Here is a 55,152-nt window from a genome sequence, read left to right as displayed (position 1 = left end):
CACACATGTTCGAGCCTTTCTACACCACCAAGCGCCCGGGCCACGGCACCGGGCTCGGCATGGCGGTGGTCTACGGCTTCATCAAGCAGTCCGGCGGCGCCATCGACGTCCGCAGCGCGCCCGGCTGCGGCACCACGGTCTCGGTCTGGCTGCCGGCCGCCGATCCCGCGCCGGGCGATGGCGCGGACGACGCCGGCAGCGAGGCCGCCGGGATGCCGGCCGTGTCCATGGGGCTGGCGCTGCTGGTGGACGACGACGCGCAGGTGCGGCGCGTGATCCGGCGCAGCCTGCTCGAGCTGGGCTACTCGGTGCTCGAGGCCGACGACGGTGCCGCCGCCCTGAACCTGCTCGAGCACACGCCCGACATCGCGCTGCTGCTGTCCGACGTCGTGATGGCGGGCGGCATCGATGGCCTGAGCGTGGCGCGGGCGGCCCGCGAGGGCGGCCGGGCCCGCGCCGTGGTGCTGATGAGCGGCTATGCGCCGGGAGACTTGTCGATGCAGGCCGACTTTCCTATGCTGACCAAGCCCTTCAGCACGGCACAGCTGGCGCGGGCGATCGAGGAGGGCACAGGATGAGCGAGTACCGTGGCACCGGCCTGACGACCTACCGCGCGGCGGCCGACGAGGCCCACCTGCCGTCGCTGGTCTTCGTGATCGAGGACGACCCGGCCGTGGCCCGGCTGGTGCTCTCGACCCTCGGCGAGTTCGGCTTCAATTGCGAGGGCTTCTCGACCGGTGCCGCCGTGCTGCGGCGGCTGCAGGTCGAGAAACCCGACCTCTGCATCGTCGACCTCGGCCTGCCCGACATGGACGGCATCGACCTCATGCGGCGCATCAACGCGGCATCGAATGCGGGCGTGCTGATCCTGACCGGCCGCGGCCATCCGGCCGACCGGGTGATGGGGCTGGAACTCGGGGGCGACGACTACGTCACCAAGCCCTTCGAGGCGCGCGAGCTGGTGGCGCGGGTGCGCAGCATCCTGCGGCGCCGCAGCCTGGCGCCGGGCCAGGCCACCGGCCAGCGGCGCTACGCCTCGTTCCTGGGCTGGCGCATCGACTGCGCGGCCAACGTGCTGCGCGCGCCCGATGGCAGCGAACACCTGCTGGGAACGGCCGAGACCCAGGTGCTGCGCTGCTTCGTCGAGCGTCCGCACCAGATCCTCACGCGCGAACAGCTGATGGGGGCGCGCGACCTGCTGCCCACCGACCGCAGCATCGATGTCCGCATCTCGCGCCTGCGTCGAAAGATCGAGCCCGACCCGCACGAGCCGGCCATCATCAAGACCGTCTACGGCGCGGGCTACCTGTTCGCGGCGAACGTCAGCTGGGAGTGAGCGAACGTCAGCTGGGAGTGAGCGGGCGGCATTCGGCGCGCATTGCATCGCAATGTGACGAATGATTGCACCGCGCCCCGCGCACGGAGGCCTCATCCCAGAATCGGCCGAACCGATGTCCAGGAGACGAATCATGAGCGACCCCGTGGTGGATAAGATCCAGTCGAACCCCAAGTACCTCGAGCTGCGACGCAAGCGCAACCGCTTCGGCTGGTGGCTCACGGCGCTGATGATGCTCGTGTACTACGGCTACATCGCGCTGATCGCGTTCAACAAGCCCTTCCTCGCGCAGCCGATCGGCGGCGGCGTGACCACCATCGGGATCCCGATCGGGCTCGGCGTGATCGTCTTCACGATCCTGATCACGGCCTTCTACATCCGACGCGCCAACGGCGAATTCGACCGCCTGACGGCCGAGATCATCCGCGAGGCCACGCGATGAAAGCCCGCCACCTCACCCTCGCGGCGTTGCTGGGCGGCGCCTGTTCGCTGGCCTCGGCGGCCGGCGCCGATCTCGGCCAGGCGGCCAAGCAGCCGACCAACTGGATCGCGATCGCGATGTTCTCGGGCTTCGTGCTGCTGACGCTGTGGATCACCAAGTGGGCGGCTTCCAAGACCAAGTCGGCGGCCGACTTCTACACCGCCGGCGGCGGCATCACGGGCTTCCAGAACGGCCTGGCGATCGCCGGCGACTACATGTCGGCGGCCTCCTTCCTCGGCATCTCGGCCGCCGTGATGGCGACCGGCTACGACGGGCTGATCTATTCGATCGGCTTCCTGGTCGGCTGGCCGGTCATCACCTTCCTGATGGCCGAGCGGCTGCGCAACCTCGGCAAGTTCACCTTCGCCGACGTCGCCGGCTACCGCTTCCGGCCCGGCCCGATCCGCGCCTTCGCGGCCTCGGGCACGCTGGTGGTGGTGGCCTTCTACCTGATCGCGCAGATGGTGGGCGCCGGCCAGCTGATCAAGCTGCTGTTCGGGCTCGACTACTGGGTGGCGGTGGTGATCGTGGGCGCGCTGATGATGGTCTACGTGCTGTTCGGCGGCATGACCGCCACCACCTGGGTGCAGATCATCAAGGCGGTGCTGCTGCTGGCCGGCGTGAGCTTCATGGCCGTGATGGTGCTGGCCGCCTTCGACTTCAGCCCCGAGGCGCTGTTCACCAAGTCGGTCGAGGTGCGGACCGGGATCGCGGCCAACGGCGGCAAGAGCCCGGTCGAGGCTGCCGCCATCGGGCTGCGCATCATGGGCCCGGGCGGCTTCGTGAAGGACCCGGTCTCGGCGATCTCCTTCGGCATCGCGCTGATGTTCGGCACCGCCGGCCTGCCGCACATCCTGATGCGTTTCTTCACGGTGCCCGATGCCAAGCAGGCGCGCAAGTCGGTGTTCTGGGCCACCACCTGGATCGGCTACTTCTACCTGCTGATCTTCATCATCGGCTTCGGCGCCATCACGCTGGTGCTGACCAACCCCGAGTTTGCCGACGTCGCGACCGGCACCATCAAGGGCGGCGGCGGCGCGGCCAACATGGCGGCGGTGCTGGTGGCCAAGTCGGTCGGCGGCAACGTCTTCTTCGGCTTCATTTCGGCGGTGGCTTTCGCCACCATCCTGGCGGTGGTGGCGGGCCTGACGCTGTCGGGCGCCTCGGCGGTGTCGCACGACCTCTATGCGACGCTGATCAAGAAGGGCAAGGCCGACAGCCGGGCCGAACTCAAGGTGTCGCGCATCACCACGGTGGCGCTGGGCATCATCGCGGTGCTGCTGGGCATCGCCTTCGAGAAGCAGAACATCGCCTTCATGGTGTCGCTGGCCTTCGCGGTGGCGGCCTCGGCCAACTTCCCGGTGCTGTTCATGTCGGTGCTGTGGAAGGATTGCACCACGCGCGGCGCGGTCATCGGCGGCACGCTGGGCCTGGTCTCGTCGGTGGTCCTGACCATCGTCTCGCCGTCGGTCTGGGAGGCCACGCTGGGCCATCCGGCGGGCTCGGCCTGGTTCCCGTACGCCTCGCCGGCGCTGTTCTCGATGACGCTGGCCTTCGTCGGCATCTGGTTCTTCTCGATCACCGACCGCAGCCGCCAGGCGCAGCAGGAGCGCGCGGCCTTCCCGGCGCAGCAGGTGCGCTCGGAGACCGGGCTCGGGGCCTCGGGAGCCTCAGGGCATTGAGGGATTGCGGCCCCCACGGGGGGCAGCGACCACACGCAGTGAGGGGGCGCGGGGGCCAGTCAGGCCGGCGCCGGGCCGCCCCAAGGCGGCCTGCAGCCCCCTCGGGGGGCAGCGACCCCACGAATTGAGGGAGCGTGGGGGCCAGTCAGGCCGGCGCCGGGCCGCCTCAAGGCGGCCTGCGGCCCCCTCGGGGGGCAGCGACCCCACGAAGTGAGTGAGCGTGGGGGCCAGTCAGGCCGGCGCCGGGCCGCCTCAAGGCGGCCTGCAGCCCCCTCGGGGGGCAGCGACCCCACGAAGTGAGGGAGCGTGGGGGCCAGTCAGGCCGGTGCCGGGCCGCCCCAAGGCGGCCTGCGGCCCCCTCGGGGGGCAGCGACCACACGAAGTGAGGGAGCGTGGGGGCCAGTTCACTCCAGTGCACGCAGTTTGATGAAAGCGAGCGCCGCCATCACCGCATCGTTGAGCGCATCGTGCGCCGGGCGCCGCGGCAGGTCCAGCGCGGTCATGATGGCGGCGAAGCGCAGGTCGATGTCGCCCTCGCGCAGGTGCGGCGAACGGCGCCGGTTCACGTGGTCGTAGTAGAGCGCCGAGACCTCGATCTTCGGCTGCGGCAGCCCCATGCCCAGCATCGGGAACAGCACGCGGTCGATCATCGCGACGTCGAACTCGAGGAAGTAGCCCACCAGCGGCCGGCTGCCGATGAAATGCATCAGCAACTGCACCGCGGCCTCGGCCGCCAGGCCCTGTGTGAGGTCGCGCTCGCGCAGCTGGTGAACGCGCACGCTGCCGGTTGCGACGCTGCGGCGCTCGGGCCGCACCAGCAGCTCCAGCCGCTCGCTGCACATCACGCGGTTGCCGCGGATGCGCACCGCCGCGATCGCGACGATCTCGTCGCGCCGCCTGTCCAGCCCGGTGGTCTCGCAGTCGATCGCCACCCACTCGTCGGCGGGCGGCGGGTCCCACATGAAGCGAAAGCGCGGATCGCCCAGGTGCTGGAGCAGCCACCAGCGCTTGAAGGCGGAGAACCAGGCGGTCACAACGCATCCAGCCGGAAGCTCAGGCGCAGCATGCGGCGGAAGCGCTTGACCACTTCCAGCGTGTCCTTCAGCAGGTCGCGCTCGAGGCTGCTCATGCGGGCCGGATCGACCTGGCCCGTCACCTCGTGTCCCGCCTCCTGCTCCGCCAGTCCGGCCTTGAGCCGCAGGCCCATGAAGAAATAGAGGCTCTCGAGCACGTCGGTGGCGAGTGCGCGCTCGATGTGGCCGCCGGCGGCCAGGGCCTCCAGGCGCGCCGCGGTGGCGCTCGCGTCCAGTCCGGCGCGCAGGGCCAGGCTGCGCACGCCGTGCACGATCGGGAACAGGCCCTGCTTCTTGATGTCGAAGCGCTGGCCGTTCTGCTCGCCGAGGGTCAGCAGGCGCTGCCACCAGCGCGGATCGTCGGCGAAGGCGTCGATCGCCGCGGCGAAGCGCGCCAGCATGGCGTCGTTGTCGGTGGCCAGCGAGAACAAGCGGGCCCGCACGCCGGCCAGCAGCGCGGGGTCGCCGCACACCGCATGGGCATCGAGGAAGATCGCCAGCGCCATCAGCCGCTCACCGTCGGCCTGCAGCAGCCACTGGCAGGCGCGTTCGCCGAACTCGCCTTGGCTGCCGCGCCACTGCGGGTTCGAGACCATGATGCCGCCGGGGCATTCGGGGTAGCCGAATTCGATCAGCGTGCGGGTCAGGCGGGCGCAGATGTCATCCAGGTCGGCCGGCGGCGCATAGCCGTCGCGCAGCAGCAGGCCGTTGTCCTGGTCGGTCTTGAGCAGCTGCTCGCCGCGCCCCTCGCTGCCCATCACGAACAGGCAGCTGTTGGCGACCAGCGCCGGCGGCGCGATCAACTCCCAGGCGCGCTGGAACAGCTGGGCGTTGAGCGCCTGCACCAGCGTGGCGATCTGCCCGACCCGGGTGCCGCCGCCGTGCAGCAGGCTGACCAGTTGCGTGACGTGCCGGCTGGCCCGGGCCAGGGCCTCGAGGTCCTGCGCCTCGACGATCTCGCGGTTGATCAGGTAGGAATGGTTGGAGAGGAAGCTGAACAGGTCGAGCGCCTCCAGCACGCCCAGGACCTCGCCGCCGCCATTGCCGGCCATCACGACCACGCGGTGCACCTTGTGCCGCACCATGACGGTCAGCGCGTCGCCCACCGGGTCGGTGGCATCGACCGAGATCAGGCCGAAGCTGCTGACCTCGCGCACCGGCAGTTGGTCCAGCGGCGTGCCGTGCAGCACCGCGCGCTGCAGCGCGGTCACGGTGAAGATGCCCAGGCGCGGCGCGGCGCCGGCCAGGTCGCGCACCAGCACGTTGGTGCTGCGCTCGGCCTGCAGCAGGCGAACCACCGAGAGCACGTCGCAGTCGGCGTCGACGAAGTGCGGCGCCCGCATGGGGATCGCGTCGACCCGGGCCAGTGTGAGCGACTGCAGTTCGTGCTCGCCGTGGCGGCCCGCGATGGCAGCCAGCTTGTTCGACAGGTCGGAGAACAGCAGCGCGCCGAAGGTCGCATTGCGCGCGATCAGCTCGTTCACCGCCTCGCGCGCCAGCTGGTAGGCCAGCACCTCCTCGGCGGCGACGAAGCGGCCGCTGACCTGCCCGGCCACGAGGCTGCGGCCGTCGAAGGTGTCGTGCGGGCCGAAGCGGGCCACCGGCGCGGTTTCGCCCGGCGCGAACTGCTGCACGAAACCCTTGATCACGACGAACAGGTGGGTCGGCGCCATGCCCGTCTCGAGGATCGCCTCGCCCTCGCGGAAATAGGCGATGTCGACCTGGGCGCGCACCCGCTCGCGCTCCTCGGGCGTCAGGCAGTCGAAGGGCGAGTGGTCGAAATCGAAGGCACTGGGCATGGCGGGGGGCGCCGTCGGCAGGGAGCCGAGCCGGCACGGACCCGATGATCGATCACATCCCGCTGCGGTGCCACCCCGCGGCGTCAAGCTTTCGCGCGGTTTTTCCTGCAAGCGGACGCCGGCGCCCCCTTGAGGAAGGTGCGGCGCGATTCGGCCAGCGGCCGCAAGCGCGGGTCGGCCGAGGGGGCACTCGTCGCCCCTCTTGATAACGGCCCTCCTTGGGCCTATAAGTCATTCATGGTTCCTTGACTCGTCGCAAGGCGAAACGGAGTGCGCCATGAAGAGACGCATCTATTGGCTGATGCCGGACCTGGCCAGCGCCAGGCGGGCCATGCGCGATCTTGTGCAGGCGCGCGTCGATGTCGCGCACATCCATTTCGCCGGACCCGAAGGCATGGACATGGCCGGCCTCCACGCGGCCAACGTGTGGCAGACCTCGGACGTCCTGCATGCGACCAAGACCGGATGGTTGCTCGGCAGTGCCTGCGGCATCGGCGCCGGCCTCGTGGCCGCACTGCTCCTTCCGTTCGCCGGCGAAGACCCCCAATGGGAATATGCGGTGCTGGTCGCCGTCCTCGGGGGCGTGGTCGGTGCCTGGTCCGCCAGCATGGTCGGCATATCCATCCCCAGCCCGCGGCTGCAGCGCTTCGAGGGCGCCATTGCGCAAGGCCGGATCCTGCTGATGGTGGACCTGCCGGCTTCGCGTGTGCAGGAGGTCGAGGACTTGCTGCAGACCACGCATCCGGAAGCCCGCTTCGAGGGCGAGGAAGGGCACATCCCGGTGTTCCTCTGAAGCCCGAATCCGCCCACCCAGATACCGATGTCGATGCCAAGCCCAGGGACTGCACATGATCATGGCCGTCGCCCTGCTGCTCATCGTCATCGGCTCCGTGCTGTTCCATCTGTTCAGTCCGTGGTGGACGACGCCTCTGGCGTCGAACTGGCAGTCGATGGACGACACGCTGACCATCACGCTGGTGATCACGGGGTTCTTCTTCGTCGCGATCAATCTCTTCGTCGTCTACACGCTGGTGCGCTTCCGCCACCGCGAAGGCCGCCGCGCCGCCGATGAGCCCGAGAACAGGAAGCTGGAGCGCTGGCTGATCGGCGGCACCACCGTGGGCATCGCCGCCCTGCTGGCGCCCGGCCTGGTGGTCTACGCCAACTACGTGCGCTCGCCGCATGACGCGATGGTGCTCGAGGTGCTGGGCCAGCAGTGGCAGTGGCACTACCGCTTTCCGGGCGCCGACGGCAAGCTCGGCGCGACCGATGCGCGCTTCGTCAAGGGCGACAACCCTTTCGGGCTTGATCCCGCCGACCCGGCCGGGCAGGACGACATCCTGGTTGCCGCCGCCGAGGTGCACCTGCCGCTGGGCAAGCCGGTGCTGGTGCTGCTGCGCGCGCATGACGTGCTGCACGACTTCTATGTGCCGCCCTTCCGTGCGCGCATGAACATGGTGCCGGGGCAGGTCAGCCGCTTCTGGTTCACGCCGACGCTGGCGGGGCGCTACGAGGCGCTGTGCGCGCAGCTTTGCGGCGTGGGGCATCCCAACATGCGCGGCTTCGTGGTGGTGGAGGACGAGGCGAGCTTCCACGCCTGGCAGGCGGCGCTGCCGACTTTCGCGAAGACACAGGTCAAGGCCCCGGCCGCAGCGGCCGGCGGCGGTCCCGAGGCGAGTGTCGAGCAGGGCCGCGCGCTGTCCGAATCCAAAGGTTGCGTGGCCTGCCACACCGTCGACGGCAGCCCGCGCGTCGGGCCGACGTGGAAGGGGCTCTACGGCAAGACCGAAACCATGGCCGACGGCTCCACCGCGAAGGTCGACGAGGCCTATCTGCGCAGCTTCATCCTCGATCCGCAGGCCCGCCAGGTGAAGGGCTTCCCGCCGGTGATGCCCAAGATGGAGCTGACGGACGAAGAACTGGCCGCGCTGGTGGCCTACATCCAGAGTCTCGGCAGCCAGCCCGCGCCGGCCGCGACCGAACAGAAGGCGCAGCGATGAACCCCTCCCCTGCGATCCACGACGAAGACGCCGGCCACCCGGCGCCGACAACCTTCCTGACGCGCTACGTCTGGAGCCAGGACCACAAGGTGATCGCGGTGCAGTACGCGTGCACCGCCATCGCGGTCGGCGTGGTGGGGCTGGTGCTGTCGAACCTGATGCGGCTGCAGCTGGGATTTCCCGGGCAGTTCGAGTTCATCAACCCCGAGCGCTACTACCAGTTCGTGACGATGCACGGAATGATCATGGTGATCTACCTGCTCACCGCGCTCTTTCTCGGCGGCTTCGGCAACTACCTGATCCCGCTGATGGTGGGCGCGCGCGACATGGTGTTCCCCTACCTCAACATGCTGAGCTTCTGGGTCTACCTGCTGTCGGTGGTGGTGCTGGTGGCGAGCTTCTTCGTCGCCGGCGGGCCGACCGGCGCGGGCTGGACGCTGTATCCGCCGCAGTCGATCCTGCCCGGCACGCCGGGCCATGAGGCCGGCATCGTGCTGATGCTGGTGTCGCTGGTGATCTTCATCGTGGCGACGACGATGGGCGGGCTGAACTACGTGACCACGGTGCTGCAGGCACGCTGCGAAGGCATGACGCTGCTGCGCATGCCGCTCACGGTGTGGGGCATCTTCGTGGCCACCATCCTGGCGCTGCTGGGCTTTCCGGCGCTGTTCGTCAGCGGCGTGATGCTGCTGCTCGACCGCACGCTGGGTACCAGCTTCTTCATGCCGGCGCTGGTGTCGATGGGGCAGATGGCCGGCTACAAGGGCGGCAGTCCGCTGTTGTTCCAGCACCTGTTCTGGTTCTTCGGCCATCCGGAGGTGTACATCGTGGCGCTGCCGGCCTTCGGCATCGTCTCGGACCTGATCAGCGTGCATGCGCGCAAGAGCATCTTCGGCTACCGGATGATGGTGTGGGCCATCGTCGCGATCGGCGTGCTCAGCGTCGTGGTGTGGGCGCACCACATGTTCGTCGCCGGCATGAATCCGTATTTCGGGTTCTTCTTCGCGACCACCACGCTGATCATCGCGGTGCCGACCGCGATCAAGGTCTACAACTGGCTGCTGACGCTGTGGCGCGGCGACATCCACCTGTCGGTGCCGATGCTGTTCGCGCTGGCCTTCGTCTGCACCTTCGCGATCGGCGGGCTCACGGGGCTCTTTCTCGGCAACGTGAGCGTGGACATCCCGCTGTCGGGCACCTACTTCGTGGTCGCGCACTTCCACATGGTGATGGGCGTCGCGCCGCTGCTGGTGGTGTTCGGCGGCATCTACCACTGGTTCCCGAAGATCACCGGCCGCATGCTGGACGACCGGCTCGGGCAACTGCACTTCTGGATCACCTTCCTCGGCACCTACCTGATCTATTTCCCGATGCACTACCTCGGCGTGCTCGGCATGCCGCGGCGCTACTACAACTTCGACGGCTACAAGTTCATTCCGCCATCGGCCTTCAGCCTCAACACCTTCATCACCGTGGTGGCGTTGATCGTCGGCGTGGCGCAGGTGCTGTTCATCGTCAATCTGGCATGGAGCGCCTGGCGCGGCCGGCCGGCGAGCGCGAACCCGTGGCGCGCCGCATCGCTCGAATGGCAGACGCCGACGACGCCGCCGGGGCACGGCAACTGGGGGCCGCGGCTGCCGGTGGTGTATCGGTGGGCCTACGGTTACGGCACGCCGGGCGCCAAGGAGGACTTCGTGCCGCAGAACGCGCCGCCCGAGGCCGGCGGCATGGAGCCCGAGCCGCACGGCAAGCGTGAGGACGAGGGCCGGGGAGCACTGGCATGAGCCGCCGGGCCGCTCCCAAGGCGAATACCGAAGCGCTGCTGCGCGAAGGTACTCCAGTGAGCGCCGCGCCGGGCAGCCCCAAGCAAGCTCGCACCGCAGTGCGCAGCACGGAGGTTGCTCCATGACCGCGTCTTTGGTCGTCGCGCCCTTCGACCGTGGCGGCGGGCCGCGCGACGCGCACGCGAGCGCGGCCAGCATCGGGTTGTGGGTGTTCATGGGTGTGGCCACCGCGCTGTTCTCGCTCTTCGCGTTGGCCTACGTGATGCGCATGAACAGCACCGATGCGGTGACGCTGACCTTGCCGTGGCAGCTGTGGCTCAGTACCGCGCTGCTGGTCGCTGGCAGCGTGACGCTGCAACGGGCCGGCGCGGCGGCACGCGATGCGGCGACCGCGTCGGCTCGCCGCCTGCTGCTGGCCGGCGGCTTGTGCGCGATGGCGTTTCTCTGCGTCCAGCTGTGGGCCTGGCAGGCGCTGTGGAGCGCGCAGGTGATGCCGGCGGGCAATCCGGCCGGCAGCTTCTTCTATCTGCTGACCGCGATGCACGGGCTCCATCTGGCGGGCGGGCTCGTCGGCTGGGCCTGGACGGCCGGCGCCGTCTCGCGCGAACCCGCGAGCGCCGCGTGGCGCATCGCGCTGTGCGCGCGGTACTGGCACTTCATGCTCGGGGTGTGGCTCGCGCTGTTCGCCATGCTCGGCTGGGTCACGCCGGAGGTGGCGCGCTTCATCTGCGGCACAAGCTGAGGAGGCCATCATCATGCGCAACGCGACCCTTGCCTCCGCATCCGCCAGCCCCGCCGTCGCGGTGAGCGGCTGGCGCGGCCTGGTTGCCGACTGGTCTTCCGATCGCCAGGCCTTCCACGTCTCGTGGGGCAAGGCGATGATGTGGATCTTCCTGCTGAGCGATACCTTCATCTTCAGCTGCTTCCTGACCGGCTACATGACGGTGCGGGTCTCGACCACCGTGGCCTGGCCCAACCCGAGCGAGGTGTTCGCGCTGCATGTGGGGGGCGCCGACATTCCGCTGCTGCTGATCGCGATCATGACCTTCGTGCTGATCAGCAGCAGCGGCACGATGGCCATGGCTGTCAATTTCGCCTACCGCCGCGACCGCGTGAACGCCGCCACCCTGATGCTCGTGACCGCGACCTTCGGCGAACTCTTCGTCGGCATGCAGGCCTTCGAGTGGTCCAAGCTGATCATCGAGGAAGGCGTGAGGCCCTGGGGCAATCCGATGGGGGCGGCGCAGTTCGGGTCGACCTTCTTCATGATCACGGGTTTTCACGGGCTGCACGTGTCGGCCGGCGTGGTGCTCTTGTTCATCGTCGCCTTCAAGCTGATCCGCGGCGACTACGAGCGGACCGGCAACTACCAGATCGTCGAGATCACGGGCCTCTACTGGCACTTCGTCGACCTGGTGTGGGTGTTCATCTTCGCGCTGTTCTACCTGTGGTGAGGTCCGCCATGAATCCAGGCACCAGTCAACAACACCCGATCAGCCTGTACCTCAAGATCTGGGGGCTGCTGTTCGTGCTCAGCACGCTCTCATACCTGGTCGACTACTTCCACTTCCAGGGCTTGATGCGCTGGGGTCTGATCATCACCTTCATGCTGCTGAAGGCGGGCTTGATCGTCGGGGTCTTCATGCACATGGCGTGGGAGCGGCTGTCGCTGGTCTACGCGATCCTGCTGCCGCCGCTGTGCCTGCTGGTCCTGGTGGGGCTCATGTTCGCCGAGGCGGGCCACACCTTCTTCGCGCGGCTTCTTTACTTTCACTGAGCCGAAGGAATGCCGAGCTGGCCTGGGCGTTCGGCTGCCTCGGTTCCGACCCTTCAGCGATGGCCGATGTAGCGCGTCACCAACGGCAGCGTCTCGCCCTGGTGGAAGGCCAGCCGCCGCTCGCGCAGCGCCATGTCGGCCGCGGTCGCGCGGTGGAAGCGGCGCAGGTGTTCGGTCCATGACTCGTCGACGATCTGCTCCAGGTAGCGTCCCGGTTCGGCAATGTCGTGCAGCAGCTCCCAGCCGATCGCGCCCTGGCTCAGCCGCGCGCGGCGGGTCTGGTGCATCACGAGGTGGAAGGCGGCGGCGCGGGCCGGGTCGATCAGGTATTCGACCGTGATCACCACCCGGCCGGCCTCGTCCGGCGCGCTGGCCGGCGGACCGGCCGCCCAGCCGTGCTGCGCCGGTCGGGTGTCGTCGTCCTCGCCGGTGCCATCGGTCACGTAGCGCAGCGCCAGCCACATGCACGCCACGCCGGTGGCCGCGGCGGTGCCCAGGCTGACGTAGATCGAGCTGAGTTCGGCCACCTGGCCCCAGAGGGCCGCACCCAGGGCGCTGGCGCCCATGATCGCCATCTGGTACATCGACATGCCGCGCGCGCGCACCCAGTCGGGCAGCGCCAGCTGGGCCGACACCGAGAGCGAGTTGGCGACCGTGATCCAGGCCATGCCGCCGAGGAACATCGCGGGCACGGCGACCCAGGCGTTCGGCGCCACCGCCATGACGGCAGTGGCACCCGATTGCAGCAGCATGCCGCGCAGCACCAGCTGGTCGCGCACCAGGGCCTGGCGCAGCCGCGGCAGGAACAGCACCGCCACGATGGCGCCCGATCCCATCGCCGCCAGCAGCAGCGTGAAGGTGCCGGCGCCGCCGCCCTTGAGGTTGCGCGCCAGCAGCGGCAGCAGCGCCAGCAGCGCGGTCGAATGCAGGAAGAAGATCGAGATCCGGGCCAGCACCGCGCGCATGCGCTGCGACTGGCGCACGAACTGCACGCCGACCCGCATCGCGCTGATCAGCCGTTCGCGGCCCAGCGGGTTGGGCGTGTGCTCGCGGCGCCAGTGCAGCACGACGAAGCCCGAGGCCACGCACAGCACCGCATTGAGCGCGAAGACCCACACCGTGCCCGCGCTCGCGATCAGCGTGCCCGCGACCAGCGGGCCGATGATGCGCGAGGCGTTCATCGAGATGCCGTTGAGGCCGAGCGCCGCCGGCAGGTGGCTGCGCGGCACCAGCTCGGGGACGATGGCCGAGAACACCGGCCAGCGCAGCGCCAGGCCGATACCGTTGGCGAAGGTCAGCGCCAGCAGCAGCGGCGCGCTCATGAGGTCGAAGACCACGGCCGCGCACAGCACCACCGCGGAGCCGGCGAGCCAGAACTGGGTGGCGACCAGCCAGCGCCGGCGGTCGAGGATGTCGGCCAGCGCGCCGCTCGGCAGGCCGAGCAGGAACACCGGCAGGGTCGAGGCCGACTGCACCAGAGCGACCCAGATCGGCGAAGTGGTCAGCGAGGTCATCATCCAGGCCGCCGCGACGTCGTTCATCCACATGCAGACGTTGGCGATCAGCCAGGTGCTCCACAGCATGCGGAACACCGGGATCTTCAGCGGTTCGAGCGGGCCGACGCGCGGAATCGGCACGGGGGCGGAGGCGACGGGGGTTTCCTGGGGCGAGATCGGCATCGCGGTCTATTGTCTGCGGCCGTGCCGGGCGGCGGTGTCGGCCGGGCGCGCAGGCGCCAGGTGCGCCAGCGGCAGGGCATGGCTGGCCTTCACCTCGCCGAGCGAGAAGCTGGTGTGAAGGTCCTTCACGTTCGGCAGGTTCAGCAGGTGCTTGAGCGCGAAGCGCGAGAAGCTGTCGAGGTCCTGCGAGACCACCTGCAGCTCGAAGGTGCCGGTGCCGCTGATGTAGTGGCAGGCGATCACCTCGGGCAGCTTGCGGATGGCGTCCTCGAGCGCGCGCGTGGCCTCGCCGGACGAGCGCTCGGTATCGACGCGCACGAAGGCCAGCACGCCGAGCCCGATCTTGTGGCGGTCGATCTCGGCGTGGTAGCCCTTGATGAAGCCGGCTTCTTCGAGCGCGCGAACCCGCCGCCAGCAGGGCGCCGCCGACAGGCCCACGCGCTGCGAGAGCTCGGCGTTGGTCAGGCGGCCGTCGGCCTGCAGTTCTTGCAGGATCGAGAGGTCGAACTTGTCAATGCTTTCCACTTTCTGCCATTTTAAGCAAGAGTCTTTCAAATAGGAGCTTTCGAAAGGCAGAGAACGCAAACACCTGTCCAGGCTGCAGGCATACACTTTGCGTGATGATGGCCGAGGGGTGTCCGACCCGGATGCCTTGCAAGCCACGCCCACAAGGCACAGCCACTGGAGACGACACGATGAACGCCCCCCTGCCCGAGCACATCCGCAAGGCCCTCGAAACGGTCACGCTCGACGACAAGTATTCGCTGGACTATGGGCGCGCCTTCATGAGCGGCGTCCAGGCGCTGGTCAAGCTGCCGATGCTGCAGCGGCTGCGCGACCAGCAGCGCGGCAAGAACACGGCCGGCTTCATCAGCGGCTACCGCGGCTCGCCGCTCGGCGGCTACGACCAGGCGCTGTGGAAGGCCAGCAAGTACCTGAAGGCGCAGAACATCGTCTTCCAGCCCGGCGTCAACGAGGAGCTGGCGGCCACCGCGCTATGGGGCACGCAGCAACTGGGCTTCTCGCCGCCCGGCACCAACAAGTTCGACGGCGTCTTCGGCATCTGGTATGGCAAGGGTCCGGGCGTCGACCGCTGCTCCGACGTCTTCAAGCACGCCAACATGGCCGGCACGACGGCGTTCGGCGGCGTCATCGCGGTGGCCGGCGACGACCACATCTCGAAGAGCTCGACCGCGGCGCACCAGAGCGACCACATCTTCAAGGCCTGCGGCACGCCGGTGTTCTTCCCGGCCAACGTACAGGAAATCCTCGACCTCGGCATCCATGCCTTCGCGATGAGCCGTTTCGCCGGCATCTGGTCGGGCATGAAGACGATCCAGGAGATCGTCGAATCCAGCGCCACCGCGATGATCGACCCCGAGCGGGTCGAGATCGTGATCCCGACCGACTTCCAGATGCCGCCCGGCGGCCTGCACATCCGCTGGCCCGACCATGCGCTCGAGCAGGAAGCGCGGCTGATGCACTACAAGTGGTACGCCGCGCTGGCCTACATCCGCGCCAACCGGCTCAACCACAACGTGATCGAAGGGCCGAACGACCGCTTCGGCATCATGGCCAGCGGCAAGGCCTTCAACGACACGCGCCAGGCGCTGATCGACCTCGGCCTGGACGACGCCGCCTGCCGCCAGCTCGGCATCCGGCTGCACAAGGTCGCGGTGGTGTGGCCGCTCGAGGCCCAGCTCACGCGCGAGTTCGCCACCGGCCTGCAGGAGATCCTGGTGGTCGAGGAGAAGCGCCAGGTCATCGAATACCAGCTCAAGGAAGAGCTCTACAACTGGCGCGGCGATGTGCGGCCCAACGTGGTCGGCAAGTTCGACGAGGGCGAGGTGCACGAGGCCGAAGGCTATTCGGGCGGCGAATGGTCGATGCCGAACCCGACCGCGCACACGCTGCTGCGCGCCAACGCCGACCTGAACCCGGCGCTGATCGCCAAGGCGATCGCCCAGCGCCTCCGCAAGACCGGGCTGCTGGCCGCGGCCGGCGCCGACATGGCGGCGCGCATCGACGCCCAGCTGGCGATCCTTGAGGCCAAGGAGCGGGCGCTGGCGGCGCCCAAATCGCTCGGCGCCGCCGACGCGACGCGCCAGCCCTGGTTCTGCTCGGGCTGCCCGCACAACACCAGCACCGTGGTGCCCGAAGGCTCGCGCGCGATGGGCGGCATCGGCTGCCATTTCATGGCGACCTGGATGGACCGCTCGACCATCGGCTTCACGCAGATGGGCGGCGAGGGCGTGCCGTGGGTCGGCCAGCAGCCCTTCACGACCGACCCGCACATCTTCGCCAACCTCGGCGACGGCACCTACTTCCACAGCGGGCTGCTGGCGATCCGCCAGAGCATCGCGGCCGGCGTCAACATCACCTACAAGATCCTCTACAACGACGCGGTCGCGATGACCGGCGGCCAGCAGGTCGGCGAGCGGCCCGAGGGCCATTCGGTGCTGCAGATCGCCGAGAGCCTGCATGCCGAAGGCGCGGTCAAGGTGGTGGTGGTCACCGACGAGCCCGAGAAATACGAAGGCGTCAACGTGCCCGGCGAGAACGTCAAGGTGCGGCATCGCGACGAACTCGACGAGATCCAGCGCGAATTCCGTGAGATCAAGGGCACCACGGCCATCATCTACGACCAGACCTGCGCGACCGAGAAGCGGCGCCGCCGCAAGCGGGGCACGGCGGTCGACCCGGCCGTGCGCGTGGTCATCAACGAACTGGTCTGCGAAGGCTGCGGCGACTGCAGCGTCAAGAGCAACTGCCTGTCGGTGGAGCCGCTCGAAACCGAATTCGGCCGCAAGCGCACCATCAACCAGAGCACCTGCAACAAGGACATGAGCTGCCTCAAGGGCTTCTGCCCGAGCTTTGTCACGGTCGAGGGCGGCCAGCTCAAGAAGAAGTCGAAGAGCAAGGGCGTCTCCCCGGCCGAACTTGGCGCGCTGGCCGATCCCTCGCTTCCGGCGCTGGGCAACGGCCAGGTCTGGGGCGTCGTGGTGGCGGGCGTCGGCGGCACCGGCGTCATCACCATCGGCCAGCTGCTGGGCATGGCCGCGCACATCGAAGGCAAGGGCATCGTCACCCAGGACGCGGCGGGCCTGGCGCAGAAGGGCGGCGCCACCTGGAGCCATGTGCTGATCGGCGACACCCAGGACGCGATCCGCACCACCCGCGTCGGTACCGCCGCGGCCGACCTGGTGCTGGCCGCCGATCCGCTGGTGGCCGTCAACGCCGAAACCACGGCGCGCATGCGCGAGGGGCGCACCTGCGTCGCGCTCAACAGCCACAGCACGCCGACCGCGGCCTTCGTGCGCAATGCCGACTGGGTCAATCCGCAGGACGATTGCGCCAACGAGATCGCGCGCGTGGTGGGCGCCGGCGCGGTCGGTTCTTTCGACGCCGATGCCGCGGCGACCTCGCTGATGGGCGACAGCCTGTATGCCAACCCGATGCTGCTGGGCTACGCCTGGCAGAAGGGCTGGATCCCGCTCGCGCACGAGTCGCTGATGCGGGCGATCGAGCTCAATGCGGTGGCCGTCGACAACAACAAGACGGCCTTCGAATGGGGCCGCCAGGCCGCCCAGCGTCCTGCGGAGCTGCAAAAACGCGTGCAGCCGGGGCAGGTCATCGCGTTCAAGAAGCGCGAGACGGTCGAGAGCCTGGTGGCCCGCCGCGTCGAATTCCTGGCCGGCTACCAGAACGCCGCCTATGCCGGCGAGTACAAGGCTTTCGTCGCCAAGGTACAGCAGGCCGAGTCGGCGCTCGGCAAGACCGGACTGACCGAGGCGGTGGCGCGCTACCTGTTCAAGTTGATGGCCTACAAGGACGAGTACGAGGTTGCGCGGCTGCACGCCGACCGCAGCTTCCTCGACCGCGTCGAAGGCATGTTCGAGGGCGACTTCAAGCTCAACTACCACCTGGCGCCGCCAATCATCGCGAAGAAGAACGCCAAGGGCGAGCTGCAGAAGCAGAAGTTCGGGCCGGCGATGCTGACCGGCTTCAAGCTGCTGGCGAGGCTCAAGGGCCTGCGCGGCACCGCGCTCGACCCCTTCGGCCGCACCGAGGAGCGCAAGGCCGAGCGCGCGCTGATCGGCGAATACCGCGCCAGCCTCGAAGAGGTGATCGCCGGGTTGACTGCTGCCAACCACGAGACCGCGCTGGCGATTGCCGGCCTGCCCGAGCAGATCCGCGGCTACGGCCACGTCAAGGAGCGCAACCTGGCCGCCGCCCGGCTGCGCTGGGCCGAGCTGATGGCGAAATGGCGCAACCCGCAGGCCCCGCGCGCCGCGGCTTAGGACGCTCGGCCGCTCCGGCGCCGGCAAGTGCAGCGAAGGCCCGTTCGGGTTGCCCCGGCAGGGGATGGGCGACCCGACACGAAGTGCGGGCAACCTGGGGGCGAGCCTGCTGCCCTCTATACAATGCCCGGTGCTGTGCGCGGCGCCCAGGCCCCGCGCTGCGTGGCCGCTGGGTGCGGCCGCGGAGCCGCCGGGCCCTTTTTCCATCCAGGGCCGGCGCTCCTCTTCTTTCCCTTTGTTGGAGACTCCCTTGTTCATTTCCTCCGCTTTCGCCCAGACCGCGCCTGCTGCCGGTGGTGGCGACATGATGTCCTCGCTCGGCAGCATGCTGCCGCTGGTGCTGATGTTCGTGGTCCTCTACTTCGTCATGATCCGCCCGCAAATGAAGCGCCAAAAGGAAGCGCGCGCCATGATCGAAGCCCTGGCCAAGGGTGACGAAGTCGCCACCTCGGGCGGCATGCTGGGCAAGATCACCCAGCTCGGCGAGCAGTACCTGACGGTCGAGATCGCCAAGGGCGTCGAGGTCCAGATCCAGCGCAGCGCCGTGGTCCAGGTGCTCCCCAAAGGCGCGATCAAGTAAGTAGAGCTACAACGCGGGCGCCGGACACCGCGCGCCCCTGAAGGTTGAATCGATGAACCGTTACCCGGTCTGGAAGTACGCGATCATCGTGATCGTGCTGCTGGTGGGACTTGTCTATGCCCTGCCCAATTTCTTCGGCGAGGCCCCTGCGGTGCAGGTCTCGTCGGCCAAGTCGACCATCAAGGTCGACGCCGGCACCCAGGCCCGCGTGGCCGAGGCGCTCAAGGTCGCCGGGCTGATGCCCGACCTGCTGACGCTCGACGCCACCTCGGTGCGGGCCCGCTTCGCCACCACCGACGACCAGCTGAAGGCGCGCGACACGCTGCAGCGGGCCCTGGTGCCCGATCCGAGCGACCCGCCCTACACGGTGGCGCTGAACCTGGTGTCGCGCTCGCCGAGCTGGCTCGCCGCGCTGCACGCCTTCCCGATGTACCTGGGCCTCGACCTGCGCGGCGGCGTCGACTTCCTGCTGCAGGTCGACATGAAGGGCGCCATCGACAAGCGCGCCGAATCCTTTGCCAGCGACCTGCGCACCGGCCTGCGCGACAAGAGCGTGCGCGGCAGCGCGGTCAGCCGCAACGGCCAGACCGTCGAGATGCGTTTCCGCGATGCCGCGGGCCTGGACGCCGCCAAGCGGCTGCTGCAGGACCAGTTCCCCGACCTGACGGGCGTCGAGAGCCAGGAAGGCACCGACTTCAAGCTGGTCGCCTCGATCAAGCCCGAGGCCGTGCGCCGGCTGCAGGACGCGGCCCTGAAGCAGAACATCACGACCCTGCACAACCGGATCAACGAACTCGGCGTGGCCGAACCCGTGATCCAGCAGCAGGGCCTGGACCGCATCGTGGTCCAGCTGCCGGGCGTGCAGGACACGGCCAAGGCCAAGGACATCCTGGGCCGCACCGCCACGCTCGAGATGCGCCTGGTCGACGAGAGCGCCGAAGGCCGCGCGGCCGAGCTGGGCACCGGCCCGGTGCCCTTCGGCTCGGAGAAATTCCTCGACCGCCAGGGCCGTCCGGTGATCGTCAAGAAGCAGGTGCTGGTGACCGGCGAGAACCTGACCGACGCCCAGCCCGGCTTCGACTCCCAGACCCAGCAGCCCAAGGTCGACCTGACCATGGACGCCAAGGGCGGGCGCATCATGCGCGACGTCAGCCGCGAGAACTTCAAGAAGCGCATGGCGATGTTGATCTTCGAGAAGGGCAAGGGCGAGGTGCTGACCGCGCCGTCGATCAACGGCGAGCTCGGCAACCGCTTCCAGATCTCCGGCTCGATGAGCGTGGTCGAGGCCAACGACCTGGCGCTGCTGCTGCGCGCCGGCTCGCTGGCGGCGCCGATGGAGATCATCCAGGAACGCACCATCGGCCCCAGCCTGGGCGCCGACAACATCAAGAAGGGCTTCGACAGCGTGATGTACGGCTTCGCCGCGATCATGGTGTTCATGTGCCTGTACTACGCGCTGTTCGGCGTCTTCTCGTCGATCGCGCTGGCGGTCAACCTGCTGCTGCTGGTGGCGATCCTGTCGATGCTGCAGGCCACGCTGACACTGCCCGGCATCGCCGCCATGGCGCTGGCCATCGGCGTGGCGATCGACTCCAACGTGCTGATCAACGAGCGCGTCCGCGAGGAACTGCGCGGCGGCGCCTCGCCGCAGGCCGCCATCCACGCCGGCTACGAGCGCGCCTGGGGCACCATCCTCGACTCCAACGTCACCACGCTGATCGCCGGCGTGGCGCTGCTGGCCTTCGGCTCCGGGCCGATCCGCGGCTTCGCGGTGGTGCACTGCATCGGTATCGTCACCTCGATGTTCTCGGCCGTGTTCTTCTCGCGCGGGCTGGTGAACTTCTGGTACGGCAGCAAGAAGAAGCTCAAGACCGTGTCGATCGGCACCGTCTGGAAGCCGGACACCACCGCGGTGGCCAACGCGAAATAGGGGACACGACAAATGGAATTCTTCCGGATCCACAGGACGATCCCGTTCATGCGCCACGCGCTGGTGCTGAACGCGGTGTCCTTCATCACCTTCGCGCTGGCGGTCTTCTTCCTGTTCCACCGCGGGTTGCACCTGTCGGTGGAATTCACCGGCGGCACGGTGATGGAAGTCGCTTCCCAGCAGTCGGTCGACGTCGGCCGCGTGCGCGAGACCATCGCCAAGCTGGGCTACCCCGACGTGCAAGTGCAGAACTTCGGCACCTCGCGCGACGTCCAGATCCGCCTGCCGGTGCAGAAGGGCCAGACTTCGGCGCAGCAGAGCGAGCAGGTCATGGCGGCGCTGCAGGCGGTCGACCCGACCGCCAACCTGCGCGGCAACGAGTTCGTCGGCCCGCAGGTCGGCGAGGAACTCACCACCAACGGCCTCAAGGCGCTCGGCATGGTGGTGGTCGGCATCATGATCTACCTGGCCTTCCGCTTCGAATGGAAGTTCGCGCTGGCCACGGTGCTGGCCAACCTGCACGACGTGGTCATCATCCTGGGCTTCTTCGCCTTCTTCCAGTGGGAGTTCTCGCTGGCGGTGCTGGCGGCGGTGCTGGCGGTGCTGGGCTACTCGGTCAACGAGTCGGTGGTGATCTTCGACCGCGTGCGCGAGAACTTCCGCCGCTACCGCAAGCTGAGCACCCCCGAGGTGATCGACAGCGCGATCACCTCGACCATCAGCCGAACCATCATCACGCACGGTTCGACCCAGCTGGTGGTGCTCTCGATGTTCTTCTTCGGCGGCCCGACCCTGCATTACTTCGCGCTGGCCTTGACCATCGGGATCTGCTTCGGCATCTATTCGTCGGCCTTCGTGGCGGCGGCCATCGCCATGTGGCTGGGCGTCAAGCGCGAGGACCTGGTCAAGGGGCCGGTCAAGCGGGACGGCGATCCGAATGACCCGAACGCCGGCGCGACCGTCTGATCCTGGGGTAGCCGAGCATGGCGCGCTCTTGTGCGGTTACGCTTCCCGATGCAAGCTCGTGCCTGTCGTCGAAACGAAACAATTGCCGTCCTGACCATCCATGACCCCGCGGTCCCATGCAGCTTCCCTCCAACTCTCCCGCGAGACGCGCGAGCGTTTCGTCGCCGCCACCGAGCCGCTGATCGCGCCGATCGGCCATGCGATCCGCGAGCGCCTGACGGCCCTGGCCGCGCAGATCGGCAACTCGCGCGAGATGCAGGAGAACCGGGATGGTTTCCTGGCCTTCGAGGCCCAGGGCGCCAACTGGGTGTCGCTGTCGCGCGAGGCCTGGCGCAGGGCGCTGTCCGCCAGCACGGCCGAGGCGCCGAGCTTCAATCCCTTGTCGCGCCTCGAGCTGATCGGCGACGAGGTGGTCGAGACCAGCATCCTGTCGTCGCGGCTCGCGCAGGCGATCCAGGACAAGGCCAGCTTCGAGCTGAATGACCTGCGGCTGCGCATCCAGCACCTCGAAGGAACCCACGAGCTGGGCGCCAAGGACATCCTCAAGCCGGAGGCGCTGGCCAGGGTCCTGGTCGACCAGTGGCTGGCCAGCGGCCTGAGCCGCGGCCTCTGGACCAAGGTCCAGGACCAGGTCCAGCAGCACATGGTCGAGCCGGTGGTCAAGGCCTACAGCGACGCCAACGCTTTCCTGGTCGGCAAGGACGTGATGCCCGAGATCGACCTCAAGAGCTTCGTCCGGCGCACCGGTTCGGTCAGTTCCGGCAACGCGGCACTGGGCGGCAGCTTCGCGGGCGGCAGCAGCCCGATGGGCATCGCCGGCCAGCCCCAGATGGCGCCGGGCGGTTTCGGTGTACCTGCCGGCAGCTTCGCGCCGGCCGCCATCGGTGTCGGGCGTGGCCCCGGCCAGGCGGGAGGCGACACCCTGATCGCCACGGGCGGTTCGCCGCTGCTGCTGGCGCGCCAGCGGGCCCAGGGCGTGCTGCTCAACCTCAAGCGCTTCGTCACCGCGCGCATCGGCGGCGACATCACCCAGCCGCGCGTCCAGGGGGGTGGCGAGATGGCGGCCGGCGCGGGCTTCGGCGGCCCCGGTGCCCCGGCCTTCGCCGCTGCCATCGCCGATGCCGAGGCCGCCTACCAGGTCGCGGCCTCGCAGTACGTGGTCGGGGAGGAGGCCACGGCGGTCCACCATGCCTCGGCCGAACTTCGCCGGCGCACCAGCGAACTCAAGAAGAAGGCGCCCACCACCGCCGACAAGGCGACGGTCGAGATCGTGGCGCTGATGTTCCAGGCCATCCTGGCCGAGGAGCGGATTCCGTTTTCGGCCCGTGTCTGGTTCGCGCGCCTGCAGATGCCGGTGCTGCGCGTGGCCATCGCCGAGCCGGAATTCTTCGGCACCCTGCAGCACCCGGCCCGCATGCTGATCGACCGCATGGGCTCCTGCGTGATGGGCTTCGACGCGGCCGCCATCTCCGGCAGTGCGCTCGAGGGCGAGATCCGCCGCGTGGTGCAGGTGATCGAGCAATACCCCGAAACGGGCCAGCGCGTGTTCAAGCTGGTGTTCGACGAATTCGTCGCCTTCCTCAACAAGTACCTGACGCAGAGCGACACCACCCAGCGGGTGATGAGCGTGGCGCAGCAGGTCGAGCAGAAGGAGACGATGGCGATCCAGTACACCATCGAGTTGCGCAAGATGCTCAACGACATGCCGGTGCGCGAGGAGATCCGCGAGTTCCTGTTCAAGGTCTGGGCCGAGGTGCTGGCCATTGCCGCCCTTCGCTATGGCGCCCAGGACGAGCAGACCGTGACCCTGAAGCGGGTCGCCTCCGATCTGGTGTGGGCGGCCAGCGCCAAGCCCAACCGCAACGACCGCACCCGTGTCATCCAGGATTTGCCGAAGCTGCTGCAGCGGCTGCGCCAGGGCATGACCTTGCTGGGCATCGTCGGCGATCCCCAGGAGGCGCACATCAAGATCATCGGCGCGACGCTGTCCGATGCCTTCCTGTCGAAGACCGAGGCGATCCCGCCGGCCAAGATCGAGGCCATGGCGAAGCGCCTGGCCAACCTCGAGGATTTCGTCTCCGACGAGGGCATGACCGACCTGCCGCTCGATGCCGCAAGCATCGAACTTCTGCTCGGGGTCGATGCCGCCTCGATCGAGGTGGTGCCCGACACCGGCACCAAGGTCAGCGAGGACATGCTGGCCTGGGCCCATGAACTGCAGGTCGGGACCTGGTTCATGCTCGACCACAACGACCGTGTCAGCCAGGTCCAGTTCGTCTGGCGCAGCGACCGCAAGCAGCTGCACCTGTTCGCGTCGAGCGACGGCCGCAGCTTCCTGATCCAGGTCGGGCGCCTGGCTTCCTACCTGCAGGCCGGCCTGCTGGTCCCGGCCGAAGAGGAAACGCTGACCGTGCGAGCCACGCGCGAGGCGCTGGCCAAGCTGGACGCCAACCCCGAAAGATTGTTGGACTAGTCACTGGCTCGCCCCCAGGTTGCCCGGCACTTCGTGTCCGGGCGCCCACCCCCTACCGGGGGCAACACCAGCGGCCCGGCAAAGCCGGTTCCGCGGTGTTTCACCAACAGGCCTGGCTTCGCCGGCCACGGAATACTGGCGCTGTGGATTGTCTTCGGCGGCGCGCAGCGCACGCCTGTTGGTGGGCAGTCGCGGAACCGGCTTTGCCGGGCCGCTGACTGCGCCCCCGGTAGGGGGTGGGAGGGCTACACGAAGTGAGCCCGACCTGGGGGCGAGCTTAGTGCAGCGGAACCGGCTTTGCCGGGCCGCTGACTGCGCCCCCGGTAGGGGGTGGGAGGGCTACACGAAGTGAGCCCGACCTGGGGGCGAGCCTAGTGCGCCACGCGAAGCGTGGCATCGTCGCAGAGCTCGTCGAGCACCAGCGCGTCGGGCTCGACGCCGGTGCTCCAGTGCACCATCAGCACGATGATCTTGAGCTCGTCGAGCGCCAGCGGCTCGCCCGGCGTGGCCATGGCGCGCTCGACCACGATCTCGCGCATGCCGGCCGGCAGCACGCCCGCGGACTCGAGGAAGCTGATGAAGCCCAGGCATTCGGCGCCGATGTGCTCCTGCTCGGCGGTCGAGTAGACGCGCATCGCGTCGGCCGACTGGGGAATCGCGGCATCGGCCGCCGTGCCCGGCAGCACGGTGGCGCTGATGCCGTCGGCGTGGCGGTTGAGCTGGACGCCTCGTGTCGCCAGGCTCAGGCCGTCGAGCCAGTGCAGCGCCTCGCGGATCTCGTCCGCATCGAAGCCTTGCGCGCTGAGCTTGCGCCCCAGCTGCTCGGGTTCGGGGCAGGCGTCGCCGCGCCAGTAGTTTTCGTAGACATACACGAGCACTTCGAACATGGGTTCAATATAGCCCACCCGAAGCGCCGCTCGACGAAAGTTGCGCCGACACGACGCCGCAGCGGGCTCAACCGAGCGCAATACGCTGGAACAGGCCGCCCGGGAGGCGGGCGATGCGGCCCGCCAGTTCGAGTTCGAGCAATTGGGCCTGCAGCATGGCCGGGCTGAAACCGGTGCGGGCGCACAGGGCGTCGAGGCCGACCGGGTCGAATCCGAGCGCGCCCAGCAGCGCTGGTTCGGTGGCATCGTCCAAGGCGGCGGGCGCGGCTGCCGGAGGCGCATCGGCCAGGCCCAATTCCTCCAGCACGTCGGCGACCGATTCGACCAGCTTGGCGCCCTGGCGGATCAGCGCGTGGCAGCCGCGCGATTGCGGCGAGTGGATCGAGCCCGGGATCGCGAACACCTCGCGCCCCTGCTCGACCGCGAGCCGGGCCGTGATCAGCGAACCGGAGCGCAGCGCGGCCTCGACCACCAGCGTGCCGCGCGTCAGTCCGGCGATGATGCGATTGCGCTTCGGGAAGTTCTGGTTCAGGGGCGGCGTGCCCAGCGGGTACTCGCTGACGACCAGGCCCCGGGCGGCGATCCGGTGCGCCAGCGCGCGATGCCGGGCCGGATAGACGCGATCGAGCCCGGTGCCGACCACCGCCACCGTCGCCAGCCGCCCGGGCCCGGCGGCCTCGAGCGCGCCCTCGTGGGCCGCGCCGTCGATGCCGAGCGCCAGGCCCGAGACCACGGTGAGCCCGGCTTCGCCGAATGCCCGCGCGAACGCCCGTGCATTCCCGGCGCCTTGCGCCGTGGGATTGCGGCTGCCGACCATCGCGATGCTGCGGTCCAGCTGCGTGAGCTCGAAGGCGGGTGCGCCCAGGAGATAGAGCAGCAGCGGCGGATCGGCGGTCTCCAGCAGCGAGGCCGGATAGCCGGGATCGCCCAGCGTCAGGATGCGGCGTGTGGTGCCCTCGGCGTCGGTGCCCCGGAGCCAGTCGAGGGTGCGCTCGAGCAACGCGGCCAGCTCGACCGGTTCGCGCTGCAGCGCCTGGGCCTGCGCGCTGCCGGCGACCTGCCGCAGGGCCTCATGCGATTGGGCGAAGATGCCGGCCGGCAGGCCGAAGGCCGCGAGCAGCGCGCGGGCGGCGACGTTCCCGACGCCTGGCGTCAGCGAGAGGCGAAGCCAGCCCGCAAGTTCGTCGCGTTCCACGCCAAGAGGGTGCTCGCGTCAGGGATTGGCCAGCAGGTCGCCGATCCGCGGGGTATCGTTGATCTCGAGCACCAGTGCATAGGATGCTTTCTCGAAGGGGCGGAACACCATCAGCAGGCCGATGCGTTCGTTCGGCAGCTTGAGCACTTCCTTGCCGGTGTCATTGGGGGCGGCGGCGCGGTCGACGATGGTGTCGCCGTTCTTCAGGATGGCCAGCACGTGGCCGGACTCGATGCCGTCGCGCGTGCCCTTGTTGATCACCACCACCTGGTTCTGGGCCGCGAACTGCACCGCGTTGCCGTAGACCGAGACGATGCGTCCGTTGACGATCTGCTCGGGCGCCCGCGGCGCGTAGCTCAGCAGCTGGCGCTGGGGCTCGGGCAGCAGGCGGTCGCCGGCGCGCATTTCCTCGCGCGCGGCCACGATGTCGATGGTGGCCGGGACCACGTTCGAGATTTCCTTGCCGTCGACGAGTTGGCTGGCGATGTTCTGGCTGCGCTTGAGCTGGGCCTTGCCGAGGTAGGCCGCCTCGTAGCCGAGGAGTTCGCCGGTGGCGGGGTCCATCAGCGGTGTCGCGTTGCGGAAGATGCGGAAGGTCTTGATGGGGCCTGCGGTCTCGATCAGCGGGGAGTTGGCATCACCCAGCGCGTAGGCGCGGTCGCCGCGGGCCAGCAGCACGCGGCTGTCGTTGCCGGCCACGATGTGGGGTGCGGTCCTGAGCGTGTCCTCGTCGACGATGATCGGCTCGCTCAGGAAGGGCTCGATCAGGCTCGGGTTGAGGGTCGGCAGCGCCATCCCCGACATCGACTCGTAGCGGGTGCGCGGCGACAGCTTGACCGTGCCGTCGGCGGCGCCGCCGCGGCGCGTGCTGAGGCGGGCGCGGCCGCCGCTCTTTTCAAGGTAGAGCACCTGGCCCGGGTAGATCCGGTGTGGGTTCGAGATTTCGCCGAGGTTCATGCCCCAGAGCTCGGGCCAGCGCCACGGGCTGCGCAGGTAGAGGCGGGAAATCGCCCACAGCGTGTCGCCGGGCTTGACCGTGTATTCGTCGGGCGCGTTGGGGGCCAGCTCGCCGATCGGGATGCCTGCCTGGGCCGTCTGCTGGGCCAGGGCGCGCTGTTGTGGCGTGACCGGATAGTTCTGTGCGAAAGCGGTCGCGGCACCGGCAACCCCCAGGGCGACGGTCGCCAGGGCGGTCAGGAGGCGGGGGCGCGGGCTGTCGTTGATTCGGAGTTTGGTCATGGTTTATGGTGTGCACACACTACGCCACGCAGGATGTACGAATCCTCACAATTTGCTACGAATTTTGCGCTGAAGCCCTTGATAGGGCAACGTATTCGGGGAGTTCGCCGGCAGCACGTCGCGGAAATGGCGAAAATAGCGACAACTTTTCCTCGCTTTCATGGCTAAAAGAACCATTTTGAGTTACCCGGACCCGCGCCTGCATACGGTGGCCAAGCCGGTGCAGGGTGTCGATGCGCGCATCAAGACGCTGGTCGCGGACATGCTCGAGACCATGTACGACGCCAACGGCATCGGCCTGGCGGCGACCCAGGTCGACGTCCACGAGCGGCTGGTCGTGATCGACATCTCCGAAGAGCGCAACAAGCCGCTGGTCCTGATCAATCCCGAGATCGTCTGGGCCAGCGATGAGAAGGTGCTCAATGAAGAGGGTTGCCTCTCGGTGCCGGGCATCTACGACGGCGTCGAGCGCTCCACTTCCGTGCGCGTGACCGCGCTCGATGCCGAGGGCGAACCGCAGGCGATCGAGGCCGAGGGCCTGCTGGCGGTCTGCATCCAGCACGAACTCGACCACTTGCTGGGCAAGGTGTTCGTCGAGTACCTGTCGCCGCTGAAGCGCAATCGGATCAAGAGCAAGCTGCTCAAGCAGCAGCGCGAAGACCAGAAATCGGAACAGCGCGAAGGACGGCGTTGACCATGCGGCGCCTGTGGCCCGTGGCGATGGCGCTGGTCCTGGGGCTGTCCGGCTGTGCGCTCGATCCGACGCGGCTGCCGCTGGGCAGCACCCGGGCCGAAGCGCTGCAGAAAGTCGGCAATCCGACCACCACCTACGCCATGCCCGGCGGTGGCGAGCGGCTCCAATATTCGCGTGCGCCGTCAGGCGTGACGGTCAACAACGTCGACCTGGACGCCGGCGGCCGGGTGGTCTCCATCCGCCAGGAACTCGACGACGGCATGTTCGACATCACGATCCGACCCGGCGTCTGGCGGGTCGACGACGTGCTGCGCAGCTACGGCCGGCCGTTCGAGATTTCGACCGTCCGCCCGTTCGACGGCGAGGTCTGGGCCTGGCGCTACCAGTCGCACAACAATCCGCGCATCCTCTACATCTACATCGACCTGGACGGCGTGGTCGACCACTATCACACGGCCGACGAGGTGCGTCGGCTCATGACCGACCAATGAAAGTCGCGTTTGCGGGCACGCCCGAGTTCGCGCGCGTCGCCCTGGAGGCGATCGCGGCGGCCGGGTTCGAGATCGTCCTGGTGCTGACCCAGCCCGACCGCCCGGCCGGCCGGGGCATGAAGCTGCAGGCCTCGCCGGTGAAGCAGCTCGCGCTGAACCGCGGCTGGCCGGTGGCGCAGCCGCGCAGCCTGCGCCTCGACGGCAAGTACCCGGACGACGCCGCTGCCGCGCGCGAGGCCATCGCCGCCGCGCAGGCCGACGTGATGGTGGTCGCGGCCTACGGCCTGATCCTGCCGCAATGGGTGCTGGACGCGCCGCGGCTCGGATGCCTCAACATCCACGCGAGCCTGTTGCCGCGCTGGCGCGGCGCGGCGCCGATCCATCGCGCCATCGAGGCCGGCGACGCCCGGACCGGCGTCACGATCATGCAGATGGACGCCGGCCTCGACACCGGCGGCATGCTGTTGCGCGAGTCGCTCGCCATCGGCGACGACACGACTGCGCGGCTGCACGACCGGCTGGCCGAGATCGGCGGGCGGTTGATCGTCGATGCATTGCGGCAGGCCGCTGCCGGCCCCCTGACGGCCGAGGCGCAGCCCGCCGAAGGCGTGACCTACGCGCACAAGGTCGAGAAGGCCGAGGCCCAAGTCGACTGGTCGCTGGATGCCGGCGCGATCGCGCGCCGGGTGCGCGCCTTCGATCCGTTCCCGGGCGCCAGCAGCGTGCTCGACGGCGAGACGATCAAGTTCTGGGCCGCCGACGCCCAGCCGGGCGTGCCGGGCGTGCCGGGCGAGGCGCCGGGGACGGTCCTGGCCGTCACGCCCTCTGGCATTGCGGTGGCGGCGAAGGATTCCATCCTGCGGGTTACCGAATTGCAGCGCGCCGGCGGCAAGCGCCTGGCGGTCGCCGACTTCCTGCGCGGTTTCGACGTCAAGCCGGGCCAGGTGTTCGGCCGATGAAGCGCCGCCCCTGATGTTCCTGTCGTCTGCGATCCGGCGCCAGCCGGAGTTCCGCCAGGGCGTGCGCGACATGTCCTCGGTCGCGGTCGGCATCGGCGCCTGGGGCCTGATGACCGGCGTGGCGATGCTCAAGTCGGGCATGAGCGTGTTCGAGTCGGTGGCGATGACGCTGCTGGTGTATGCGGGCAGCTCGCAGCTGGCGGCCATTCCGCTGCTGATGGCGGGCGCGCCGGCGTGGGTGATCCTGGCCACGGGCTTCTGCGTCAACCTGCGCTTCGTGGTCTTCAGCCTGCACCTGCGGCCCTACCTGATGCACATGCCGCGCTGGCGCCGCATCACCCATGGCTACCTCACGGCCGACATGAGCTACGCCCTCTTCACCCGGAAATACGCGCAGCCGCCGGCCACGCTGGCCGAAAAGCAGGCGCAGGAGGCCTATCTCACGGGCAACTACTTCGTGACCTGGGCGTCCTGGATGGGCATGAGCCTGCTCGGCATCGCGCTGGCCAACATGATCCCGCAAAGCTGGGGCCTGGGCTTCGCCGGGGTGTTGAGCCTGGTGGCGATCGTGTGTTCGATGGCGACCACCCGGCTGCGGCTGCTGGCGGTCCTGATCGCTTCGGCGACCGCGGTGGCGGCCTATTTGCTGCCGCTCAAGCTCAACATCGTGGTCGCCATCGGCGTGGCGGTGCTGGCCTGCTTCTGGCTCGAGAAGCAGTTCGGGCTCGACGTCGATGCGGAGGATGACAAGTGAGCGCCGAAGTGAGCGCGCTGTTCGCGGGGACCGACTTCTGGACCCTGGCGGTGATCCTCGGCCTGGCCGGCGTCACGGTGCTGACGCGCTGCTTCTTCTTCATCCTCGACCGGCCCTGGGGCCTGCCGGAGTGGGCCCACCGCGCGCTGCACTATGCGCCGGCGGCCGCGCTGGCGGCGGTGATCGCGCCCGAGATCGTCATGGCGCAGGGCCATCTGGTCTCGACTTGGCAGGACGCGCGGCTCTATGGCGCCGCCGCTGGCGCCGTCTACTTCTTCTGGCGCCGCGGCGTGCTGGGGACGATGCTGGCGGGAATGGCGGTGTACCTGCCGCTGCACCTGGGGCTGGGCTGGTAGCAGCTCTCCTCGAGGCGGGCCGGCGCCGGCCCTAGTCCAGCTGCACGCCGGCGGTCTTGATGATCCGTCCCCAGCGCTCGCTTTCCGCCCGCGACAACTTGTAGAAATCCTGCGGGGTCCCGGGCAGCGCCTCGAAGCCGAACTCCGAGAACAGCTTGACCACCTTCGGCGACTGCATGGCCTTGTTGAGCTCGCCGTTGATGCGGCCCACCGCTTCCGGCGGCATGCCGGCCGGCCCGATGAGGCCGTGGAAGGCGTAGGCGTTGACGTCCTTGAAGCCGAGCTCGGCGAAGGTCGGCACGTCGGGCAGCGCGCCCGCGCGCTGCGGCAGCGCGATCGCCAGCACCCGCACCTTGCCCGACTTGATGATCGGCAGACCCGAGGCCAGGTCCAGCATCATGGTCGGCACCTGGCCGCCCATGACGTCGGTCATCGCGGGCGCGGCGCCCTTGTAGGGCACGTGCTGGACGCTGATGCCGGCCTTCTGCTTGAACAGCTCCATCGCCATGTGGTGCGGCGAGCCGTTGCCGGGCGAGGCGTAGCTGACCTTGTCGGGGTGGGCCTTCACGTAGCTCACGAACTCGGCCACGGTCTTTGCCGGGAAGTCCGGATGGACCACCAGCGCGACCGGGAAGCGGCCGATGGCGCCGATGTAGCTGAAGTCGCTGGCCGGCTTGTACGGCAGCTTGGCGAACATGTATTCATTGAACAGCAGCGCGGCATTCTCGGCCTGCATGATCGTGTAGCCGTCCGGCTTGGATTGCATCAGCACCGAGACGCCGATGTTGGTCGAGGCGCCGGGACGGTTGTCGATGATCAGGGGCTGCCCCAGCGAGGGCTGCATCGCCTCGGCCAGCGCGCGCGCCAGGTTGTCGGTGCCGCCGCCGGCCACGTAGGGCACGATCCAGCGCACGGGCTGGCTCGGGTAGGCGGTCTGGGCCGGTGCAGGGCCGCCGAACGCGAGCGTGAGGCCCGCGGCCAGCAGTTGCAGGAATCGTTTCATCGTCATTGTCTCCGGAGTTGGAAAAGAAAGGATCTCGACAATCAGCCGCGCAGGGTCTGCCACAGCACGCGGTCGCGCTCGGCCGTCCAGACCACCGGGTGCTCGATGCCACGCAGTTCGTCATAGGCGCGCGAGACGTCGAAAGGCAGCACGTGCTGGAACACCGGCCAGTCGCCGAAGCGCGGCTTCATCGCCTGCTCGGCGCGCGCGAAGCAGCCGCGCAGGCTCTCGCCGGCGTCGATGCCCGCGCGCACGCTGGCGAGCAGGGTCGAGAGAAAGGCCTTGGTGAGTTCGATGGCCTCGGTGCAGTCCGCGCCACCGCGGACCACCGCGCCGCGGCCCGGCACCAGCACCTGCGGCTGCAGCGCCGCGACGGCGTCGAGCGTGCCCGCCCAGTCCTGGATGTAGGCGTCGCCCGCATAGACCCCGCAGCGGTTCTCCACCACGTCGCCCGAGAACAGCACGCCGCAGTCGGGCAGCCAGGCCACGGTGTCGCCGCCCGAATGGCCGCGCCCGAGGCACATCAGCCGCACTTCGCGCGCGCCGAGCCACAGGCTCATCTCGCGCTCGAAGCTCATGCTCGGCACCGTCAGCCCGGGGACCTCCTCGACGCCGGCGAACAGGCGCGGGAAGCGTCCGACCTCGGAGTCGAAATCGGCCTGCCCGCGTTCGCGCACCCAGTCGAGCGTGCCCTTGCTGGCGATGATGGCCTGCGCTTCGTCGAAGGCGCTGGCGCCCATCACGCGCACCGCGTGGTAGTGGGTCAGAACGATGAACCTGATCGGCTTGTCGGTGACCGTGCGGATGTCGGCCAGGAAGTCGCGCGCCATGCGCGGCGTGGGCCGGGTGTCGATCAGCACCACATGCGCGTCGCCGACGATGAAGCCGCAGTTCGGATCGAAGTCGCTGATGTAGCCGTACACCTGGGGCGCGAGTTCGCGCAGCTGCGGCTTCTGCGCGCGGGTGTCGGAGGCGGAGGCGAAGGAGACGGGTGCGTTCATGCGGCGCTTTGTGTCGTGGGGTGGGAAGGCTCGCCGCTGTCGCTCGCGGCGGCGATGCAGTCCAGCAGCACGGCCTGGTCGCCGCACTGGTTGGCCAGCAGCAGCACGAGGCGGGCGTTGAAATCGGCGCTCTGGGATTCGGTCAGCCCTTTGTGCGCGCTGACCCAGGCCGCGTAGAAGCCGTCGGGATCGGGGATGTGGGGCTCGGTGATCATGGTGTGCTGTCCTTCTTCAGCGATGCGCCAGTGCGGTGTGGACCGCGGCCGAGATCGATGCAGGCGTGGGCTTGCGCAGCAGTGCGGCGCGATAGGCATCCGGGCGCACGATGAACAGGCTGCCGGCCGCCGGATTGCCGAGATGGCGCGCCAGTATCTCGTCGGGCTGCAGCGTAGGCAGTCCGCTGTCGCCGCCGACGGCCACGAGCCGCAGCGGAATCGATGCCGCGATGTCGGCCGCCGCTCGGGCTTGAGCGCGCGCCGGCGCGAACCAGAGGCCGAGGCATTGCGTGCCGTCGGCCAGCAGTTCCATGAGCGTGGTCGGTGTTCCGTCGAGGTGGTGCAGCGGCAGGTTCTGCACGGTCCGCCCGCCTTCGGGCAGGTGGGACGCCGCCGGATAGTCATTGGCCACCGACATGCGGCCCGTGTTGACCAGCGCGCGGGCGAAGGCATGGCGCGAGGCAAGCGCCACCACCGCGCGCCGCAGCGTGTGCTCGGCCGGCGTGCGCGGCGCGAGGAAGCGTGCCGAGCGGCTGGTGACGCGCAGGTTCTCCACCGCGGCGGGCCGCCGCTCGGCGTCGTAGGTGTCGAGCAGCGCATCGCCGGCCCGGCCCTGCGCGACCAATGCCAGCTTCCAGCCGAGGTTGGCCGCGTCCTGGATCCCGCTGTTCCCGCCGCGCGCGCCGAAGGGGCTCACGACATGGGCCGAGTCGCCGATGAACAGGATGCGGCCGTGCCGGAAGTCGTCGAGCAGGTGGTCGCGGTAGCCGTAGGGCCCGATCCAGACGAACTCGAACTCCACGCCCGGCCCGAGCTGCTCGCGCAGTCGCGCGCCCGCCACTTCGGGCTGGCTGATGTGGGCCGTGTCGCAGTCTTCGGGCATCTGGTAGTCGATGCGCCAGACGCCGTCGCCCATCAGGTGCTGCCACACGGCGCGGCCTTCGTTGAAGGGCGCGTCGACCCAGGTCCAGCGCTCGGTCGGCAGCGGCTTCTTGAAGCGGACGTCGCTGATGCACCAGCGGTCGGTGCTGCGCGACGGGTGCGCGTCGATGCCGAGCTGGGTGCGGATCGGGCTGTTGGCGCCGGTGGCGTCGATCAGGTGGTCGGCTTCGATGGTGTAGCTGCCGACGGGCGTCTCGACGTCGACGCGAACGCCGTCGGCGAGCGGCGTCACCTGCGTCGCGCGGTTCTTCCAGCGCAGGTCGGTGAGGCCGAGTTCGATGATGCGATCGACCAGGAACCACTCGACGTAGAACTGCTGGAGGTTGATGAAGGGCGGCTGCACCGAGACGCTGTCGGTCTTCAGGTTGAAGTTGTAGACCTCCTTTTCGTTCGAGAAGGTGCGGCCGAAGGACCAGGTGATGCCTTTCTCCGCGATCCGCTCGTAGATGCCGAGGCGCGCGAAGATCTCCAGGCTCTTCTGGGCGTAGCAGATGCCGCGCGACGAGGCGCCACGCACGCCGACCGAATCGTCCTCGTCGAGGAGCACGGCGCGCACGCCGCGGCGCGCGAGGTCGCAGGCCAGCGTCAGCCCGGCCGGGCCGGCGCCGACGATCACGATGGGATGGCGCACGACGGCGTCGTTGCCCAGTTCGGGCGGCGGCACGAAGGGCCAGCTCGGCAGTTCGTACGCGGGTGCGAAGTTGGTGCTTTCCATCGGAGTGTGCGGGGAGTTCACAGGGCGTGGGCCCATTCGGCGACCGCGTCGGCCGCGCGCAGCACCAGCTCCGGCTGGCCCGCGAGGTAGTGGTTGCCGCCGACGATGTCGACATTGCGGATGCGCGCGCCGCCCGCCGCCAGCCAGGCGTCGCGCGTGCTCGGGAAAGTCGACGGGTCGCCGGTGTAGGTCAGCAGCAGCTTGGGCACTGTCGTGCGCGCCAGGTTCGACGGACCGTCGGCTTGCGAGCGCGACGACCATTGCGACAGGAAGGCGGTCAGCGAGGTGGTGCGCCCCATCGCATTGGCCGAGTAGTTCACCTGCCGCGCATCGCCCCAGACGCTGCCCGGCGCGCGGTCGTTGGCATCGATCGAGAGGTCCACGCAGCGCGGATCGGCATGCGTGCGGTAGACGATGAAGGCCTGGTCGCGCGGGGCGCCCGGGGTGCTGCGCAGTTGGCGCAGCCGCTCCAGTGCCCAGTTCTCGATGCGGTCGAGCCGCGCCTTCTGCGCTGCGCTGAAACGGGCGAGGAATTCGGCGCCGTAGGGCATCTCGCGGCGCGCGTCGTACATGTCCAGCTCGGGATCGACCGACAGCGGGTCGTGCTCGTCGGTGACCGACGGGTCGATCCAGTCGCGCATGAGCTTCGCGCGGCCCTGGTGCGCCGCGCACAGCGCGATGCCGTCGACCGGCGGCAGGTCGTCCGGGTGCAGGTGCGTCGGGTCGCCATCCGGGAAGTGGTGCGCCGTGAGCTGCTCGGCCTGCGCCTGGTAGAAGCTGGCCAGCGCGGCGCCGCCCGAGTTGCCGACCAGCACCACCTTCTCGTAGCCGGCGGCGCGCAGGAACTGCACGCCGGCGCCGAGGTCCTGGATCGCGCGTTCCATCAGCAGCACCGTGTCGTTGCCCATGTAGCGCGAGTTCAGGCCCATGCAGCAGATGCCGCGCGCGGCCAGCGGTGCGATCAGGTAGTGGCCCATGAAGTTGCTGGTCGGATGCATCACGATGGCCGCGACCCGCTTCGGCCCGGCCGGCGCCTGGTACGCACCGTAGATGCGCGGGCGCAGCATCTGCAGGCCCGACTGGCTCTCGAGCGAGGCGCCGGGCTTGACGTCGATGACGGCGAGTTGCAGCTCAGGCATGGGAGGCCCTTCCGGCAGCGGCGGCGCGCAGCCCGGCCTTGCGCAGCGTCCAGGCATCGAGGTCGGCGCGCGCATGCAGCGCATGCGCGTCCATCTCGGCCTGCGGCACGGTCGGCGTCGTCAGCTCGACGCGGATGCCGTTCGGATCGAAGAAGTAGATCGATTCGATGATGTGGTGGTCGGTCGGGCCCAGCACCTCGACCCCGGCCGCCTCGAGCCTGGCCCGGGCCGCCAGCAGGTCGGCCACCGAATCGACGCGCAGCGCGATGTGGTTGACCCAGGCCGGCGTGTTGGGAGACGGCAGCGCCGCGATGTCGTCGCCGAGGTCGAAGAAGGCGATGTACGCGCCGTCGCGCATCTGGAAGAAGATGTGGACGTAGGGGCAGTACTCGCCGGTGCTCGGCACGTGGTCGCTCTTGATCACGTGCACCAGCGGCAGGCCCAGCAGGTCTTCATAGAAGCGGCGGGTCTCTTCGCTGTCGCGGCAGCGCCAGGCGAAGTGGTGCAGGCCGCGCACGGGTACGGGCGGTGGTGGCGGATGGTCCATGGTCTGTCTCTTTGGTCAGTTGAGGACAGAGCAAAAACTGCTGCGCAGTTTCTTGGTCTGTCCCGCAAGGTCTCAGCAGGTCGAGGACAGAGCAAAAACTGCTGCGCAGTTTCTTGGTCTGTCCCGCAAGGTCTCAAAAGGCTCGGAGCGCATTGGGCCGCCGTTCTTCTTATGATTCAATCGAAATAAATTCATCGATTGATGAAGAATGACCATGAATCTGACTCTGCGCCAACTGCGCGCCTTCGCTGCGGTGGCCGAAACCGGCAGCTTCACCGCCGCCGCCGCGACCCTGCACCTGACCCAGTCGGCGCTCAGCGTGCTGGTGCGCGAGCTCGAGCGCGAGATGGGCGTGCAGCTGTTCGACCGGCACACGCGGCGCGTGCTGCTGTCGGAGGCCGGACGCGAGTTCCAGCCTTCGGTTCAGCGCCTGCTGGCAGACCTGGCGGGTGCGGTGGCCGGCGTCACCGACCTGCGCGACAAGAAGAAGGGCGTGTTGCGGCTGGCGGCGCCGCAGCTCATGGCCTGCACGCTGATGCCGCGCGTCATCGCCGCCTATCGCGAGGCGCATCCCGACATCGACGTGCGGCTGGCCGACACGCTGCCCGAGCACCTGCTCGACAGCCTGCTGTCGGGCGAAGTCGAGCTGGCGGTGGGCCAGGACGTGGCGGTGGATGCCGCGCTGGTCGAGCGCCGCACGCTGTTCCGCGACCGCCACTGGCTGATCTGCCCGCCCGGCCATCCGCTCGCGCGCCGGCGCAAGGTGCGCTGGAGCGAGCTCGGCCCCTACACCTTCATCGCGCCGACGCGCGACTTCCGCCAGCGGGTGCTGCCCGAGCTGGCCGCCGATGCGCGCGAGCTCATGCTGCGCGCGACCACGCAGGAGGTCTCGTACATGACGACCGCGCTCGGCATGGTCGCCTCGGGGCTCGGGCTGACCGTGTGCCCGACCTATTCGGCTTCGCTGGTGCGGGCCCATGGGCTGCAGATGGTGCGGCTCGACCAGCCCGACTTCCATCGCGAGGTCTGCGTCTACGGGGCGGCCAAGCGCTCGCTGTCGCCGGCGGCGGCGAGCTTCGTCGAGCGGCTCCAGCAATTCGTGCGGGAGCCGGGCCTCGCGGGCTGAAACCTACAATGGCGCTGCCCGTCGCGGCGCCCCTTCTTCGTTTTTTGATCGCCACCCATGAACGTCCTTCGATTCACCGACCTCTGTGCGCAAGGCAAAGTCGCCGGCCAGCGCGTCTTCATCCGAGCCGACCTCAACGTGCCGCAGGACGACAGCGGCCGCATCACCGAGGACACCCGGATCCGCGCCTCGGTGCCCTGCATCCGCGCGGCGCTCGACGCCGGCGCCGCGGTGATGGTGACCTCGCACCTGGGCCGGCCGACCGAAGGCCAGTTCAAGCCCGAGGATTCGCTGGCGCCGGTCGCCGCGCGACTGGGCGAGCTGCTCGGCCGCGAGGTCCCCCTGGTGTCGAACTGGGTCGACGGCGTGCAGGTCGCGCCGGGCCAGATCGTGCTGCTCGAGAACTGCCGTCTCAACAAGGGCGAGAAGAAGAACGACGAGGCGCTGGCGCGCAAGCTCGCCGCGCTGACCGACATCTACGTCAACGACGCCTTCGGCACCGCGCACCGCGCCGAGGCCACCACCTACGGCATCGCCCAGTTCGCCAAGGTCGCTTGCGCAGGCCCGCTGCTGGCGGCCGAGATCGACGCCATCACCAAGGCGCTGGCCCAGCCGCAGCGCCCGCTGGTGGCGATCGTCGCCGGCTCCAAGGTCAGCACCAAGCTGACCATCCTCAAGAGCCTGGCCGAGAAGGTCGACCAGCTGATCGTCGGCGGCGGCATTGCCAACACCTTCATGCTGGCGGCCGGCCTTTCGATCGGCAAGTCGCTGGCCGAGCCCGACCTGCTCGATGAAGCCAAGGCGGTGATCGAGGCCATGCGCGCGCGCGGCGCGGCGGTGCCGATCCCGGTCGACGTGGTCACGGCCAAGACCTTCGCGGCCGATGCGGCGGCGACCGTCAAGGATGCCAGCGATGTCGACGACGACGACCTGATCCTGGACATCGGCCCGAAGACCGCCGAACTGCTGGCCGCGCAGCTGCGCGAAGCCGGCACGATCGTCTGGAACGGCCCGGTGGGCGTATTCGAATTCGATGCCTTCGCCAACGGCACCCGGACCATCGCCCACGCCATTGCCGACAGCAAGGCCTTCTCGATCGCCGGCGGCGGCGACACGCTGGCCGCGATCGCCAAGTACGGCATCGAGAACAAGGTCGGCTACATCTCCACCGGCGGCGGGGCCTTCCTCGAGATCCTCGAGGGCAAGACGCTGCCGGCCTTCGAAATCCTGAGCAGGCGAGCTGCGGGAGCTTGAACCCCTATCGGCGGCGCCGCAAAGTGTATACAGTATCGAATACATTCAGGAGACAACGATGAGCACGCCCCGCCTGCCCCGCCACGCCACCAAGATCGTCGCCACCCTCGGCCCGGCCTCGAACACGCTCGAGCTGCTCGAGCAGATGATCCACTACAAGGTCAGCGTGGTGCGGCTCAATTTCAGCCACGGCACTGCGCAAGACCACATCAACCGGGCCGCGATGGTGCGCGAGGCGGCGCGCCGCAGCGGCCGCGAGGTGGCGATCATGGCCGACCTGCAGGGTCCGAAGATCCGGGTCGGCAAGTTCGCCGAGGGCAAGATCTGGCTCGAGCCCGGCGCCAGGTTCGTGCTCGATGCCTCGCGCACCGAGCCCGGCGATATCGACACCGTGGGCCTCGACTACAAGGACCTGCCGCGCGACGTCAAGCCCGGCGACAGCCTGCTGCTGAACGACGGCCTGATCGTGCTGACGGTCGACGCCGTCAAGGGCGATGCGGTCCACACCACGGTGCGCCTGGGCGGCGAACTCTCCAACAACAAGGGCATCAACAAGCAGGGCGGCGGCCTGACCGCGCCGGCGCTGACCGCCAAGGACATGGAGGACATCAAGACCGCGATGAGCTTCCAGGCCGACTACGTGGCGGTGAGCTTCCCGAAGAATGCCACCGACATGGAAATGGCGCGCCAGCTGTGCAACGTGGCGGCAGCCGAATTCGGCCACAAGCCCGGGATGATCGCCAAGATCGAGCGCGCCGAGGCGATTCCCAAGCTCGAGGAGATCCTGCGGGCCAGCGACGGCATCATGGTGGCGCGTGGCGACTTGGCGGTCGAGGTCGGCAACGCCGCGGTGCCGGCCTTGCAGAAGAAGATGATCCGGATGGCGCGCGAGATGGACAAGGTGGTCATCACCGCGACCCAGATGATGGAGTCGATGATCACCAACCCGGTGCCGACGCGCGCCGAGGTCAGCGACGTCGCCAACGCGGTGCTCGACGGCACCGACGCCGTCATGCTCTCGGCCGAAACGGCCTCGGGCCGCTACCCGCTCGAGACCGTGCAGGAGATGAGCAAGATCTGCGAGGCCGCCGAGGCCGCGGAGGACCTGCAGCTCGACGCCGATTTCAGCGGCAAGAACTACGCCCGGATCGACCAGTCGATCGCGATGGGGGCGCTGTTCACCGCGCACCACCTGGGCGCCAAGGCGATCGTCGCGTTGACCGAGTCGGGCTCCACTCCGCTGTGGATGAGCCGCCACCGGGCCCACATTCCGATGTACGCGCTGACCTCCCGCCTGTCGACTCAGCGGAAGATGGCGCTGTACCGCAACGTGCGGCCGCTGCTGATGGATTCCGAAAGCGACCGCGACACCGCGCTCGAGCAGGCCGAGGCCCACCTCAAGAAGCGTGGCATCGTCCAGACCGGAGACGTCTACGCGATCACCTGCGGCGAGCCGATGGGCGCGCCCGGCGGCACCAACATGTTGAAGATCTGCCGGGTGAGTTAGCTCGCCGCCCCGCGGTTGCAGGGGCCATCGGAGCCGTCCTACAGGGGGCCTCGGTAGAATCGCGGGAGTTATTTCGTTTCCATCCCTAGATTCCCGCGAGGTATTCCCATGGCACTCGTCTCGATGCGCGAACTGCTCGACCATGCCGCCGCCAATGGCTACGGCATCCCGGCATTCAACGTCAACAATCTCGAACAGGTCCAGGCCGTGATGGAGGCCGCCAAGGAAGTCGGCGCGCCTGTGATCCTGCAGGCCAGCGCCGGCGCCCGCAAGTACGCGGGCGAGGCCTTCATCAAGCACCTGATCCAGGCCGCCATCGAAGCCTATCCCACGGTGCCGCTGGTGATGCACCAGGACCACGGCCAGAGCCCCGATGTGTGCCGTGGCGCCATCGACCTGGGCTTCAGCTCGGTCATGATGGACGGCTCGCTCGAAGCCGACGGCAAGACCATCGCCAGCTACGACTACAACGTCGACGTCACCCGCAAGGTGGCCGACATGGCGCACAAGGTCGGCGTCACGGTCGAGGGCGAACTCGGCTGCCTGGGCTCGCTGGAGACCATGAAGGGCGACAAGGAAGACGGCCACGGCACCGAAGCCACCATGACCCGCGAGCAGCTGCTGACCGACCCCGAGCAGGCCGCCGACTTCGTCAAGCGCACCCAGATCGACGCCCTGGCGATCGCCATCGGCACCAGCCACGGCGCCTACAAGTTCACCCGCAAGCCCACCGGCGACATCCTGGCGATCGACCGCATCAAGGAAATCCACCACCGCATTCCCAACACCCACCTGGTGATGCACGGCTCCTCGAGCGTGCCGCAGGAACTGCTGGCCATCATTCGCCAATACGGCGGCAACATGAAGGAAACCTACGGCGTGCCGGTCGAGGAGATCCAGGAAGCCATCAAGCACGGCGTGCGCAAGATCAACATCGACACCGACATCCGGCTCGCGATGACCGGCGCGGTGCGCAAGTTCCTGGCCGAGAACCCCGAGAAGTTCGATGCCCGCGAATGGCTCAAGCCGGCGCGCGAGGCGGCCCGGCTGATCTGCAAGCAGCGCTACCTCGAGTTCGGCTGCGAAGGCCAGGGCCCGAAGATCAAGGGCGACAGCCTGCAGGTGGTCGCTGCCAAGTACGCCAAGGGCGCGCTCGCGCAAGAAGTCATTTAGGCTCACCCCCAGGTCGCGCGCACTTCGTGTCGCGCTCCCACCCCCTCTCCGGGGGCAACCCCAGCGGCCCGGCCAAGCCGGTTCCGCGGGGTTTCCCGAACGGGCCTCGCTGCGCTGGCCGGTTTGTTTCGCGCGGCACGCGCCGCGCGCACAATCTCCGAAGTTCCACGCACCGCCCACCTTCCATTCGCCATGACCACCGTCCATACCTCTTCCATCAAGAGCCTTCCGCTGCTGGCGCGCGGCAAGGTGCGCGACAACTATGCGGTCGGCAACGACCGGATCCTGATGGTCGCGAGCGATCGCCTCTCGGCCTTCGACGTGATCATGGGCGAGCCGATTCCCGGCAAGGGCGTGATCTTGACGCAGATGGCGCTCTGGTGGTTCGACCGGCTCGGCCGCCTGTGTCCCAACCACCTCACCGGCGACGCCCCCGAGAGCGTGGTGACGCCGGACGAGGTGCCGCAGGTCGAGGGCCGTTCGATGCTGGTCAAGCGCCTGACGCCGATCCCGGTCGAAGCCGTGGTGCGCGGCTACCTGGCCGGCAGCGGCTGGAAGGAATACCAGGAGAACCAAGCGGTCTGCGGCGTGCCGCTGCCCGAGGGCCTGACCAACGCCAGCAAGCTGCCGCGACCGATCTTCACGCCCGCGGCCAAGGCCGCGGCGGGCGCGCACGACGAGAACATCAGCTACGACAAGGTGGTCGAGGTGGTCGGCCCGAAACTCGCGCAGCAGATCCGCGAGACCAGCATCGCCATCTACGAGACCGCGGCCGAGATCGCGCTGGGCAAGGGAATGATCATCGCCGACACCAAGTTCGAGTTCGGCCTCGACGAAGCCGGCACGCTGGTGCTGATGGACGAGGTGCTGACGCCCGACAGCTCTCGCTACTGGCCGGTCGAAGGCTACGAGGCCGCGCTGGCCGCCGGCGCCAACCCGCCGAGCTACGACAAGCAGTTCGTGCGCGACTGGCTCGAGGCCACGAAGATCAACGGCAAGCCCTGGGACAAGACACCGCCGGCGCCGCGGCTGCCGGCCGGGGTGATCGAGAAGACCGCGGCCAAGTACCGCGAGGCGCTGCAGCGCCTGACCGGCTGAGCGGGGTCGGCGCGGCCGCGGAATGTAAATAGATCACAAAATCCGCGGCAATAGTCACCGCACGACAGGGTCGCAGTCTTCCACACTCTTTTCATCCCCCCAGATGAGGAGAGCACCATGGAATCCGCAGTCGACTTTCAGATTTCCTATGTCGAGCGCTTCGGCCGCGACGTCACTGCAGCCCCGCCCGACGCTCTGCAGCCCGGGATGCTGGCCCGGGTGCTCGATGAGATCGATCATGGCCTGCTGCTGCTGGACCTGACCGGCCGCATCCTGCACGCCAACTTCCCGGCCCGGCGCGAGCTGAGCTCGGCGCGCGCGCTGCGCAACGGCGACGGCATGCTGTGCGCCGGCAGTCCGGCCTCCCAGGCGAAGATTCGCCAGGCCTTGAAGGACGCCGAGCGCGACTGCCGCAGCATCGTGGAACTCGAAGACGGCAGCGATGCGCTGTCGGTGGCCTTCATCCCGCTGGCCGCGGTGCACGGCAGCGAAACGGTCGACACGGTGCTGGTGATCTGCAGCCGCCGGCCCGGCTGCGAGATGCTGACCATGCAGATGTTCGCTCGCGCCCGGCACCTGACGCGGGCCGAGCAGAACGTGCTGGCCCGGCTCTGCGCCGGCCATGGCGCCGAGGAGATCGCCTGTCTCGAGGGCATCCGGATGTCGACCGTGCGCACCCACATCAAGAACGTGCGGCAGAAGACCGGCAGCAACAGCATCCGCGAGGTGGTGCACCGCGTCTCGCGCATGCCGCAGATCGTGTCGGCCCTGAGGCTGGTCGACTGACCGGGGGCCAACGGACAGACCGCCGCCGGGCCGCCCCAAGGCGGTCTGCCCGTATATTCCACGGATGCCTGCCGCATCCGGTGTCCATTCCCCCGCACTCCAGCCCGCACTTCTGCAACTTGCGCAGCGCGGCGTGCAGCGCCGCTACCGCACGCGGGCGCTGCTGATCGAGGAGGGCGAACAGGGCGGCTCGGTCTACATCGTGCTGTCCGGGCGGCTGCGGGCCTTCCTGTCCGACGCCCGCGGGCGTGAAATCACCTTGGGCCTGCACGGGCCCGGCGAGTACGTCGGCGAGATGTCGCTCGACGGCGGCCCGCGCTCGGCCAGCGTGGAGGCGGTCGAGCCCACCGTCTGCGCCGTGGTGACCCGCGAGACCCTGCTGCAGCACATCGCCGAGCATCCGGACTTCGCCCTGGCGCTGATCGTGCGGCTGATTCGCCGCGCCAGGCTGGCGACCGAAAGCGCCCGCAGCATGGCCCTGCTCGACGTCTACTCGCGCCTGAAGCGCCTGCTCGAGGAGCGCTCGGCGCCGAATACCGATGGCACGCGGCGAATCGCCGAGCGGCTGACGCACCAGGCCATCGCGAGCGAGATCGGCTGCTCGCGGGAAATGGTCAGCCGGCTGCTGAAGGACCTGGAGCACGGCGGCTACGTGTCGGTCGCGCAGCGCCAGCTGGCGCTGCTGCGGGAACTGCCTGCGCGCTGGTAGGCGGTAGGCGGAGCCGGTCAGCGCGAGGTGCTCAGCGTCGCCACGGTGCGGCCCCCCGCATCCAGCAAGGCCAGCCGCGTCGGGCTCTGCAGCCGGTAGCTGGTGGTGGCCTGCAGGGCGGCGAAGAACTGCTGCTCCTTGGTGCCGAGCGCCGGATCGGTGCAGGCCATCCGCGTCGACGCCAGCTGGCTCAGCTTGAGCGTGCTGCCGCTGCGCTCGAAGGTGCCCGACAGCCGGTTGCAGCCGCCCGAGCCGCTGACGCGCCCGTTGCTGCGGTCGAACTGGACCTGCGGATCGCGTTGCGGGTCGCCGCCGCTGGCCACCGGCTCGCCGCCGAGCTGGTCGAGGCGCCAGACCGGACCCTCGATCGGCTCGTCGAGGCTGATGGCGCTGACGCAGCCGGCGGTCAGCGCGGCGGCCAGCAGGGCGGCCGTGACAAGGGGAATGGCGGCAGGGCGGGAGCGCATGGCCTGTCTGTCCTTCTGCAACAAATTGATATTCGCTGCATCGTATTCGACCGGGCCCGCGCACTCAATCGCGGGGCGCCTCCCAGTCAGTCGAGGACAGAGCAAAAACTGCTGCGCAGTTTCTTGATCTGTCCCGCGAGGTCTCAGCTGAGCACCACGCTGCTGAGGCGCCGGCGGTAGCTGGCCACGGTCGGGTCATCGGGCGGAATCTGGCCGTCGGCGACCTTGACCTTCGGCGGCTCGATGATGTCGAGAATGGCGATGTAGGTCTTGCGCGCCAGGTCCTCGTTCCAGCTCTTGTCGCGCATCAGGATGTCGAGCAGCTCGTCCATCGCGTCGGTCCAGCGCTTGGCGCTCATGAGCAGGCGGGCGCGGCCGAAGCGGGCTTCGAAGTCGCGCTTGTTGGCGGCGATGCGGCTGTCCAGGTCGGCCAGCGCGGGCGCCGCCCCCGTGGCCGGGGCCGCGAAGTCGATCGCGTCCATCCAGCGCTGCAGCGAATCGAAGCGGCGCACCAGCGAGGTCTTGGCGATCACCGGGGCGAACGCGACCTTGGCGTCGTCGGTGCGGCCCTCCTGCAGCAGCAGCTTGACATAGTCGAAGCGGGCGTCGTCGTTGGCCGGGTCGGTGGCGACCGCATGCTGCAGCTTCTCGAGCGCGCCCTCGGTGTCGCCCTCGGCCAGCGCCTGCTGGGCCGAGACTTCTTCGTCGAGCGGGGGTGCATCCTCGTCGCCTGGCGGCACGTGCTTGTCGAGGAAGGTGCGGATCTGGTCGGCCGGGATCGCGCCGACGAAGCCGTCGACCGGCTGCCCGCCCTTGAACATCACGCAGAAGGGGATGCTGCGCACGCCGAACATCTGGCTCAGCTGCTCGGAGATCTGCGGCACCTTGTCGGCGTCGAGCTTGGCCAGCGTGAAGCGGCCGGCGTACTCGACTTCGAGTTTTTCGAGCACCGGCCCGAGCTGCTTGCAGGGCCCGCACCATTCGGCCCAGATGTCGAGCAGGACCGGCGTGGTCATCGAGCCGTCGATCAGCTCGGACTGGAAATTTTCGAGGGTGATGTCGATCATCGCGGGAAGGTGGGGGTGAAACGTAAAATTGGAACCATGAAGCAAGCAATTCAGGTCGGTGTGGTGATGGGCTCGAACTCCGACTGGGAGACGATGCGCAACGCGGTCGAGATTCTCCAGCAATTCGGCATCGCCCACGAAGCCCGCGTGGTCTCGGCCCACCGGATGCCCGACGAATTGTTCGCCTACGCCGAAAGCGCCGCGCCGCGCGGGCTGGCCGCGATCATCGCCGGCGCCGGCGGGGCCGCGCACCTGCCGGGCATGCTGGCGGCCAAGACGACCGTGCCGGTGCTCGGCGTGCCGGTCGCGAGCCGGCACCTGCAGGGCGTCGACTCGCTCTACAGCATCGTGCAGATGCCCAAGGGCGTGCCGGTGGCGACTTTCGCGATCGGCAACGCCGGCGCGGCCAATGCGGCGCTGTTCGCGGTGGCGATGCTGGCGGTCGGCGACCCGGCGCTGCGGGCGCAACTCGACGCCTTCCGGCTCCGGCAGACCCAGGCCGCGGAGGCCATGACGCTGCCGCCGGGCGATGCCGAGCCGGTGTCGCCGTTCTCGCCGCAGGGCGGGGGTGCGCTGTGAGCCGCCGGGCCGTTCCCAAGGCGAACGCCGTAGCGCACAAGCGCGGAGGTGTCCGAATGAGCCGCCGGGCCGTTCCCAAGGCGAACACCGTAGCGCACAAGCGCGGAGGTGTCCGAATGAGCCGCCGGGCCGTTCCCAAGGCGAACGCCGCAGCGCACAGCGCGGAGGTGTCCGAATGAGCGTCGTGCTGCCGGGCGCCACGCTGGGGGTGCTCGGGGGCGGCCAACTGGGCCGCATGTTCGTGCACGCGGCCCAGACCATGGGCTATTTCACCGCGGTGCTCGACCCCGACGCCGACAGTCCGGCCGGGCGCGTGAGCCATCACCACATCCACACCGACTACACCGACGTCGACGGCCTGGCGCGACTGGCCGGACTGGCCGATGCCGTGACCACCGAATTCGAGAACGTGCCGGCGCCCTCGCTCGAGCACCTGGCCGTGGCGCGGCCGGTGGCGCCGGGCCCGGACGCGGTGGCGATCGCCCAGGACCGGAGCCGCGAGAAGGCCCACTTCGTGCGGTGCGGCGTCGAATGCGCCCCCTACGCCGTGATCGAGACCGCCGACCACCTGGCGGCCGTGCCGGCCGACCTGCTGCCCGGCATCCTCAAGACCGCGCGGCTGGGCTACGACGGCAAGGGCCAGCGCCGGGTGGCGACCCGGGCCGAACTTGAAAGCGCGTGGAACGATGCCGGCGGCGTGCCCTGCGTGCTCGAGAAGCTGCTGCCGCTGGATTTCGAATGCTCGGTGATCGTCGCCCGCGGCGAGGACGGGCAGATGGTCAACTTCCCAGTGCAGCGCAACCTGCACCGGGACGGCATTCTCGCCGTCACCGAGGTCCATCCGAACAACATGCCCGAGTCGACCGCGCGCCGCGCCGTCGCCGCGGCCCGCTCGATCGCCGAGGGCCTGGCCTACGTCGGCGTGCTGTGCGTCGAGTTCTTCGTCCTCGGCGACGGGCGACTGGTGGTCAACGAGATGGCGCCGCGCCCCCACAACAGCGGCCACTGGACGCTGAACGCCAGCGACGTGTCGCAGTTCGAGCTCCAGGTGCGCACGCTGGCGGGCCTGCCGCTCAATCCGCCGCGCCAGCACAGCGTGGCGATCATGCTGAACCTGCTGGGCGACCTGTGGTTCGTCGACGGCGATGCGCCGCAGGAGCCGCGCTGGGCCGATGTGCTGGCCCTGCCCGGCACCCACCTGCACCTCTACGGCAAGACCGAGGCGCGCCGCGGCCGCAAGATGGGGCACCTCAACATCACCGGCGACGCGATCGACACGGTTCGCAGCACGGCCGACTTCGCGGCCGCGCTGCTGGGCCTGCCGATCCCGCTGTCGGAATGAACCGGGCCCGCGGGATGATTCGCGACGGCAATGCGCCCGATGCCATCGCCGAGGCGGCGCAGGTGCTGCGCGCCGGAGGGCTGGTCGCGTTCCCGACCGAGACCGTCTATGGGCTGGGGGCCGACGCCGGCAGCGACGCCGCCGTCGCCGGCATCTTCGCCGCCAAGGGCCGGCCCAGCGACCATCCGCTGATCGTCCACGTGCCGGCGGGCGCGAAGGGCGCCGAGGCGCTGGCGCATTTCGCGCGGCCGTTGCCGCCCTTCGCCGAGAAGCTGGTGCGCGCCTTCTGGCCCGGCCCGCTGACCTTGATCGTCGAGCGCCAGCCCGGCGTCGGTGCCGCGGCGGCGGGCGGCCAGGACACCATCGGCCTGCGCTGCCCGGCCCATCCGGTGGCGCAGGCGCTGCTGGCCGCCTGTGCCGACCTGGGCGTGCTGGGCGTTGCCGGGCCGAGCGCCAACCGTTTCGGCCGCGTGAGCCCGACCACCGCGCTGCACGTGCAGCAGGAGTTCGGCGACGCGCTGCTGGTGATCGACGGCGGGCCGTGCGCGGTCGGCATCGAATCGACCATCGTCGACTGCAGCCGCGGGGCGCCGGTGCTGCTGCGGCCCGGCGCGATCACGCGGGCGCAGGTCGAGGCAGCCGGCGGCGAGCCGCTGCGCGACAAGGTCACGCTCGGCGCGCCCGACCCGCGGGCCTCCGGCACGCTCGAGGCGCACTACGCGCCGAGCGCCAAGCTGCGCCTGATGGACGCCAAGGCCCTGCAGACCGGCCTCGATGTGCTCGGCGCCAATGCCGCCAGCATCGCGGTCTGGTCGCGCACCGTGCTGCGCAGCCGCTCGCAGCGAATCCTGCAGCGGCGCATGCCGGACGATGCGGCGGCGGCGGCGCAGCAGCTCTTCGCGGTGCTGCGGGCCTTCGACGCCGAGGGCGTCAAGCTGATCTGGGTCGAGACGCCGCCGCCCGGCCCCGAATGGGAAGGCGTGCGCGACCGCCTCACCCGCGCCGCCGCTTCCTGAGACTTTGCGGGACAGACCAAGAAACTGCGCAGCAGTTCTTGCTCTGTCCTCAACTGATCAGAGAACTCAGCCTCCCGCAGCCAGCACGCCGGCGAAGAAGCCGCGCGCTGCCGCCAGGCAGAAGGGCGGCACCAGCGTGCCATGGTAGGCCCGGACCACGGCCTGCTGCTGCTCGGCCGGGGTGCTGCCGCCGCTGGCCGCGGTGCTGGCCTTGGCCTGGGCAAAGCCGGCGCGCGCCGCCGAGTAGGCGTCCAGGGTGTTGGCTTCCTCGAGGTCGACCACCGTCAGCGCCGACGCCGGCATGCCGCGGGCGCGGAAGTAGCCGGCGGTGGCGCGGGTGCTCAGGAAGTTGATGGTCGGATCGTTGGCGCCGCCGCACATCAGCACCGGCCGCAACGGCAGCCAGTTGCGCAGGTCGTTCGCCACCGCGGCCTTGCGGAAGCCGAGCAGCGGCTGGCAGCCCAGCGGGGAACTGGTGTTCAGCGAGGCCGAGGTCGCCGGCAGCGCGTTGCCGGGGCAGGGATTGGCCTGGATGTCATTGGCGGCTTGCGTCAGGTAGCTTTGCCGGACCAGGTTGTTGGGGGCGTAGAAGACCGCCAGCGACGGATCGACCGGGCCCGGCACCGCATTCGGCGGATAGAGCGCCAGCGGCGGCAGCTTGCCCGTCGCGTAGAGCGTGTTGATCGGCGTCAGGCTCGGCAGCAGGGTGTCGATGCCGGTGGCGTACTGCGCTTCGTAGATGTCGCCGGTGGCGCTGTAGACGTTGCCGAACTGCCTCTGCCAGCTGGTCGATTGCAGCGGCGTGAACAGGGTGGAGCCGAGCGCCGGCCAGCCGCTGAAGCTGTAGTCGGTCAGCAGGCTGATGGCGGCGGGCGCCGACAGCGGCGCCGATGCCGTGACCGACTTGCCGGTGGCCTGCAGCTCGCGGTGCGCTGCCATCGCCACGTAGCCGCCTTGCGAATAGCCCGTGACGAACAGCGAGCCGGCGTCGTCGGCATTGATCAGGGAGAAGGTCCTGCGGGCGGCGATCAGGGCGTCGACCATGTCCTTTCCTTGCTGGTCGCCGTTGAGGTAGGGATGGTAGGTCAGCGTCGACTTGTCGTAGCCGACGTAGTTCGGCGCCACCACGATGAAGCCCTGGGCCGCGAACAGCGCGGCCACCGTCAGGCCCTCGCTCGCCGCAGGCTGGGCGGCATCGGTCCAGCGGGCGATGTTGTAGTCGCGCGCCGGCGTGGTGCCGTGGGCGTACAGCACCACCGGGCGGGGGCCGTTGCAGGCGGCATCGGTGCCCGAGGGCACCATGATCGCGGCGGTCGCGTTGGTGGCCTCGCCCTGGCCGCCGATCGTGCGGTACTCGAGGTAGCGCAGATCGACGCCGCATCGGGGACTGCCGGCGACGACCAGCAGCGCCTTGCCTTGCGAGTTCGACTGCAGCAGGGTGGAGAACTCGGCGGATGAGATCCGCTGCACCCGCTCGGGCGGCATCGTCACGACCGAGCCGCGTCCGGTGTCGACGGTGGCCGGCGCGTTGAATACGAAGCCATCGCTTCCGCCCCCGCAGCCGGCAAGGACCATGGCAATGCCCGTCAGGGCGAGGGCGGGGAGTCTGTTCATGGAAGGCGTCTCCTGGGGTGAATTCGGAGGGGCGACTGATTTTGGGCAGTGCCAGCCTGCTGCGCAATCGGTATCCGCCTACAGGGGGCTCCGTGGCCCGCCGCTCAATTCTCCTGGGCCGCCCAGTCGACCAGGGCATCGAAGGCCGGGCGCGCCGCAACCGCGTTGGCGTGGTCGGCGATCGCGATGACCACCCAGCGCCGCCCGCTGGCGCCGTGCACATAGCCCGCCACGCCGGCGGCATCGCGCAGGCTGCCGGTCTTCAGGTGCGCGGCGCCGCCGGAGCGCAGCGCGCGCTGGCGCAGCGTACCGTCGACGCCCGAGGCCGGCAGCGAGGACACCAGCTCCGGCATCACGGGCGAGCGCCAGGCCAGCTGCAGCATCTTCGCCAGGGCTGCGGCGCTGATGCGCTCGTCGCGCGACAGGCCCGAACCGTTGTCGATCACCGGCTGGCCCTCGCCGGTGCCGACCCGGTCGTTCCACCACTGGCGCAGTGTGGCGCGCGAGGCGTCGAGCGTGCCGCGCTTCTTCTGCTGCAGTCCGAGCGTCAGGAAGAGCTGCTGCGCCATCACGTTGTTGCTGTACTTGTTGATGTCGCGGATCACGTCGGCCAGCGGCGGCGACGTCGCCTCGAAGGCCGGCCGCAACTCGGCCGGGACCCGGCCGTCGCGCACCTGGCCCCTGAGCCGGCCGCCCATTTCGGCCCAGAGGCCGCCGATCGCGCGGGCGGCGTAGCCGCGCGGGTCCGCGTAGGCCACCGCCCAGGTCTTTTCGCCGCAGGATGCCGGGTAGCTGCCCGCGAATGCGAGCCGTGTCGGATCGGCGAAGTCGCCGGCCAGGCTGCTGCGCCAGTCGCCGCACTCGCCGGCCGCGAGCGGCACCGTGGCCTGCATGGCAACGCCGGCCAGCGGCGGTTCGTAGCGCACCTGGGCGGTCTGCGCGCCGCGCTGGGGCACGAAGTTCATCACCACCGACTTGAAATTGACCAGCAGCGCGTCGGGCGCCGCGTTGTAGGGGCGCTGGCCTTCGCCATCGAAGGCGTTCGGATCGGCCTCGGCCACTTCGAAGGCGCTGCGGTCCAGCACGATGTCGCCGTCGATGCCCTGGACGCCCAGCCCCTGCACCCGGCGCAGCAACAGCCACAGCCGCTCGAGCACCAGCTTGGGATCGCCCTGGCCCTTGATGTACAGGTCGCCCTCGAGCACGCCGTTGCGCACCGGACCGTCCACGTACACGGGCGTGTTCCAGGTGAAGCCCGGGCCCAGCAGGTCGAGCGCCGCGTAGGTGGTGACAAGCTTCATGATCGAGGCCGGATTGACCGGCGCCTGCGACCGCCAGGCGAGCCGCGGCGGCCGCACGCCTTCGGCATCGACCACCAGCATCGTCACGGCGTCGCGTGGCACCTTGGCGCGGGCCAGCGCGGCGTCGACTTCGGTCGGCAGGCCCTGGGCCCGCACCGGCAACGCGGCGGCCAGTGCGATGACCCACGCGAAACTGCGGATTCGGTGGCAAAGGCGGCGCGCGGCGGGCAGGACGACGGTCATGCACGAATTATCCCGGGCCGGCTCCGGCTGCCGGCGCGAACGCAGCGCGCCGGCCGGTCACCCTGGATAATCGCCTGATGCCCGTCGCTCCCCGTTTCTCAGCCCGCACCATCGGCATCGGCGCGGCCGTCGTCACCGTCGGGGTCTGGACCGCGTTCATCGTGATCGCGCGGGCCTCCGCGGGGCGCTCGCTGACGCCTTTCGACATCGCCTTCGCCCGCATCTGCGGCGCCAGCCTGGTGCTGCTGCCCTGGGGCGGGTGGCTGGTGATGCGCGCGCGGGCCGCCGGGTCGACCCAGGATTCGTTCTTCGGGCTCTCGCCGTTGCCGCTGCGCCTGACCGCGCTGGCGGGCGTCTTCGGCGGCCTCGCCTACGCCCTCCTGGCCTATACCGGCTTCTTCTTCGCGCCGGCCAGCCATGCCTCGGTGCTGATGCCGGGCAGCCTGCCGCTGTGGACCACGCTGCTCGCGGCCCTGGTGCTGCGCGACCGCATCACGCCGCTGCGTGCGCTCGGACTGGCGCTGATCGTCCTCGGCGACCTGTTCGTCGGCGGTGCCAGCCTGCTGCACGCGCTGGAAGGCGGCGGGGTCTGGAAGGGCGACCTGCTCTTCATGAGCGCAGCCTTCTGCTGGGCCTGCTACAGCATCGTGGTGCGGCGGCACGGGCTCGAGGCCGTGCGTGCCACCATCGCCATCACCGTGTTCGCCTTCGTCGCCTTCGTGCCCGCCTATGGGTTGCTGGCCGCGGCCGGCCTGGTCGCGAGCCGCCTGGGCAGCGCGCCCGTCGGCGAGATCCTGTTCCAGATGGTGTTCCAGGGTGTTGGCTCGGTGGTGATCTCGGGCATTGCCTTCACGCGGATGATCCAGTACTTCGGCCCCGTGCGGTCCACGATGATCACGGCGCTGGTGCCGGGGCTGTCGGCGCTCGGCGCGGTGATTTTTCTCGGCGAACCGCTGTACTGGAACCTGATCGCGGGGCTGTCGCTGGTCACGGCAGGCATCCTGTTCGGCGTCCAGCGCAGCCGGGCTCCCGGCCGCCGCTCGACGCCTGCCGTGGCGGTAGCGGGGGCGGCGGGAGGGTGCATCGATGGCTAGACTGCTGGCCTTCGACACCAGCACCGAGGCGCTTTCGATCGCGGTGCGCCACGGCGACCTGCTGCTCGAGCACAGCGGTGCCGGCGGCGCGCAGTCCTCGGCGAGCCTGATCCCGCTGATCCAGCGCTTGCTCGCGGCGGCCGGCCTGTCGCTGTCCGAACTCGATGCCATCGCTTTCGGCCGCGGGCCCGGCTCCTTCACCGGACTGCGCACCGCCTGCTCGGTGGCGCAGGGCCTGGGCTTCGGCGCCGGCGTGCCCCTGCTGCCGATCGACACCCTGCACGCCGTGGCCGAGGAAGCCCATGATCGTTTCGGCGTCACCCGCGTGGTGGCGGTGCTCGATGCGCGCATGGACCAGGTCTACGCGGCCGGCTACGACTTCGGCGTCGCGATCAGCGCCAGCGAAGCCGAACTGCTGGCGCCCGAGGGCGTCGTGGTGCCGGACGGCTGGGCGCTGGCCGGCAATGCCTTCGCCGCCTACGGCGAACGGCTGCCACGGGCGGCGGCGCGCCACGAGGTGCTGCCCACCGCCAGCGCGATGCTGCGCTTGGCGCCGGCATTGCTGGCCGCCGGCCGCACGGTCGCGCCGGCCGAGGCCTGGCCGCTCTACGTCCGCGACAAGGTGGCGCAGACCACCGAGGAGCGCGCGGCCCTGAAGGGGCTGACATGAGCGCCGTGTGGGGGCCGACATGAGCGCCGTGATGCGGCAGCCGCGCGAGGCGCGCCTCGAGCCGATCACGGTCGAGCGGATTCCCGCTGTCTGTGCCATCGAGCGGAGTGCCTTCACCCATCCCTGGACGCCGGCCAACTTCACCGACTCGCTGGCCGCCGGCTACCACTGCCAGTGCCTGGTGGCCCCGACGCCGGACGGCGATGCCGCCGCGGAAGCGCCGCGTGGCGCGCGGGCCCTCTGGAACCGGGTGACTTCACGCGACACCGGCGAGACGCTGATCGGCTACTTCGTCGCCATGAAGGGCGTCGACGAGGTGCATCTGCTCAATATCACGGTGGCGCCGGCCTTCCAGGGCCAGGGCTGGGCGCCGCTGATGCTGGAGGCGCTGGCCGGCTGGTCGCGCGGCCTGAACGCGCAATGGCTCTGGCTCGAAGTGCGGGCCAGCAACCTGCGCGCCCTCGCGGTCTACGAACGCAACGGCTTCCGGCGCGTGGGCATGCGCAAGGGCTACTACCCCGCGCACGGCGGCGCCCGCGAGGATGCGGTCGTGATGAGCCTGCGCCTGAACGAATCACCCAGCGCCTGGGGAGGATTGAAATGAAATGCCCCCAACGCTCATCGCTTCGCGTATCGCTGCCCCCCGAGGGGGCGCTCAGTGCCCTTCGGGCGGCCGGGCGGGCACTAGGATGAAACACCCCCGAAGCGCCTGCGGCGCCTCCCCCTCGAGGGGGCGATACCAGCGGCCCGGCAAAGCCGGTTCCGCGGTATCCCTGGCATTTGGCTGCGCCGCGTCGCGGGTCACGCGATCACGTGGTGGAGCACTGACATGACGACCGATGCAATGAAGCTCGATGCGCGGCAGCGCGCCATGCTCGACGAAATGGGCGTCAAGCTCTTCTGGTGGCGCCAGCCGGAACCGGTGGAGATGCCTGCGCCGGAAGCCGGCCCTGCCGCCGCCAACCGGATCGAGCCCGCCGTGGCGCCGGCAGCGGAGCTCCCCGCCGCAGCGCCCCCGCGGGCGGTACCGGCCGTCGCTGCGCCGGCGCCCGCCGTGCACCGGGCCTCGCCCGCGGCCACGCACGGCGCCGCCGTGCTGGCCGAGGCACCGCGGCGCCTCTGCGGCGACCCGGCCGCGTCGCAGGGTGGCTGGCTGATCGTGGCCGACATGCCGCCGGAACTCGATGGCCGGCACGGCGACCCTTTCGAAGGCGATGCCGGCAGGCTGCTCCACGCCATGCTGAATGCGCTGCAGCTTCATGGCGGCGCGGTGCCGGTGCACCTGATGCGCACGCACCGCGGCGTGGCTTCGGGCCAGGCCGACAGTCCGCATCCGATCGGCGAGGTACTGGCCGACAGCATCGCCGCGCTGGCGCCGCGCGTGGTGCTGGCCATGGGGCCGCTGGCGGCGCAGAGCCTGATGCAAAGCAGCGAGCCGCTCGGCAAGCTGCGCGGCCGCGTGCTGCCGATGGACCTGCCGGCCCTGCCGGCGGTGCCTGTGGTCGCCAGCTACCACCCGGCCTACCTGCTGCGCAATCCGGCCGACAAGGCGCGCGCCTGGGCCGACCTCTGCCTGGCCGCAGAACAAGTGTGACTGACCCCCACGCTCCCTCACTTCGTGTGGTCGCTGCCCCCCGAGGGGGCCGCAGGCCGCCTTGGGGCGGCCCGGCGCCGGCCTGACCCCCACGCTCCCTCACTTCGTGGGGTCGCTGCCCCCCGAGGGGGCCGCAGGCCGCCTTGGGGCGGCCCGGCGCCGGCCTGACCCCCATGCTCCCCCACTGCGTGGGGGCCGCGGCCGGCCGCCTAAAATTCGGCCCATGACCTTCCTGGACAAGCTGCGCGCCGCCGAGCGCCAAAACGGCTCGCTGCTGTGTGTCGGCCTCGACCCCGAGCCGACCAAATTCCCCGCCTCGCTCAAGGGCGACGCCGGCCGGATCTACGATTTCTGCGCCCGCATCGTCGACGCCACGGCCGATCTGGCGATCGCGTTCAAGCCGCAGATCGCCTATTTCGCCGCCCACCGGGCCGAAGGGCAGCTCGAGCAGCTCATGGAACACATGCGCCGCAACGCCCCCCAGGTGCCGGTGATCCTCGACGCCAAGCGCGGC

52 protein-coding genes (2 of these 52 cut by a window edge) are annotated in these 55,152 nt (G+C 69.4%); 35 read left to right on the top strand and 17 right to left on the bottom strand.

All coding sequences use genetic code 11. The annotated features are described in order from the left end of the window. The 4 genes from AC1DYD_RS16690 to AC1DYD_RS16675 all read left to right on the top strand — a co-directional run. Nucleotides 1-578, top strand: partial view of a hybrid sensor histidine kinase/response regulator gene (locus AC1DYD_RS16690; protein WP_478173864.1) — the end only. 1,390 nt of this gene lie to the left of the window's left edge; the window shows 578 of its 1,968 coding nt (coding positions 1,391-1,968); its start codon lies off the left edge, out of view; the stop codon is at nt 576-578. Further along, nucleotides 575-1,336 carry a response regulator transcription factor gene (locus AC1DYD_RS16685; protein ID WP_478173863.1) on the top strand — a complete coding sequence of 254 codons (762 nt, stop codon included), beginning with the start codon at nt 575-577 and terminating at the stop codon, nt 1,334-1,336. Before AC1DYD_RS16690 ends, AC1DYD_RS16685 begins: the two co-directional genes overlap by 4 nt. 133 nt (nt 1,337-1,469) lie before the next feature. Then, nucleotides 1,470-1,778 (top strand): DUF485 domain-containing protein, encoded by a 309-nt coding sequence (locus tag AC1DYD_RS16680; RefSeq protein ID WP_286371762.1) that lies wholly within the window; start codon nt 1,470-1,472, stop codon nt 1,776-1,778. Further along, nucleotides 1,775-3,499, top strand: coding sequence for a cation acetate symporter (locus AC1DYD_RS16675; RefSeq protein WP_478173862.1), 1,725 nt, complete (start codon nt 1,775-1,777; stop codon nt 3,497-3,499). Before AC1DYD_RS16680 ends, AC1DYD_RS16675 begins: the two co-directional genes overlap by 4 nt. 404 nt (nt 3,500-3,903) lie before the next feature. Here the strand turns inward: AC1DYD_RS16675 and AC1DYD_RS16670 are convergent, their stop codons facing one another. Both AC1DYD_RS16670 and AC1DYD_RS16665 read right to left on the bottom strand, forming a co-directional pair. Next, entirely contained in the window at nt 3,904-4,533 is a 630-nt protein-coding gene (locus tag AC1DYD_RS16670; protein ID WP_478173861.1) for a 3'-5' exonuclease, read from the bottom strand. Then, complete coding sequence (locus AC1DYD_RS16665) at nt 4,530-6,371, bottom strand: putative nucleotidyltransferase substrate binding domain-containing protein (RefSeq protein WP_478173860.1); 1,842 nt, start codon at nt 6,369-6,371, stop codon at nt 4,530-4,532. The genes AC1DYD_RS16670 and AC1DYD_RS16665 overlap by 4 nt, the downstream gene beginning before the upstream one ends. A gap of 277 nt (nt 6,372-6,648) precedes the next feature. Here AC1DYD_RS16665 and AC1DYD_RS16660 point away from each other — a divergent pair, with 277 nt between their 5' ends. The 6 genes from AC1DYD_RS16660 (at nt 6,649) to AC1DYD_RS16635 (ending at nt 11,932) form a co-directional block, all read left to right on the top strand. After that, nucleotides 6,649-7,164 carry a DUF1269 domain-containing protein gene (locus AC1DYD_RS16660; RefSeq protein ID WP_478173859.1) on the top strand — a complete coding sequence of 172 codons (516 nt, stop codon included), beginning with the start codon at nt 6,649-6,651 and terminating at the stop codon, nt 7,162-7,164. A gap of 55 nt (nt 7,165-7,219) precedes the next feature. After that, complete coding sequence (locus AC1DYD_RS16655; RefSeq protein WP_478173858.1) at nt 7,220-8,371, top strand: cytochrome c oxidase subunit II; 1,152 nt, start codon at nt 7,220-7,222, stop codon at nt 8,369-8,371. Continuing rightward, entirely contained in the window at nt 8,368-10,155 is a 1,788-nt protein-coding gene (ctaD, locus tag AC1DYD_RS16650; RefSeq protein ID WP_478173857.1) for a cytochrome c oxidase subunit I, read from the top strand. Before AC1DYD_RS16655 ends, ctaD begins: the two co-directional genes overlap by 4 nt. 121 nt (nt 10,156-10,276) lie before the next feature. Beyond that, nucleotides 10,277-10,897 (top strand): cytochrome c oxidase subunit 3 family protein, encoded by a 621-nt coding sequence (locus AC1DYD_RS16645; protein ID WP_478173856.1) that lies wholly within the window; start codon nt 10,277-10,279, stop codon nt 10,895-10,897. A 13-nt stretch (nt 10,898-10,910) separates the two neighbouring features. After that, entirely contained in the window at nt 10,911-11,609 is a 699-nt protein-coding gene (locus AC1DYD_RS16640) for a heme-copper oxidase subunit III family protein (RefSeq protein WP_478173855.1), read from the top strand. Between the two features lie 8 nt (nt 11,610-11,617). Continuing rightward, nucleotides 11,618-11,932 (top strand): cytochrome C oxidase subunit IV family protein, encoded by a 315-nt coding sequence (locus AC1DYD_RS16635; RefSeq protein WP_478173854.1) that lies wholly within the window; start codon nt 11,618-11,620, stop codon nt 11,930-11,932. Between the two features lie 53 nt (nt 11,933-11,985). On the opposite strand, the gene AC1DYD_RS16630 is transcribed toward AC1DYD_RS16635, so the two are convergent. Together AC1DYD_RS16630 and AC1DYD_RS16625 are read right to left on the bottom strand one after the other, a co-directional pair. After that, a complete protein-coding gene (locus AC1DYD_RS16630) occupies nt 11,986-13,611 on the bottom strand; it encodes an MFS transporter (RefSeq protein ID WP_478173853.1) in 1,626 nt (541 codons plus the stop codon). A gap of 6 nt (nt 13,612-13,617) precedes the next feature. After that, on the bottom strand, nt 13,618-14,136 hold the full coding sequence (locus AC1DYD_RS16625) for an Lrp/AsnC family transcriptional regulator (RefSeq protein ID WP_478173852.1): 519 nt from the start codon (nt 14,134-14,136) through the stop codon (nt 13,618-13,620). 170 nt (nt 14,137-14,306) lie between these two features. Here AC1DYD_RS16625 and AC1DYD_RS16620 point away from each other — a divergent pair, with 170 nt between their 5' ends. The 5 genes from AC1DYD_RS16620 to AC1DYD_RS16600 all read left to right on the top strand — a co-directional run bounded on the left by AC1DYD_RS16620 (nt 14,307) and on the right by AC1DYD_RS16600 (nt 23,861). After that, nucleotides 14,307-17,912, top strand: a complete 3,606-nt coding sequence (locus AC1DYD_RS16620) for an indolepyruvate ferredoxin oxidoreductase family protein (protein ID WP_478173851.1) — start codon at nt 14,307-14,309, stop codon at nt 17,910-17,912. 250 nt (nt 17,913-18,162) lie between these two features. After that, nucleotides 18,163-18,492 (top strand): preprotein translocase subunit YajC, encoded by a 330-nt coding sequence (gene yajC / locus AC1DYD_RS16615; protein WP_478173850.1) that lies wholly within the window; start codon nt 18,163-18,165, stop codon nt 18,490-18,492. Nucleotides 18,493-18,544: 52 nt separating this feature from the next. Next, nucleotides 18,545-20,422 carry a protein translocase subunit SecD gene (secD, locus tag AC1DYD_RS16610; RefSeq protein ID WP_478173849.1) on the top strand — a complete coding sequence of 626 codons (1,878 nt, stop codon included), beginning with the start codon at nt 18,545-18,547 and terminating at the stop codon, nt 20,420-20,422. A 12-nt stretch (nt 20,423-20,434) separates the two neighbouring features. Next, nucleotides 20,435-21,388 carry a protein translocase subunit SecF gene (gene secF / locus AC1DYD_RS16605; RefSeq protein ID WP_478173848.1) on the top strand — a complete coding sequence of 318 codons (954 nt, stop codon included), beginning with the start codon at nt 20,435-20,437 and terminating at the stop codon, nt 21,386-21,388. Between the two features lie 100 nt (nt 21,389-21,488). Further along, complete coding sequence (locus AC1DYD_RS16600) at nt 21,489-23,861, top strand: DUF1631 family protein (protein WP_478173847.1); 2,373 nt, start codon at nt 21,489-21,491, stop codon at nt 23,859-23,861. A gap of 371 nt (nt 23,862-24,232) precedes the next feature. On the opposite strand, the gene AC1DYD_RS16595 is transcribed toward AC1DYD_RS16600, so the two are convergent. The 3 genes from AC1DYD_RS16595 to AC1DYD_RS16585 all read right to left on the bottom strand — a co-directional run bounded on the left by AC1DYD_RS16595 (nt 24,233) and on the right by AC1DYD_RS16585 (nt 27,182). Continuing rightward, nucleotides 24,233-24,748 carry a Smg family protein gene (locus tag AC1DYD_RS16595; protein WP_478173846.1) on the bottom strand — a complete coding sequence of 172 codons (516 nt, stop codon included), beginning with the start codon at nt 24,746-24,748 and terminating at the stop codon, nt 24,233-24,235. A gap of 67 nt (nt 24,749-24,815) precedes the next feature. Further along, on the bottom strand, nt 24,816-25,943 hold the full coding sequence (gene dprA / locus AC1DYD_RS16590; RefSeq protein WP_478173845.1) for a DNA-processing protein DprA: 1,128 nt from the start codon (nt 25,941-25,943) through the stop codon (nt 24,816-24,818). Between the two features lie 18 nt (nt 25,944-25,961). Then, nucleotides 25,962-27,182 (bottom strand): LysM peptidoglycan-binding domain-containing protein, encoded by a 1,221-nt coding sequence (locus AC1DYD_RS16585; protein ID WP_478173844.1) that lies wholly within the window; start codon nt 27,180-27,182, stop codon nt 25,962-25,964. A gap of 160 nt (nt 27,183-27,342) precedes the next feature. Between AC1DYD_RS16585 and def the strand changes: the two genes are divergently transcribed. The 5 genes from def to AC1DYD_RS16560 are packed head-to-tail and all read left to right on the top strand — an operon-like array spanning nt 27,343 to nt 30,436. After that, nucleotides 27,343-27,876, top strand: a complete 534-nt coding sequence (def, locus tag AC1DYD_RS16580; RefSeq protein WP_478173843.1) for a peptide deformylase — start codon at nt 27,343-27,345, stop codon at nt 27,874-27,876. Nucleotides 27,877-27,878: 2 nt separating this feature from the next. Continuing rightward, the gene (locus AC1DYD_RS16575; RefSeq protein ID WP_478173842.1) at nt 27,879-28,367 is read left to right on the top strand and encodes a hypothetical protein; all 489 of its coding nucleotides are present in this window, start codon (nt 27,879-27,881) and stop codon (nt 28,365-28,367) included. Beyond that, entirely contained in the window at nt 28,364-29,326 is a 963-nt protein-coding gene (fmt, locus tag AC1DYD_RS16570) for a methionyl-tRNA formyltransferase (protein WP_478173841.1), read from the top strand. The genes AC1DYD_RS16575 and fmt overlap by 4 nt, the downstream gene beginning before the upstream one ends. Before the next feature lie 13 nt (nt 29,327-29,339). Further along, nucleotides 29,340-30,080 carry an AzlC family ABC transporter permease gene (locus AC1DYD_RS16565; protein ID WP_478173840.1) on the top strand — a complete coding sequence of 247 codons (741 nt, stop codon included), beginning with the start codon at nt 29,340-29,342 and terminating at the stop codon, nt 30,078-30,080. After that, nucleotides 30,077-30,436: an AzlD domain-containing protein gene (locus tag AC1DYD_RS16560; RefSeq protein ID WP_478173839.1), complete on the top strand. Its 360-nt coding sequence runs from the start codon at nt 30,077-30,079 to the stop codon at nt 30,434-30,436. Before AC1DYD_RS16565 ends, AC1DYD_RS16560 begins: the two co-directional genes overlap by 4 nt. Nucleotides 30,437-30,467: 31 nt before the next feature. On the opposite strand, the gene AC1DYD_RS16555 is transcribed toward AC1DYD_RS16560, so the two are convergent. Genes AC1DYD_RS16555 through AC1DYD_RS16530 form a run of 6 tightly spaced genes read right to left on the bottom strand, consistent with a single transcriptional unit; the run spans nt 30,468 to nt 35,998 of the window. Then, nucleotides 30,468-31,445, bottom strand: a complete 978-nt coding sequence (locus AC1DYD_RS16555; protein ID WP_478173838.1) for a Bug family tripartite tricarboxylate transporter substrate binding protein — start codon at nt 31,443-31,445, stop codon at nt 30,468-30,470. Nucleotides 31,446-31,480: 35 nt separating this feature from the next. Further along, entirely contained in the window at nt 31,481-32,440 is a 960-nt protein-coding gene (locus tag AC1DYD_RS16550; RefSeq protein WP_478173837.1) for an MBL fold metallo-hydrolase, read from the bottom strand. Further along, on the bottom strand, nt 32,437-32,655 hold the full coding sequence (locus tag AC1DYD_RS16545; protein ID WP_478173836.1) for a DUF2783 domain-containing protein: 219 nt from the start codon (nt 32,653-32,655) through the stop codon (nt 32,437-32,439). The genes AC1DYD_RS16550 and AC1DYD_RS16545 overlap by 4 nt, the downstream gene beginning before the upstream one ends. Before the next feature lie 16 nt (nt 32,656-32,671). Beyond that, on the bottom strand, nt 32,672-34,312 hold the full coding sequence (locus AC1DYD_RS16540; RefSeq protein ID WP_478173835.1) for an FAD-dependent oxidoreductase: 1,641 nt from the start codon (nt 34,310-34,312) through the stop codon (nt 32,672-32,674). 17 nt (nt 34,313-34,329) lie between these two features. Further along, nucleotides 34,330-35,451 (bottom strand): alpha/beta hydrolase family protein, encoded by a 1,122-nt coding sequence (locus AC1DYD_RS16535; RefSeq protein WP_478173834.1) that lies wholly within the window; start codon nt 35,449-35,451, stop codon nt 34,330-34,332. Next, nucleotides 35,444-35,998, bottom strand: a complete 555-nt coding sequence (locus tag AC1DYD_RS16530; protein ID WP_478173833.1) for a VOC family protein — start codon at nt 35,996-35,998, stop codon at nt 35,444-35,446. The genes AC1DYD_RS16535 and AC1DYD_RS16530 overlap by 8 nt, the downstream gene beginning before the upstream one ends. A gap of 214 nt (nt 35,999-36,212) precedes the next feature. Between AC1DYD_RS16530 and AC1DYD_RS16525 the strand changes: the two genes are divergently transcribed. The 7 genes from AC1DYD_RS16525 to AC1DYD_RS16495 all read left to right on the top strand — a co-directional run bounded on the left by AC1DYD_RS16525 (nt 36,213) and on the right by AC1DYD_RS16495 (nt 43,651). After that, entirely contained in the window at nt 36,213-37,124 is a 912-nt protein-coding gene (locus AC1DYD_RS16525) for a LysR family transcriptional regulator (protein ID WP_478173832.1), read from the top strand. A 57-nt stretch (nt 37,125-37,181) separates the two neighbouring features. Then, entirely contained in the window at nt 37,182-38,378 is a 1,197-nt protein-coding gene (locus AC1DYD_RS16520) for a phosphoglycerate kinase (protein WP_478173831.1), read from the top strand. 58 nt (nt 38,379-38,436) lie between these two features. Continuing rightward, nucleotides 38,437-39,885 (top strand): pyruvate kinase, encoded by a 1,449-nt coding sequence (gene pyk, locus AC1DYD_RS16515; RefSeq protein ID WP_478173830.1) that lies wholly within the window; start codon nt 38,437-38,439, stop codon nt 39,883-39,885. Between the two features lie 108 nt (nt 39,886-39,993). After that, nucleotides 39,994-41,058 carry a class II fructose-bisphosphate aldolase gene (gene fba, locus AC1DYD_RS16510; RefSeq protein ID WP_478173829.1) on the top strand — a complete coding sequence of 355 codons (1,065 nt, stop codon included), beginning with the start codon at nt 39,994-39,996 and terminating at the stop codon, nt 41,056-41,058. A gap of 192 nt (nt 41,059-41,250) precedes the next feature. Further along, a complete protein-coding gene (locus tag AC1DYD_RS16505) occupies nt 41,251-42,156 on the top strand; it encodes a phosphoribosylaminoimidazolesuccinocarboxamide synthase (protein WP_478173828.1) in 906 nt (301 codons plus the stop codon). 117 nt (nt 42,157-42,273) lie between these two features. Then, nucleotides 42,274-42,942 (top strand): helix-turn-helix transcriptional regulator, encoded by a 669-nt coding sequence (locus AC1DYD_RS16500; protein WP_478173827.1) that lies wholly within the window; start codon nt 42,274-42,276, stop codon nt 42,940-42,942. Nucleotides 42,943-43,006: 64 nt separating this feature from the next. Beyond that, nucleotides 43,007-43,651, top strand: coding sequence for a Crp/Fnr family transcriptional regulator (locus tag AC1DYD_RS16495; RefSeq protein WP_478173826.1), 645 nt, complete (start codon nt 43,007-43,009; stop codon nt 43,649-43,651). A gap of 17 nt (nt 43,652-43,668) precedes the next feature. On the opposite strand, the gene AC1DYD_RS16490 is transcribed toward AC1DYD_RS16495, so the two are convergent. Together AC1DYD_RS16490 and AC1DYD_RS16485 are read right to left on the bottom strand one after the other, a co-directional pair. Further along, complete coding sequence (locus AC1DYD_RS16490; protein ID WP_478173825.1) at nt 43,669-44,118, bottom strand: META domain-containing protein; 450 nt, start codon at nt 44,116-44,118, stop codon at nt 43,669-43,671. Between the two features lie 143 nt (nt 44,119-44,261). Then, nucleotides 44,262-45,185 (bottom strand): tetratricopeptide repeat protein, encoded by a 924-nt coding sequence (locus AC1DYD_RS16485; RefSeq protein ID WP_478173824.1) that lies wholly within the window; start codon nt 45,183-45,185, stop codon nt 44,262-44,264. 36 nt (nt 45,186-45,221) lie between these two features. Between AC1DYD_RS16485 and purE the strand changes: the two genes are divergently transcribed. The 3 genes from purE (at nt 45,222) to AC1DYD_RS16470 (ending at nt 48,122) form a co-directional block, all read left to right on the top strand. Continuing rightward, nucleotides 45,222-45,764 (top strand): 5-(carboxyamino)imidazole ribonucleotide mutase, encoded by a 543-nt coding sequence (purE, locus tag AC1DYD_RS16480; RefSeq protein WP_478173823.1) that lies wholly within the window; start codon nt 45,222-45,224, stop codon nt 45,762-45,764. A gap of 175 nt (nt 45,765-45,939) precedes the next feature. Continuing rightward, nucleotides 45,940-47,106 carry a 5-(carboxyamino)imidazole ribonucleotide synthase gene (locus AC1DYD_RS16475; RefSeq protein ID WP_478173822.1) on the top strand — a complete coding sequence of 389 codons (1,167 nt, stop codon included), beginning with the start codon at nt 45,940-45,942 and terminating at the stop codon, nt 47,104-47,106. A 14-nt stretch (nt 47,107-47,120) separates the two neighbouring features. After that, nucleotides 47,121-48,122, top strand: coding sequence for an L-threonylcarbamoyladenylate synthase (locus AC1DYD_RS16470; protein WP_478173881.1), 1,002 nt, complete (start codon nt 47,121-47,123; stop codon nt 48,120-48,122). A 66-nt stretch (nt 48,123-48,188) separates the two neighbouring features. Here AC1DYD_RS16470 and AC1DYD_RS16465 read toward each other — a convergent pair whose 3' ends face one another. Next, nucleotides 48,189-49,736 carry an alpha/beta hydrolase family protein gene (locus tag AC1DYD_RS16465; RefSeq protein ID WP_478173821.1) on the bottom strand — a complete coding sequence of 516 codons (1,548 nt, stop codon included), beginning with the start codon at nt 49,734-49,736 and terminating at the stop codon, nt 48,189-48,191. 104 nt (nt 49,737-49,840) lie between these two features. Then, nucleotides 49,841-51,280 (bottom strand): D-alanyl-D-alanine carboxypeptidase/D-alanyl-D-alanine endopeptidase, encoded by a 1,440-nt coding sequence (dacB, locus tag AC1DYD_RS16460; protein ID WP_478173820.1) that lies wholly within the window; start codon nt 51,278-51,280, stop codon nt 49,841-49,843. Between the two features lie 77 nt (nt 51,281-51,357). Between dacB and AC1DYD_RS16455 the strand changes: the two genes are divergently transcribed. The 5 genes from AC1DYD_RS16455 to pyrF form a co-directional block, all read left to right on the top strand. Next, nucleotides 51,358-52,374 (top strand): DMT family transporter, encoded by a 1,017-nt coding sequence (locus AC1DYD_RS16455; RefSeq protein WP_478173819.1) that lies wholly within the window; start codon nt 51,358-51,360, stop codon nt 52,372-52,374. Continuing rightward, entirely contained in the window at nt 52,367-53,044 is a 678-nt protein-coding gene (tsaB, locus tag AC1DYD_RS16450) for a tRNA (adenosine(37)-N6)-threonylcarbamoyltransferase complex dimerization subunit type 1 TsaB (RefSeq protein WP_478173818.1), read from the top strand. Before AC1DYD_RS16455 ends, tsaB begins: the two co-directional genes overlap by 8 nt. A 19-nt stretch (nt 53,045-53,063) precedes the next feature. Continuing rightward, entirely contained in the window at nt 53,064-53,648 is a 585-nt protein-coding gene (locus AC1DYD_RS16445; RefSeq protein WP_478173817.1) for a GNAT family N-acetyltransferase, read from the top strand. 225 nt (nt 53,649-53,873) lie between these two features. After that, a complete protein-coding gene (locus tag AC1DYD_RS16440) occupies nt 53,874-54,638 on the top strand; it encodes a uracil-DNA glycosylase family protein (protein ID WP_478173816.1) in 765 nt (254 codons plus the stop codon). Nucleotides 54,639-54,861: 223 nt separating this feature from the next. Then, nucleotides 54,862-55,152, top strand: partial view of an orotidine-5'-phosphate decarboxylase gene (pyrF, locus tag AC1DYD_RS16435; RefSeq protein WP_478173815.1) — the start only. The gene runs 534 nt beyond the window's last position; 291 of the gene's 825 nt are visible here — the first part of the coding sequence; its start codon is at nt 54,862-54,864; the stop codon falls past the right edge of the window.

Source organism: Variovorax sp. P4_B11, assembly GCF_056402355.1.
This window is presented reverse-complemented; position numbering and strand designations above follow the sequence as displayed.

Bases quoted from the DNA above. Each gene is read 5' to 3' on its own strand.
- AC1DYD_RS16685 (WP_478173863.1), top strand. From the start codon at position 575: ATGAGCGAGTACCGTGGCACCGGCCTGACGACCTACCGCGCGGCGGCC.
- AC1DYD_RS16680 (WP_286371762.1), top strand. From the start codon at position 1,470: ATGAGCGACCCCGTGGTGGATAAGATCCAGTCGAACCCCAAGTACCTC.
- AC1DYD_RS16675 (WP_478173862.1), top strand. From the start codon at position 1,775: ATGAAAGCCCGCCACCTCACCCTCGCGGCGTTGCTGGGCGGCGCCTGT.
- AC1DYD_RS16665 (WP_478173860.1), bottom strand. From the start codon at position 6,371: ATGCCCAGTGCCTTCGATTTCGACCACTCGCCCTTCGACTGCCTGACG.
- AC1DYD_RS16660 (WP_478173859.1), top strand. From the start codon at position 6,649: ATGAAGAGACGCATCTATTGGCTGATGCCGGACCTGGCCAGCGCCAGG.
- AC1DYD_RS16655 (WP_478173858.1), top strand. From the start codon at position 7,220: ATGATCATGGCCGTCGCCCTGCTGCTCATCGTCATCGGCTCCGTGCTG.
- ctaD (WP_478173857.1), top strand. From the start codon at position 8,368: ATGAACCCCTCCCCTGCGATCCACGACGAAGACGCCGGCCACCCGGCG.
- AC1DYD_RS16645 (WP_478173856.1), top strand. From the start codon at position 10,277: ATGACCGCGTCTTTGGTCGTCGCGCCCTTCGACCGTGGCGGCGGGCCG.
- AC1DYD_RS16640 (WP_478173855.1), top strand. From the start codon at position 10,911: ATGCGCAACGCGACCCTTGCCTCCGCATCCGCCAGCCCCGCCGTCGCG.
- AC1DYD_RS16635 (WP_478173854.1), top strand. From the start codon at position 11,618: ATGAATCCAGGCACCAGTCAACAACACCCGATCAGCCTGTACCTCAAG.
- AC1DYD_RS16630 (WP_478173853.1), bottom strand. From the start codon at position 13,611: ATGCCGATCTCGCCCCAGGAAACCCCCGTCGCCTCCGCCCCCGTGCCG.
- AC1DYD_RS16620 (WP_478173851.1), top strand. From the start codon at position 14,307: ATGAACGCCCCCCTGCCCGAGCACATCCGCAAGGCCCTCGAAACGGTC.
- secD (WP_478173849.1), top strand. From the start codon at position 18,545: ATGAACCGTTACCCGGTCTGGAAGTACGCGATCATCGTGATCGTGCTG.
- secF (WP_478173848.1), top strand. From the start codon at position 20,435: ATGGAATTCTTCCGGATCCACAGGACGATCCCGTTCATGCGCCACGCG.
- AC1DYD_RS16600 (WP_478173847.1), top strand. From the start codon at position 21,489: ATGACCCCGCGGTCCCATGCAGCTTCCCTCCAACTCTCCCGCGAGACG.
- AC1DYD_RS16595 (WP_478173846.1), bottom strand. From the start codon at position 24,748: ATGTTCGAAGTGCTCGTGTATGTCTACGAAAACTACTGGCGCGGCGAC.
- AC1DYD_RS16585 (WP_478173844.1), bottom strand. From the start codon at position 27,182: ATGACCAAACTCCGAATCAACGACAGCCCGCGCCCCCGCCTCCTGACC.
- def (WP_478173843.1), top strand. From the start codon at position 27,343: ATGGCTAAAAGAACCATTTTGAGTTACCCGGACCCGCGCCTGCATACG.
- AC1DYD_RS16575 (WP_478173842.1), top strand. From the start codon at position 27,879: ATGCGGCGCCTGTGGCCCGTGGCGATGGCGCTGGTCCTGGGGCTGTCC.
- fmt (WP_478173841.1), top strand. From the start codon at position 28,364: ATGAAAGTCGCGTTTGCGGGCACGCCCGAGTTCGCGCGCGTCGCCCTG.
- AC1DYD_RS16565 (WP_478173840.1), top strand. From the start codon at position 29,340: ATGTTCCTGTCGTCTGCGATCCGGCGCCAGCCGGAGTTCCGCCAGGGC.
- AC1DYD_RS16555 (WP_478173838.1), bottom strand. From the start codon at position 31,445: ATGACGATGAAACGATTCCTGCAACTGCTGGCCGCGGGCCTCACGCTC.
- AC1DYD_RS16550 (WP_478173837.1), bottom strand. From the start codon at position 32,440: ATGAACGCACCCGTCTCCTTCGCCTCCGCCTCCGACACCCGCGCGCAG.
- AC1DYD_RS16545 (WP_478173836.1), bottom strand. From the start codon at position 32,655: ATGATCACCGAGCCCCACATCCCCGATCCCGACGGCTTCTACGCGGCC.
- AC1DYD_RS16540 (WP_478173835.1), bottom strand. From the start codon at position 34,312: ATGGAAAGCACCAACTTCGCACCCGCGTACGAACTGCCGAGCTGGCCC.
- AC1DYD_RS16535 (WP_478173834.1), bottom strand. From the start codon at position 35,451: ATGCCTGAGCTGCAACTCGCCGTCATCGACGTCAAGCCCGGCGCCTCG.
- AC1DYD_RS16530 (WP_478173833.1), bottom strand. From the start codon at position 35,998: ATGGACCATCCGCCACCACCGCCCGTACCCGTGCGCGGCCTGCACCAC.
- AC1DYD_RS16525 (WP_478173832.1), top strand. From the start codon at position 36,213: ATGAATCTGACTCTGCGCCAACTGCGCGCCTTCGCTGCGGTGGCCGAA.
- AC1DYD_RS16520 (WP_478173831.1), top strand. From the start codon at position 37,182: ATGAACGTCCTTCGATTCACCGACCTCTGTGCGCAAGGCAAAGTCGCC.
- pyk (WP_478173830.1), top strand. From the start codon at position 38,437: ATGAGCACGCCCCGCCTGCCCCGCCACGCCACCAAGATCGTCGCCACC.
- fba (WP_478173829.1), top strand. From the start codon at position 39,994: ATGGCACTCGTCTCGATGCGCGAACTGCTCGACCATGCCGCCGCCAAT.
- AC1DYD_RS16505 (WP_478173828.1), top strand. From the start codon at position 41,251: ATGACCACCGTCCATACCTCTTCCATCAAGAGCCTTCCGCTGCTGGCG.
- AC1DYD_RS16500 (WP_478173827.1), top strand. From the start codon at position 42,274: ATGGAATCCGCAGTCGACTTTCAGATTTCCTATGTCGAGCGCTTCGGC.
- AC1DYD_RS16495 (WP_478173826.1), top strand. From the start codon at position 43,007: ATGCCTGCCGCATCCGGTGTCCATTCCCCCGCACTCCAGCCCGCACTT.
- AC1DYD_RS16490 (WP_478173825.1), bottom strand. From the start codon at position 44,118: ATGCGCTCCCGCCCTGCCGCCATTCCCCTTGTCACGGCCGCCCTGCTG.
- AC1DYD_RS16485 (WP_478173824.1), bottom strand. From the start codon at position 45,185: ATGATCGACATCACCCTCGAAAATTTCCAGTCCGAGCTGATCGACGGC.
- purE (WP_478173823.1), top strand. From the start codon at position 45,222: ATGAAGCAAGCAATTCAGGTCGGTGTGGTGATGGGCTCGAACTCCGAC.
- AC1DYD_RS16475 (WP_478173822.1), top strand. From the start codon at position 45,940: ATGAGCGTCGTGCTGCCGGGCGCCACGCTGGGGGTGCTCGGGGGCGGC.
- AC1DYD_RS16470 (WP_478173881.1), top strand. From the start codon at position 47,121: ATGATTCGCGACGGCAATGCGCCCGATGCCATCGCCGAGGCGGCGCAG.
- AC1DYD_RS16465 (WP_478173821.1), bottom strand. From the start codon at position 49,736: ATGAACAGACTCCCCGCCCTCGCCCTGACGGGCATTGCCATGGTCCTT.
- dacB (WP_478173820.1), bottom strand. From the start codon at position 51,280: ATGACCGTCGTCCTGCCCGCCGCGCGCCGCCTTTGCCACCGAATCCGC.
- AC1DYD_RS16455 (WP_478173819.1), top strand. From the start codon at position 51,358: ATGCCCGTCGCTCCCCGTTTCTCAGCCCGCACCATCGGCATCGGCGCG.
- tsaB (WP_478173818.1), top strand. From the start codon at position 52,367: ATGGCTAGACTGCTGGCCTTCGACACCAGCACCGAGGCGCTTTCGATC.
- AC1DYD_RS16445 (WP_478173817.1), top strand. From the start codon at position 53,064: ATGAGCGCCGTGATGCGGCAGCCGCGCGAGGCGCGCCTCGAGCCGATC.
- AC1DYD_RS16440 (WP_478173816.1), top strand. From the start codon at position 53,874: ATGACGACCGATGCAATGAAGCTCGATGCGCGGCAGCGCGCCATGCTC.